Genomic DNA, 51,926 nt, shown 5'->3' on the forward strand with positions numbered 1-51,926 from the left:
AGGGACTAAGGGACTAAGGGACTAAGGGACTAAGGTAGTTGGGCTTTATAATCACGCTAGACTCGAGTGCATGAGAAAAATTAGCTCTTGTAAGAGGGCTGCTCTATTCCTATTACACCAAAGCACATCGCGATGCTAAACATAATGCGACCGATGATAACAGTGTGTAGTGCATCAAATGTATAAGGAGCGCTATGAACATAGCGGTCAAAAAAAAGCGCCCCTAGGGGCGCTTAAGCATGACAACAGCTAGTGTCATAAAAGGATTATTGAACGATCTCTGGTCCCATGATTGCGTACGGTAGCGCAGTCGATAGTGCAGGGATGTAAGTTACTAGGATCAAGAACACAAATAGTACCGCAACAAATGGCATGGCTGCTTTTACCACGCGTGCCAAGCTCATACCTGTGATCCCGGAGGTCACGAATAGGTTTAAACCTATCGGTGGCGTAATCATACCGATCTCCATGTTCACCACCATGATGATACCTAAGTGAATTGGATCCACACCCAGCTCCATCGCGATAGGGAAGACCACTGGCGCAACGATGACTAGCAGGCCTGATGGCTCCATAAACTGACCACCGATCAACAGTAGAACGTTTACCGCGATGAGGAAGGTAAACCAGTTAAAACCAACCCCTAACATCCATTCAGTGATCGCTTGTGGAATACGCTCTGCAGACAGTGTGTGGGCGAACAGTAGCGCGTTAGCGATGATGAACATCAGCATAATGGTGGTCTTAGTACCTTCCAACATAGTCTTACGAGTTTCATCACCAAACAGAGCAGGGAAGAAACCGCGTGCCATCATTGAGAAGTTGCGGCCCCAAATTGGCATACCTTGAGCGATGCAGCAGACAATGCTGTCGTCTAGTTTCGCGCCACGTTTAGAAACGTAGAACAAGGCTAAAATAGCAGACAGTACAAGACCAATCAGAGCACGTGTTCCCGCTGTCACCGTTTCGCTACCAGAGAAAGCGAAGAACGACATGATTTCCCACACTAGGAAGAATGACACACCGTATACCGTACCGTTAAAGCCGACGCGCGCCGCTGGCGCATCGCTATCATTGGTCCATGTTTGGCCTTTTAGTGGTCCCATATCACGGTACACGAACAGCGCGATGAACATAGAGTACACGGCTGCTACCACAGCAGCTTCGGTTGGCGTGAAAGCACCACCGTAGATACCGCCCATGATGATCACGATTAGGAATAGCCCCCAGCCTGCATCCTTACCGCCGCGGATCAGGTTACCAAAACCTTTCCACTCTTCCGCTGGAAGGTTTTTAATACGAGCGACAACATAGATCGCCAGCATTAACATACCGCCGGCCATTAAACCTGGAATAACACCTGCCAAGAACATACGGCCTACGGATACATCGGTTGCCGCGGCGTAAACTACCATTACGATAGAGGGCGGGATCAAGATACCCAAAGTACCTGCGTTAGCGATGATGCCTGAGGCGAACTCTTTTGAGTAACCCACTTGGCGCATACCCGCAATGGCAATCGTACCGATCGCTACAACCGTTGCAGGTGATGAACCAGATAGGGCTGCGAACATCATACATGCCAAAACAGAAGCCATGGCTAGACCACCACGGAAGTGACCTACGGATGCAATGGCAAAGTTAATCAAACGCTTTGCCACACCACCGGTCGACATAAATGACGACGCCAAGATAAAGAATGGAATCGCTAACAAGGTGTAGTGCTGGCCTGCACCAAATAACGAAATTGCCACCGATGACAAAGAGTCATGGGAGAAAAAGGTGATAAATAAGATGGACGATAAGCCCAAAGAAATACCAACTGGTAGCCCGATAAAGAGCAGAGTCAGTACCAATCCGAATAAAATTAATGCTTCCACGATACGCTCCTAACCAATTAGTCTTTTAATGCGCCTTTGTTCTCTTCAACAAGCTCTTGCGCTTCGTGACCACTGATCAACATTTCACGCTTGCCTGTTGCGATGGCCCAAAAGGCTTGTAGAGAACGATAAGACAATAACGCCAAACTGATTGGCAGAATCACCAGTACTAACCAACGGTGTACACGCGGTTTGAGGTCAAATATTTCAATCATGAAAGCTGGGTAGCGAAGTTCCTCTTGACCAAGGCCAATGCGCCACATTTTGTACCAGTACTCAATGGCTCCGCCTTTAACGTCAATACCGAGCAATGCTACCCATGTAGAGTCTAGTAGGATTAGACCGTATAAAAAGGCGCAGGCAGCACCTATTAGTGAAAGCACTTTTGCTGTGCCTTTAGGAACTGCATTGAGGAGAATATCCACCCCAAGGTGCCCACCTGTTTTAATACCGTAGCTCATACCGAGTAGGATCAGCCATGAGAACATCACGGTATTGAACTCAAGTGCAGCTACCCAACCTGTGTTAAAGGCATAGCGAGCAATCACCTGGCCGAATGAAACAACCATGATTGAAGAAATAACAAGAATCAGTAGGTTTTCTTCCAATCGTTCCATGAATTTTGGAAAACGCTTTTCTAAAACCCATAGGGCTAGAATAAATATTAGTAAGTATAAATGGGGCCAGTATGCCATGGGGGACTCCTAAACATCGAAATGCAGCGTAAAAAGGCCTTTCACACCAATTCTCACGGGTGTGTCAAAGCAATGTGAAAGGCTCGAAAGGGCTAGCTCCTAGCAAAAGGAGCTAGCATTGCTGCTCGGGTGTGTAGTGCTTACGCACCAGCGGCTGCGTCGATCAGGTCTTTACCGATATCATCCTCGAACTGACTCCAAACAGGTTTCATGGTTTCAACCCACTCAGCGCGTTGTTCTGGTGTTAGGGTAATGATCTTACCGCCTGCTTTTAGGATGTTTTCACGGTTAGCGGCTTCAGCTTGCTTTACAGACTCGTTGGCTTCTTGCGTAACTTCGTCAGCGATTGCCAAGAATTGCGCACGGTCTTCATCGCTTAGGCTTTCTAGGAACTCAGAAGAGGTCATAAACAAGTAGGCTAGCAACTGATGGTTAGTCTCAGTGATGCTGTCTTGTACTTCGTAGAATTTCTTAGTGTAAATGTTAGACCAAGTGTTTTCCTGTCCATCTACTACACCCGTCTGTAGTGCGCCGTAAACTTCTGAGAAAGCCATTGCTTGCGGAGAAGCGCCCATCGCTGCGATCATTTGTTTTGCAACATCAGAGGTTTGGACACGGAATTTTAGGCCTTTGGCATCACTAGGAACGACCAGAGGCTTGTTGGCAGAGAAATACTTCATACCAGACATCCAGTAACCTAGACCTACGAAACCAGCGTAGTCGTCCATTTCAGTAAGCAGGTCTTTACCTTCAGGTGTTTTGGTAAAGCGGATAGCAGCATCCATATCTTTAAAGATAAATGGTAGATCGAATACGCCGTATTTCGGAGTGTAAGAACCGAATTTGGATAGGGAAGGAGCCAGTAGTTGTACGTCACCTAGTAGAAGCGCTTCAAGCTCTTTGGAATCACCAAACAATGTCGAGTTAGGAAATACTTCGATACATAGTTTGCCATTCATTTCCTTATTTACGCGCTCGGCAAAGTTGTTCGCTGCAACCACTTTCGGGTGAGTTGTACCACCTGTTACGTGACTAAATTTTACAACGCGCTCGCCAGAATCACAGTTAGCTGAAGCGGTTGTTGCAGTGAATGCTAATGCAGCAGTCGTTAGTGCAAGGCTGATTTTTTTCATGTGTATGACTCCAAATTTGAGTATTTATTATTGTTAGCTTGGTCATGACCAAGCAGGCAACGCAATTTGGTTGTTGCTGTCCGTACTTATTACACAATCCGTGCCAATTCTTTGAAAAATATTTAAGTGTATGATTTTAAGATATTTTTTATTTTTTGTAGTTTTTGTAAGTAATGTTTGAATTGAAAGCGTAAGCGGTATTCCGCCAACTATCTAAAAGTAATGGGTGGAAATTCACCCATTATTTTATCTGTATTAGAGCGTCTGAGATCAGCTGTTTAAGATGTTGATAAAATGCTTTTTTTCCACTTAGGCCTAATGATTGAGCGGATTGCTCACTGACTAGATTTAAGCCACAACCCAGTAATAGCAAGTCTTTGGAGCAATTTAATCGGAACGATTGGTGAGCTAATCGCTCCATTGTTAGGCGTAAAAGTTGAGCTCGGATGGCGTCGTAGGGGCGGTGATGTTCACAAAAATAGGTCAAATCCGATACATCTTTTGCTGTTAATTTGGGAATGTGTGGGTTTTCCCCCATCGTAAAGGTATGGCTGATTGCAACCATCAAGTCTGCTGGCAAATCACGCAGATGCAGCGGCAAGGTGGTAATCCAATTTTCAGCAAAGCAAACTGACCATTGTTGTCCAAGGGACTTGCTGAGGTCGTTTAAGCCTTTGAGCATCATTAATGAGTAAGCACCGCTGGCTTGGTCCTGTGCCGTGCCTAGGCGTACTGAGATAAAGTTATTTTGTTGCCAAAAGTTCACCACGTCAGCGGTGGCAGCGAAGCTGGTGCAGAGAAAATCGGCTTTTTTCGAAGTGGCAACATGCTCAATACTTCCCAGTAGTTGGCTACCGAGACCTTGACGCTGGTACTTTGGGGCAATGGCGATACGACTGACACGCCAGTATTGATAACGTCCGGCATTGGCAATCCCTTCGTGCGCGAGCAATGACTGCGGCAGTAGGTGACCACGTGGGCGACGACGCCCTTGCATGACCTCTAAAGCAAGCTCATCAGGAAGCTTGCCTTCTATACTCACCAGTGCGACGCCGACTAGCGTCTGTTCTTGGTATTGGCAAAAGGTGATAACGCTCGGATCGTCGACCAGCCAACGCTTATTTTCGGGTGTGGTTTGATAGTGGGCGTTCACTAATAAAGCAAAGGCTTGATCCAAAAGCGTAGGATGCTGTAGCCATTGAGCGCCTGTCACATAGCTTGGGCATTGATCCAGGCGGCATTCAGTTTGGTAGTCTTGGTACAAAAGCTGGTCCAACCAACGCTCCAATGGGTCATTTTCCCCCCAGCGCAACGGTTCTAGCAAATGATGCTCTTGGCAGCTTCGTTGCTCAGACTTAAATTGCTGTCGAAAGCGGATACCAAAACCACGTCCAGAGCCTTCGTAGCCATAATCAGTACTGCTAAAAACGACGCAACGAGCTTTATTTAACATGGCATCTAGCATCGGCAGAGGAATGCTGGCGGCTTCATCGACTACTAATAAGTCATACGACTGTTCGTTTTGCAGTAATGCGTCGGGGGCAAAGAAGGGGACACAACTAAGGCTCAGCTCTTGATAGTGCTCCGCTAAGGTACTGAGGTTAAAAGTGCTGGATGCCGTACAGGCGCATTGTAAACCTTGCTCTTGCGCTTGGTAGATCAGCTCCGCCAGAGCAAAGGATTTTCCACGTCCTCTCGGGGCTAGCAATATATGTGAGCTTTTGAGATCACCTAACACCTGCTTAACAAACAGCTGCTGAGGGGCGGTTAATCCTGTTTGAGTGGCCTGATAAGGCCACACTGTACTTGGCCAAGTTTCGCTAAAAGGTGACTGCTCGGCGTGAAGCGCCTGCCAGAAAAACGCTTTATAAGTACTTTGAATCTGATGACTTTCCAATGGCCATGGGATAAAACGCGCCAATTCTAAGTCTTCTTGAGCCAGCCAAGCGTCGCCAAGGTGCAAGACAAGTAAGCCGCCACCTCGTAACGTGCCAGCGAGAATTGAAAGCGCAGACAAGTGTAGACCTGCGGATAAGTCCAACAGAATAGCATCATAGCTATTGCCCAGCTGCCGCTGTAAAGCATTGAAATTAATTTGCTGGATAGCGTTGCAAGAGGTAATGCACTCTGGACTGTGCGTGACCAGCAGGCACTTATCAAGCCCCGTGCAGAGTGCACTAAAGCGCTGCAATGCCTCTTCTAGAGTCGAGTAGCTGAGAACGCACTGGCGTTGAGAAGTGGGCTGAGCAGACATACTGATTCCTGATATTCATGCAAAGAAGCCTACACAATGTAGACCTCTCTGCATGATACCTAGGTTCTGGCTAGGGACAAGTTGAAAGCCCTTGATCTATATACAAATCAAGAGGCTAGCAGTGTACCTATAAACTAAAACGAATCAGATTTTGTCTAAGCTCTTCTGCTAAACGATTGATTCGCTGACTTTCTTTGAGGGAGTTCTGAGCCTCTGAGAAAGTCTGGTTGGCAATGCCGTGAAGTTCTTCCGCATTACCTCGAATTTGTGTTGCGGTTACGCTTTGCTCCTCGGTCGAGGCTGCTACATTGGCAATACCCTGTGCGACGGCGCCCATAGACTTTGTGATACCGCTTAACAAGCTACCTGCAAAAGTTGCTTGTTCGACACAGTTTGCGACTTGGTCGCGGCCTTGTTGCATAGTATTCACTGCGACACGGCTGCCTGACTGGAGCCGTTCTACTACTTGCTTAATTTCTTCGGTAGATTGTTGAGTACGCTGTGCCAGCACTCGTACTTCATCAGCCACGACGGCAAAGCCTCGTCCCTGTTCGCCAGCTCTAGCCGCTTCAATAGCAGCATTCAGGGCAAGAAGATTGGTTTGCTCAGCGATTTCATTAATAACATTTACCACGCTACCAATGTTTTCCGTACTTAATTCTACTTCTTGAATGGTTTTGGCCGCATTCTCAAATGAGGTGGAAAGGTTGGCAACCGTTTGTTCGACCCTTTGCGTCGCTTGATAACCCTGCTCTGTTGCGGCGTTTACTGAAACGGTTTCTTCCGAAACATCGGTAGAGCTATGGGCTACTTCCTCAATGGATGCAGACATCTGTTCCACTGCCGCTGCGACTTGAGCACATGAGTTAGAGCCGATAGTAGCGCTGGAGATAAGCAGCTCGTTGGAAGAGGTAATGTTCTGTGCGGAGGTATGTAATTGATGACTGCTTGATTGTACGGCTTTAATTAATTCAATCAGACCGTCACGCATACTTTGTACGGATAACTGCAACTTGTGGGTTTCATTGTGGCTGATTGGGCTAACGGTATCTTTAAAACGGTAACTTAGTTTTCCTTCACCGATTTCTTTAACACCTTGAGTGATGTCTCGTAAAGGTTGTAGTGACGAGCGAATGTAGAACCAAAGAATGATGGCTAAGGTAATGGCCGCAGCCGCACAAATTCCCATAATGAAGAATAGAATTGCCATGATTTCTTCATCGTATTCTGCTGAGTAGGTTTTGATCGCGACGACCCAATCAAAACCTTCAACTTTATGGAAAATGACTTTTGATTCTTCTGCTGCGCTGTCTTGTCCCGCTACTTGAATGGTGTAATTTGCGACTCCGGTTTGACTTTGGTACATAGACTCAAAAGCAGGGCGTGCACTCGGAAACAGTTCAAACACATTCTTACTTAAAACCGCTTCACTTGGATGAGCAATCAGCTTACCTTTATTAACACCGTTATCTACAACGTAGATGTAACCACGCTTACCAATGGTTATATTATTTAGATTGTCGCGAATGTCTTGCAAAATGAAGTTTAAAGGCACGGCAATCATAAAGACTAACTCTGACTGTGTGGATAGTGATTGCACATGCACCATATAGTCCTGTTCGCCCAGAGTCAGCTTGCCAGAAAAGACGTTTCTTGAAAGCTTAAGGTTGCCCTGTAGCTCATTAGACGTTGATGCAATGACTTGATAGCCATCAGTTGTAGGCTTCATTAGTACAATATCTGCCTGCACATTACTTTTAATTCTATTTAGCTCGGATGTTGCTTTAGAAAGAGACGTGCCCCCCCATAGCCATGAGTCCCCTTGCTTTTCAATGGCCAGTCCTAGTTCGCTATTGACGTAGTTAGAAGAGTGATCCAGAGACCTGTTGATATTTTGATACTGACTCTCAAGTTCATGAGCAACCAGTTTAATTTCCGTCAGTTGGTGGTCGGTGACCACTTCTGCGATCTGCTTCTGGAACAGAAAATCAATGGCTGCAATCAATACGAGAAAGATAACTATGATGGCCAATAGAGCCCCTGTGGCAAGCTGGGCAGGCAGGGACAATAAGCGAAAGCGAGTAAGCATACGAGGGTGAGTCCTTTGATAAAACGAGTCCGGTTTTATTTGTTATTGCGGAAGTTTATATACAGAAGAAGGGGGGTCTACCACAAGCAAGGTGTAATCTTGCTTACATATACTTACGAAATGTTACGTTTCAGATGGGCTTTCTTATTAAACCATTGATGGCTAAGGTTTATTAGGTTGTTCTGAAGATTTTTTTTAGATTAATGTTAAAAACTAAAATGACACCGATTTGATATAGATCAAATCGGTGTCATGGAGGCTTAAATTACAAACAAGTCCATAAACTTATGAACGGCTGTTTTTTCTAGTTCAGATTGGTTCTTACATAGTTCAAAAATATAGTGGCTACGAGCCGATGGGAAACGCGTTGCCAAGTTGGCTTTGAATTTCTTCTCTAATAATGGAATACCTTCTTCACGGCGACGGCGGTGACCAATTGGGTATTCTACAACCACTTCCTCAGTAGAAGAGCCATCTTTGAAGAACACTTGAATCGCATTGGCAATAGAGCGTTTGTCCGCTTCAAGGTATTCACGGGTGAAGCGTTCGTCTTCGACAATCTCCATTTTTTCGCGTAGCTCATCAATGATTGGATTGGTCGCATGGAAGTCATCTTCGTAATGCTCTGCGACCAAGTTGCCAAACGCTAACGGCACTGCAGCCATGTATTGTAGACAGTGATCACGGTCGGCGGCATTCGCCAATGGGCCAACTTTAGAGATGATACGAATGGCCGATTCGTGAGTGCGGATGACAATCTTCTCGATTTGATCCAAACGATCCTTCACCTTCGGATGCAATGTTACCGCCGCTTCTGCGGCGGTTTGGGCATGGAACTCCGCTGGGAACGAGATTTTAAACAGTACGTTTTCCATTACGTAAGTGCTGTAGTCTTGGGTAAACTTGAATTCACGATCCTCAGGTGATTTGAGTTGTTGATCTTTGTTTGTCTTAGAGAAAGACACATCGTAGAAGCCCCACTGTGGTGCCGTTAACACACCAGGAATACCCATTTCACCACGCAAAGACATATCGGCTAAACGTACTGCTCGAGACGTGGCATCGCCCGCCGCCCAAGATTTACGTGAGCCCGCATTTGGCGCATGACGGTAAGTACGAAGCGCTGAACCATCGACCCAAGCTTGGGAAATGGCCGCCATGATTTGCTCACGATTCCCCCCCATCATTTTTGCAACCACCGCAGAGGACGCGACTCGAACCAATAGCACGTGGCATAGACCTACTCGGTTGAAAGAGTTTTCTAGCGCGATCACACCTTGGATCTCGTGCGCCATGACCATACCTTCTAGCACTTCGCGCATGGTCAATGGTGACTCACCACGCGAAACACGTACTTGAGATAGGTGATCCGCTACCGCCAAAATACCGCCTAAGTTATCCGATGGATGGCCCCATTCTGCTGCCAACCAGGTATCGTTATAATCCAACCAACGAATGATACAACCAATGTCCCAAGCGGCTTTCACTGGATCCAGCGCAAACGACGTACCCGGTACGCGCGCACCATTTGGTACCACTGTGCCTTGCACCATAGGACCAAGGTGCTTAGTACATTCTGGGAAGCGCAGTGCTAACAGGCCGCAACCTAGTGTGTCCATCAAACAGTTACGGGCAGTATCTAGCGCCTCTTGGCTTTCAATCTTGAAGTTTAAAACATAATCCGCGATATCTTGGATCACCTGATCGTATTCAGGGCGGTTATTTAAATCGACATTTGCACTCATGGTGGTTCCTCTGATTCTTTTGGCTCTTTCCATCGGTGAGAGGCATCAATGTGACTTTCAAACACTCTTAAACACGCGCCATGGATGGCGCAAGAGGGCGCTTTATCAGAGACGATTATGCGCCCGGTGTAGCGTGTTGAAAGGCCTCTTACACTAGGTTTTGTTGTCTATGTCTCGGTGCTTAGCCTTTTCCTCGCTTGGATGGGGCGTCCTGCCCCAACGCGCTTGCGCGTCATCCTGACGCTAGGAAAAGGCATAAGCCCCTTGTCTGCTAATTCTGTTGAGCTTCGAGCTTGATGCTTTTACGCCGGTCGGATGGGGCGTCTTGCAAAAGCATGCAATCTCTCGTTCTAATTAGTCTCGATCTGCAATATCCACCCAAGTGGCTTTCTCAGGGCCAATGTAGTCGGCGCTTGGGCGAATGATGCGGTTATTGGCACGTTGCTCCATCACATGAGACGCCCAACCTGTGACCCGTGAACATACGAAGATTGGGGTAAACAATTTGGTTGGAATGCCCATAAAACGGTAGGCGCTGGCGTGGAAGAAATCGGCGTTACAGAACAGCTTCTTTTCACGCCACATAACTTCTTCGCAGCGCTCGGAAACGGCATACAGTTGGGTATCCCCCACTTCTTCAGACAGTTTCTTTGACCACTTTTTAATGATGTCATTACGAGGGTCGCGCTCACGGTAAATGGCGTGGCCAAAGCCCATGATTTTCTCTTTATTAGCCAGCATTCCCATGATTGCACTTTCTGCTTCATCTGGTGTTTGCCAAGGCTCAATCATATCCATCGCCGCTTCGTTGGCACCACCGTGCAGCGGGCCGCGAAGGCTACCGATGCCCCCAGTAATGCATGAATGCATGTCGGACAGAGTGGAGGCACAAACACGTGCGGTAAACGTTGAAGCGTTGAATTCGTGTTCAGCATAGAGAATCAGCGATGCATTCATCACTTTCTCATGCAGAGGGTTAGGCGTATCACTGTGCAGCATGGCTAAGAAATGGCCGGCTAGGCTGCTTACCGACGGGTTGAGTGTATCGATGCGTACTCCGTCATGGCTGAAGCGGTACCAATACAAAATGATCGCAGGCAAAGTCGCTAATAGGCGATCGGCTACATCTTGTTGCTGACTAAAGTCGGTCTCGGTTTCAAGGTTACCTAGAAATGAGCAGCCAGTGCGCATCACGTCCATTGGGTGAGCATCTTTTGGGATCAGCTCCAAGACGGATTTCAAAGGTTGCGGCAGCTCGCGTAGCTTCATCAGCTTGGTTTTATAATGATCAAGCTCTGCTTGGTTTGGCAGTTTGCCGTATAGAAGTAGGTAGGCCACTTCTTCAAAGCAGGCTTTGTCTGCTAACTCTTCGATATCGTAGCCACGGTAGGTCAGGCCGGAGCCCGTTTTACCGACGGTACATAGAGCGGTTTCCCCTGCGCTTTGGCCGCGAAGACCTGCGCCTGATAGTTCTTTAGCCATTACTTATCTCCATTTTTATTTTTCGAGACGTTGGTAAAGCTACTGCGCTTGCCAATACTTTTTTAAAAACAGACTCAAAATGCTCATTTATAGTTATAAACTCTGCTTTTTCGTCTGTTTTTGCCTCGTCTTAGCTTCGCTCATGACGCTTTGCCTTTGTCTCTTTAGCGAGAGATTTGATTACTACTGTGAATCTCAGATGATCTTTAAAGTGTTATTTGTCCTTGGAAAAAAGCGCGTCGAGCTTTTGTTCGTAATCGTGGTAATTCAAGAAATCGTACAAATCCATACGGGTTTGCATGGTATCGACCACATTGCGTTGGTGGCCGTCATTTAATAGGTGTTGGTAAACATTCAGTGCGGCTTGGTTCATAGCGCGGAAGGCGCTTAAAGGGTAGAGCACAAGGTCGACGCCTGCGCTGGCTAGTTCTTCACGGCTAAACAGCGGGGTGGCGCCAAACTCAGTAATGTTGGCAAGTACTGGTACTTTCACAGCGTCCACAAATTCACGATATTGCTCAAGCGTCAGCATGGCTTCTGGGAAGATCATGTCAGCTCCAGCCTCAACACAGGCGACGGCGCGTTCGATCGCTGAGTCCATACCTTCAACCGCTAACGCGTCGGTACGTGCCATAATGACGAAATTGTCATCTTGACGTGCATCGACGCAGGCTTTAATGCGGTCGACCATTTCCGCTTGGCTGACAATCGCTTTATTGGGGCGATGGCCGCAGCGTTTTTGTTGTACTTGGTCCTCGATGTGTACGGCAGCTGCCCCCGCTTTTTCCATCTGCTGGATTGTGCGTGCGATATTGAATGCGCCACCAAAACCAGTATCGATATCTACTAATAAAGGTAATTGACTGGCAGCGGTGATGCGACGAACATCCTCTAGAACATCATTGAGATCGGTCATGCCCAAATCGGGGAGTCCGTATGAAGCGTTGGCAACACCGCCGCCAGATAGGTAAATGGCATGATGTCCAGTTTGCTCAGCCATCATGGCGCAATAAGCGTTGACGGTGCCAACGACTTGTAGCGGTGAATGGTCTTTTATCGCTTGGCGAAAACGTGCGCCGGGTGATGCTAACGTCATATGGTCCTCACTTCTCATTTCTATTGGCTAAGGTTGGCCAGTGTTACCCTGAGAGATGCTGTTTTGTAGCATCGCTTTCTTCAAAAGATTCGCCGCGCGACTGATGTGGCGACGCATTAATAATTCTGCTAGATCGCCTTCTCGGTTGGCGACGGCATCTAAAATCGCTTTATGCTCACGCAGTGCCTGACGTGGGTCAGGGCGGGAGTCCGCTGTGTAACGGCGATACATTCTGATCGTGGCATATAAATCTTGGGTGAGCGCCCGAATCAGTTTTTTGTTTTGACTGGCTTGAATGATGCGTAAATGGAAGTCTTCGTTGCCATATTGGCTCACATAGTGCTCATCTTGGTTGGCATCTAAGTGGGCTTGGTGATCGTCTAGCAGTTTATAAAGCTCATTCACTTCTTCTTCGCTGATCAATTCAGCAGCTAAACGAGCCGCCATGCCTTCCATTGCTTCACGTAAGGTGTAGATGTCTAATAGGTCTTCAATGTTAAGCTCGATCACGCGGGCACCAACATTGGCAGTGCGGGTAATCAAACCTAAGGCTTCAAGTTTCACAAGGGCTTCGCGCAATGGCCCGCGGGAAACACCATAGCGCTTAGCCAGCTCAGGCTCTGAGATTTTGCTGCCGAGTGGTAAAACACCTTCAACGATCTCCGCTGTTAAGCGTTGTGTTAAGTCGTCGGTTAGGGTGGCAGATTTGATTTGAGTAACCTTGTCCAAGCTCATGTCCTACTTCGTTGTCTACAATGAAACCATTTATAGGGTGAAAATGAGTATAGATCAAGGAGGATTGTCGACAATTCGACTTAGGTCTTAGTTTAAAAAATATTTTCTAAGGATGTATTGTCGACAATCTTTAGTGTCCTACCAGGAGATGGGCTGATGATTCCAGTCCATGTAACTGGCTTTACCATCTATTTCTAAAGCGTCTAATAGGCTTAATAGCTGGGCCGCCACAAACTCGGGCGAGAACAGTTTGCCTTCAGGGACCGAACCTTGAAAAGGCTCAGATAATGGAGTGTCTGTAGTTCCTGGGTGGAAGGCTAGCAATTTGATATTTTTGGCTCGTCGAGCCAGTTCCACAGAAAAGGTCTGAACCATCATGTTTAGTGCCGCCTTAGATGCTCGGTAGCTGTACCAACCACCCAGCTGGTTGTCGCTGATGCTGCCAATGCGAGCGCTGAAGAGTACCACTTTACAAGGCTCTGTACTTTTAAGGTGAGGTGTGAGGTATTTAAGCCAAAGAGAAGGGATGACAGTATTTGCTTCAAATACTTTGCGCATATTTTCAGCGCTAATTGCTTCTATCTTACGTTCAGGCTGTAACTCGCCCTGATGCAAAATGCCTTGGCAGATAAATGTGAATGCCACGGGGTAGTTAAGTTTGAGGCCAGAGCACAGTTGCTCGATACAGGCTTCTGTGTATTCACAGTTAAAAGACGTTACCTTTTCATTGGAAAAGGTCTGCTGACGACTGATGGCTATGATTTGTTGGCAGTCTGGGGCTTCGATTAATTGCTCTATAATCGCTTGGGCAATTTTACTGCCAGCACCAACAACAATGGCTGTGTAAGGCATTTTATTCTCCTTCTACGTTATTATGAGTACGTAGAAAGGACGTTGCTTGGATTGCTGATTTGTTTACTTCAAATCATGGGGCGGGCAAACATCTTTTTCACAAGCATCACAACGTTTCTGACCCGTTAGCCAAAACGAAATTTTATGGCGGTGCTTGGCAAACAACAGATAACCTCGATCAGCAAACCAACGAATCACTGGCCAGCGTAATAAGGTTAGCCATTTGTGTTTCCCAACCGCTTGCCAAACTGCCACATTGGCGTCCAATCCTGTTAATAACTGTCCATTATGGTCAATCGCGTGGAGCAAACGGTCAGCCGCTTGCTTGTCGATTTGTGGGTAAAGGGTGTCGAATACCTCACTATGAATGTCGACCAGCTTCAAACGCTGCTCGGTATTGTAGCGTTGTAGCATCGCAATCTCTTTCATGCACAGTGGGCAATGACCATCATAGAACAGAGTAACCATGATTCATCCTTAGAATCTAGGGTAGAGCATTAATAAATGCAGCGCACATACCAGCGTCGTTAGTATGAAACGCAAGTTTGGATAAAAGCTTTGATCTGGGCGAATTTGTTTGAGCCAGCGGACTTCTAACCAAAAAATACTGATATAGCCACACAAGAGCAACAATAGGGACATATGGGGTTGTTGAATCAACAAGCCACACCAAGCCGAGATTGCCACCAAGTTACTACCGATCAACAGTGCCTTTCCCTTGGCTTGGAAAGGCTGTTCTAGGACCTGCCCCCAAATGGCACCACTTAAAAAGCTTAAAATGATAGCGCTGTAAGCTACGAAAACGGATTGGGCGAGAAAGCCATGCCCATAGAAATCGAAGTGGAAAGTTAGTGTGCTGGCGAGAAATGGCAGCAGTCCAAGAGCCCCTAACACTTTAATAAGCGAGCGCGATGAATTACGCATGAAATATGTCCAAAAGTAAAAATGGTTTACAAGAATTACGTATTATCTAACAGATTGGATCTTAAGGCATGTGAAGCGCATCACATTTAACGAATTTTACTCAAGTTATTCGGGCCATTGAGTCGATCATTGCCACGGAGTACAATGTCGAACTTATTTTATCGGCTACGCCGTTGCGCGCCAGCCGTTCCTAAATTAACAAATTAAGGTGTGTTGAAAATGCCAGCTAAAACGATGGATGAACTCGTTTCCCTGTGTAAACGTCGTGGATTTATTTTCCAAGGCAGTGAGATTTACGGTGGTATGCAAGGTGCGTACGACTACGGTCCATTAGGTATTGAGCTAAAAAACAACCTTAAAGCGGCATGGTGGCGCGCTATGGTCTACGAGCGTGATGACGTAGAAGGCCTAGACGCTGCAATCATCCAGAACAAATACGTGTACAAATACTCTGGTCACGAAGATACATTCACTGACCCAATGGTGGACTGTCACGAATGTAAATCACGTATGCGTGCTGACCACATGAAAGACATTAAAGTTTGTGATAACTGTGGCTCGACGAATGTGACTGAGCCTCGTGATTTCAACTTGATGTTCAAGACTAACGTTGGCCCAATGGTGAACGAAGAGTCTTACACCTACCTACGCCCAGAAACGGCACAGGGTATTTTTACCAACTTTAAAAACGTTGTGGATTCTACTTCGCGTGCTTTGCCATTTGGTATCGCGCAAATTGGTAAATCGTTCCGTAATGAAATCACACCACGTAACTTCATTTTCCGTGTACGTGAATTTGAACAAATGGAGCTGGAATTCTTCTGTAAGCCTGGCGAAGACGAAAAGTGGCACCAAACGTGGGTTGAATTGCGTACACAATGGTGGCTGGACCAAGGTCTTGGCAAAGAAAACATGGAATTTGAACATGTCACTGGCGATGATCTTGCGCACTACTCAAAGGCAACTGTGGATATCTTGTACAAGTTTCCACATGGTTTTGAAGAGTTAGAAGGGGTTGCAAACCGTACTGACTACGATCTTGGCTCACACACTAAAGCACAAGAAGAATTCGGTCTGTCGGCCAAAGTTAAGAAGAATGAACACTCTACGACTAAACTAGCGGTGCGTGATCTTGAAGAAAACAAGATGATAGTTCCATTCTGTATCGAGCCTTCTGCAGGTCTAGATCGTGGTGTACTTGCAGTTCTTACAGAAGCCTACACAGAAGAAGAGTTGGAAAACGGTACCAGCCGTACAGTTCTTAAACTTAAGCCACACCTAGCGCCAATCAAGGTTGCAGTATTGCCACTTAAGAAGAACAAGCCTGAAATCGTAGATGCCGCAAAAGCGATTAAGAACCGTCTACAAAAACTGGGTCTTGGTCGTATTCTTTATGAGAACACTGGTAACGTAGGTAAAGGCTACCGTCGCCATGACGAAGTAGGCACACCGATTTGTATCACCGTTGACTTTGATACTATTGAACAAGAAGGTGCGCCAGTAACCGTGCGTCACCGTGACACCATGGAACAAGAAGTGGTGAACACGGCGGATCTACCAAGCTTTATCTTGAATTACTTTGTAAACCAGAACTAAGATTTAGTTTACCAAACGCAAAAAAAACCGATGCTACGGCATCGGTTTTTTTTATGCTGTTGCTATGGCTCTGAAGCTTGCATTTCCTCTAAGCCACCACCGTTGTACACATTTACAAAGCCCATGTCGTATAGCTCACGTTTAGCATGTGATGCACGGCTACCACTGCGGCAGTAGACCACGATGGGAGTGTTACGGTCGATTGGATTGGCGGATTTGGATAATGTGCTAAGTGGCATATTGATCGCATTTTTAAGGTGCCCCGCCTTAAATTCTTGCGCGGTGCGTACATCGATCAACATGGCGCCTTTGCTAATTTCTTGCCAAGCCATATCTGAGCGCTTCGAGGCCATTGCTGCATTGATGCCAAAAACGCCAACAAGCAGTACAACAATAACCATAATGAAGATTTTAAAGGGGGTATTTGTATCGACTGATAAACGTTCCATTGTTGTTATCCTCTAAAGTTGTCGAGCAAAAAAATCCGTTATATCGCGTGTTACAGGTGCTTTATCTGGAATAAACCAAATCAGGTTTGAAACCATTTCCACATGTCCCATACTGGGATAAATTATGGTCTCTACTTGCCCTCCTTGTTGCTGAATTTTTTCGAACAAAAGACTGATATTACGTTGGCCTACTAAGTTATCTTGTGCTCCCCAAAGCAATAACATTGGCGGCTCATGACCCTCTATAAAAGTAGTGACTGTCATTTGCGGGTAGCGCTCAGGTGGACCGAAAATATCTTTTAAGTCTTCCTCTTCGGGAATGAAATCATAAGGACCTGATAGCCCTGCAAAGGCTTTGATCTGTTCCGTAGAGTGTCCGTGTTGCGCGAGATAGCGTTCGTCAGCACTCAACAAAGCGCCGATATGAGCCCCCGCGGAATGCCCCATAATCACTAACTGATTTGGATCTCCAAAATAGCTTGCAATGTTATCTAGTGTCCAAGCTACGGCCAGAGCGCCATCTTCTACAAACGCGGGAAAAATCACTTCTGGGTATTTCCGGTAGTCAGGAATGACAACAATGTATCCTTGATCCACAAAGGGCTTAGCCACGAATGGATACATCGCTTTGCTGCCGTCGCTCCAGCGTCCACCATAGAAAAATACTAACACTGGACGAGGCCGATCTCGTTTGTCTGAGGGTACGTAAATATCCAGTTTCTGCTGCGGATGTTTCCCATAGGCAATCCCTCGATGTCTTTCATGTGCATCGAGATGAGACGGCAAATTAGCAAGCTGGACACCTATTTGAGTGCAACCGGAACTTAGCAATGCAGCCACAGTGATGAGAGTCGATTTAATGTTTATAGGAAGTCCCTGACTTGTTTTTACAAAAAGGTTACGTATCGAATGAAAGATTGGATGACCACACAATGAAAAAAGATTTCCTTGAGTATTTTTTGCGTTAGGCATTGGTCAGCTTGATACACCTCTTCATAATCCTTCTACTAAATAGCGTATGACAAGGAGCCTAAGATGAATGCTGTATTAGAGCTATTAAAATCTCATCGATCGATTCGCAAGTTCACCGAACAGCCGTTGCCAAACGGCTTACTGGAAAAACTAATCGCTGCCGCACAGGGCGCTTCTTCAAGCAACCATGTGCAAGCCTATAGCATTATCCGTATCAGTGATCCGTGTAATCGCGCACAGTTGAAATCCCTATCAGGAGAGCAGGCCTATATTGAACAGGCGGCTGAATTCCTAGTGTTCTGTGCCGATATGAAACGTAATACTGAAGCCGCTGCACGGACCGGCATAGAGCCGACTATGGGCATGACTGAACAGCTATTGGTAGCGACCATTGATACCGCATTGGTGGCACAAAACCTTGCCGTCGCCGCCGAATCAGAAGGTTTAGGTATTGTCTACATTGGTGGCGTGCGTAATAACCCAGGGGCTATTAGCGAGCTATTAAAACTACCGAAACACGTCTACCCAGTATTTGGTATGTGTATTGGTTATGCGGACCAAGACCCTGAAGTGAAACCGCGTTTACCGCTAGCCACAGTGTTAAAACAGGACTACTACGATAATCAACATGACCCTGTGCTAGTGGACCAATACGACTCAGAAATGGAGCGTTATTATCAAGCGCGTACGGGAAGCAATAAAACCTCAAATTGGTCTCAAAGTATGGCTCCAATGTTCTCAGGCAAACTGCGCCCACATATGCGCGAATTCCTGATAAAACAAGGTTTTGAAATGAAGTAACGCTTAAAACTGAACAGTAAGAGCTGCTGCGCCTTTTTGTAAGCCTGTTAGCTGCTTGATTTCTCGACAGAAATTTGTGTTATTTTCTTGGCAAGCTGAAATTGTCTGGCTATAATGGGCGCCGTTTTAAGGCCCCATAGCTCAGTTGGTTAGAGCATCCGACTCATAATCGGCAGGTCCCCTGTTCAAGTCAGGGTGGGGCCACCATATAGAAAGGCGTAGCAGGTTAGTACCTACTACGCCTTTTTTGTTTTTGCTTTCGCGGACTAGCCCACGGACTAGTTTTTAAAGGATATTGGCCCGCCAATGACTCCCATAAAACTATGGTTTTCTCTTTAAGGTGTCCAAAATTCAACGCTTCCTTTTATAGCGTCCATAATCCTTTTGTTTAGGTGGCGCGAATTTCGGCAAGGGGACGTCTCAGTTTTGAGCTATCCAACACATTGACGGCTTTTTATGGTGTAAAGCCTAAGTCTGCTAGTCGGGCATTAGGAAAATTTATGTTAGCTTTTGACAGCGACGGTTTTACCACTAAACCAAGGTTTTATTAGGCATGGTTTTACTCGGCAAAGTGGTGAATGACACTTTCACCACTCATATTCACCACCGCTTTCATCAGCCTGCAACCCGCGCCAATAAAGACTTTCGGCCAATTTGGTGAATGATGAATTAAAAAACGCCAAAACTTTAGAACGCAACAGAATCACTACCTATACGCCTGCTCTCTCTATTTTTTATTTTATGTAAAAAGTCATTCATCAATTCACCAAAAACGGCTGTAACGTAGACATATCAAGGCTTACAGCTTGGTGAAAGTACCTTGATATTTAATTCACCACTCATTCACCATTCACCACCAGCCGAAAATAAAAAAAGGGGCTAATCTGCCCCTTTCAACTCCTGTGCTACGCCCCAAAGTCCGCTGTAGCCACTCCGCCGCAAGAACGCATAAAGAGTAGTTGGGTCAAATCGCCTACCATAGCCCGTCATAATGCCTTTTTCCGTTAATCGTTTGCAGACAAGCTTATAAGCTGGAGGCCAGCGCCAACGGCTCTCACTGTGAACCTCTGCAATGGTTTCAATGACTTTCTGGCGTAGTGCGTCTGTTTTTGGATAAGTCATTAATACAGCCCCCACGGTAGCGGTGGCATTTGGCTAACTCTCATATATACGAAAGTGATCATAAAATACGTGCTCAATATGATGCCTAGCATTAGGCCAATCGTCTTAAAAATTTCGTTGTCTTCAAACATGGTCTTCCCTCTGCCTTATACCTTATCTTTCTAAGAAAGAATAAGGTAAGGTAAGGCGTTTTTGGTTGGGCTTCTCTAAGAGAAACAAGGCTAAATAAGGTGATCTGTAAGGTATTCTCTAAGGCGCTTCGTTTAGCCTGATATACCCACCTTGCCGTTTGATTAGTCCACGGTTCTCTAACTTGCTCTCAAAAGCGTTGTAATTCTTGTCGGTGGTTAAGCGTTCAAAGTACACTTTTTGTTTGAAGTCATCGCGGCGCACTTCGTTTAATTGCTCGGTAAGCCCTTCGCTTTCCTGCTTTACTCTGGCGTCTACAATCATGCCCCTAAGGATCTCCATGGCTCTGGCTTGGTTCACTCCAAGACGCTTTGTTTGTGGGGCTTGTGGCTCTTGGTAGTCAGTTTCAACAAGTGCTGCGCTCCAAGTCGGCTGTCTATCCTCATCAAGCACACTCAGCTTTTGCGGCTCCAAAATAAATGATCGGGGCGGCGGCGTGTCTGAGTCTTTCATTTTGGTATTTTTGACAGTTGTCACTTTGCCGCTATCGCTTTCAGCAATAGAGCATTGATATTCAGTATCGACCGCACCTTTAAGCGCAGAGCTTCCCCGTGCGCCTTTGTCGCCATCTTTGCCGCTATGATGAACAATCATTACAGAGCAATTGAAATGGGCCTTAATCGCGTCTACGTGCGTTATAAAACGTCCCATATCTTCTTGGCTGTTCTCGTTGCCTTGGAAGTTACGCGCCAAAGTATCAATCAAAAATAATACGGGTGTTTCGCCTGACTCATCGACCATCATTTGTATAGCGCTCATGGTTTCTTGTACTGCTAATTGATCAGTTAAAATGGCGGCTCTATCCGATACATATAGTGGCGCGTTCTCCAAGTCTCTTTTGTTAAGTTGTTCCCATGCCGCCAATCGTCTAGCTATCCCGTTGAAGCCCTCACCAACGAGATAAAAAACTGCCCCCTGTTGTACTCGTTGCCCGTGCCACTCTTTCCCAGTTGCTATACAGGCCGCCCAATCAAGCGCCACAAATGATTTTCCGTTTGCTGGTGGGCCATAGATAACCGATAAGCTATCCGTTTCTAAATAGTCTTTAATTAGCCAGTCCGTAGGCTTTATGTCGGCCTTTTTGAAGCGCTTAAACATAATCGGTTTGCGCTGTATTGCCTGTGTGCTTGGCAGTTCTAGCGGGGCTTTTGTGTGCTCTAAATGCGGGTCGTTTGCCGCATCAAGCCCTTTTTCAATTGCTTGCTTAAGCAGAGGGGCGGCTTGCGCCACGTCTCCAAAATAAATAGGGTCGCCAGTACGGGGGATAATGGCTCCGCAATTGGCTTGTGGAAAATAAACAGCATCGCCGCCTTTTGCTGGTTCAAGTTCACCGCTCCCATTAAAAGTAGGGTAAACGGGCATTTTTCGGTTATTCGCAAACTCTTTGAAGGCACTCAATGACATTGGCTTACCCCCGCATGATCAATCATAAAGCTAAAGGTTGCCGCGCCTTCAAATTCGCCGTGGAAGTAATCAACGGTGAATGAGCTTTCCTTACCGTCATTGGAAATACGGTAATAGCCAGTGGTGGCGCTATTAGCGCCTAGAAATGTATGAAATTTGCCGTCCATTTTTATCTCGCCTAAAGAAGCCAATGTTTCAAGTGATGATCTTAGAAAGTGCGCTATTACTTCGTTGCTTATTTTCAATATTCGTCCCCCATCATTGAATCGTTTGCCGCTTCACCTAAGTTTTTGAAATAGGCGGCATTGGCTTCTAGCATTTCCGTATAGGCTTTCGGTACTCGGTTTCCTCCTAGTACGGCTTCCTTATGAGATGTGCGTTTGAGTTTTCTACGGGCTTCTAAACGTGCGGCGGCGTCCTGCTTTGCATCACCTGACAAATGTCGTGGATCAAGTTGTAAAACAGTGAATCGGCTATTTGGTTTTTTGATTGAATGAATTAGCCAGTAGCCGAAACGATCACCTCTTAGTTGCTGAAGTCCCCAGCGCCATGTCTCGCCTAATACCTTGGTTAACTCGTCACGTTCTAGTAATTGGCCGTCTGCCAGCATTTTAAGAACAACATAGGGCGCTTTGCCTTTGCTAGTTGGGATTGCCTCAAGTGGGGCTTCGGGAAATAGGTTAGTCAAGGTATCGGTCATGCTGATACCTCCCCATTTAGTAGTGCTTCCACTGCCTCAACAGACCAAAGCAAGCGGCCGTTTGGTAGTTTGGTTGGTTTAAGCCCGAAAACGTGACCATCTTTACATAGTTTGGTGCGGACAGTGTTTGGCTTGATGTGTAGCTTTTCAGCTAGTTGTTCTGTGGAAATAAAAGAATTTGTCATAACTATACCTCTGCGTTGGTTGGTATAGTTATGATCTGTACAAAGTCACGATAGCCGTGGTTGTTGTGCGATGTTGTTCTATTTAACTAGTTTTTAGCATCGGTTACCTTGTTTTTAAATCTGCCGAATGACATATGCTTTTCTATGCCATTATCATCATAATATCTACATGAAAGGTTACCTTTAGCGTTTGGCTCTTCTGTTGCCTCAAGCTCTCCAATAAATTTATCCCATAAATCCGTTGAGCTGTCATCTGGATGAAGCCTAACAAGTTCTGCAATTACATTTGTTGCAGTCTGATTTCTTGGTTTACTTGCCCGCTCCTTTTGTTTTGGTGAGTCGTATAGATAAACATCATATAGTTTAGTTAGCTGTCCAAACTCAACAGCCTGCTGTAGCCGCTCTTCAGGCGTTAAATTTTTGTGGTACATACCGTCAAGTGTCCAAAGGATTTGCCCAGCAATGGCTTCTAAACTGTCGTGCTGAAGTTTAAATAAGCTAGATAACGTGTGTCTGTTTATTTGATTCTTTAAGAGAACCACTCCATCTAGTGGCTTCTTTCCGCTAAGGTGAAATGCCATTGCGGTTGTTATCCATTGAGGGTGCTCTTCTAAAAGCTTTTTCTGATCATCAAGTGGCATCGTTGTATCTAGATCAAAATAACAGATGCTCATTCCTTCAATGATAAAAGCATCAGAAAGCATTTTTTGTGTTTTAGGCTGTTGTTTTATATGAGTTGATAGCGGAGTGCTCGATAAAAAAGCATTTAATCTTGCAAGGCAAAGAGACTTAGTTCTTTCGAGCTTTTGATCGAATGTACTAAAGTTTTCATTATGTGTTTTTACCCAATCTTTGATTTCATGGGCTTCGTAGTTAGTTATGGCTCGTTTGGAGTGTTTTTTACCAATAATTTTTGTTTTAGCCATCATGCTTCCTTAACAATCGTTAGTCGTTGGTCCATTTGTGTGGGCTGTACAATGCCTGCTTGCTCTAATATCCAAGCTTCAATGGCTGTGTGCCATTTTCTTAATAAATCTAATGGGCGTTGTTTGTAGTGCTTTTCAGCGGTGGCGCTTGGCTTGTGGCCCATGATCTGCGCAACGATACCCGCAGGAACCTCCACCCATTCGGATAAAGTAGAAAAGCTACGGCGTAGGCCGTGCAAAGTAAGCCCCTCAATACCTGCGGCTTTAAATGCTGGGTCTATGCTCTTACGTGGTTCGGTGAGTTTGCCTGTCTTACCTGTCGGGCTAGAAAATACCCACTCATTACGGCGGGGCAGTTGGTTAAGTAGGTTGGCAACGTATGGGGTCAGAGGAATAACACGGGTCCCATCTAGTCCGCCTTTGCTGTTGTTTTTGTCTCGGATGGTTAGGCCGTTCCATTGAAAGTCTACGTCAGACCATTTAAGCCCTGCGAGTTCTCCACGGCGCGCGCCAGTAAGTAAGAGTGTTTGAACAAATGCGGCTATCACTGGGTTTTGTATTTGGCGCACATACTTAAAAAAGCCTTCTAGCTGTTCTTTTTGTAGAACGTCATCACGGGCTTGGAGCCTAACCACGGTCTTTTTCACGGCTTTAGTGCGCAGGGCAGTAATATCAATTAGACCTGAGTAATCGTTCTGTTCTGATACCCAACTAAGGCAGGCAAATAAAAGGCGGTATGTTTGAGCGGCTACGCCTGCGCGGGTCTGATTCTCTTTATCTAGCCAGTTTTTAATCTTGGTTGCGGTCAGGTTGCCTAGTGAGACTTTGATTAGAGGGAATAAACAGCCTTGCTTGGTTACTCTGCCTTTACCCCTTGCCCAAGGTATGCCCGCAGGTTGAACAGCTTTTAGATGGTCGTTGTAGTGCTTTTCACCCCAGCCACTTTTATTTGCTTCGATGTATTCCGCCCAGACTTCGCCCAAGGTCACTTTGGCGCGTTTGATCTCTAGTTGCTCCTTGGCCGCATCGGCGCTTTTCTTCTGCTTAACCTGTATCGGGCTTTGGTGGTTGTGTGCTGCCTGCTTATACTTGGTTGCTTCCTTCCGTGCCTCTTCAATCGAGTAGGTATCTACTGGACCAATAACAGTCCTTTGTGACTTTCCATTTACCCAACCTTGGAAAATGTAGCTTTTCTTACCCGACGCATAAGCACGCAAGCCTAAGCCTTTTGTGTCAGTGTCCCATAGGTACGCTTCTTTCTTACCTTCTGGGCAAGTGAAGTCTCTAACCCTGCCAGCGGTGAAATTGACCTTATTAGCAATTGCCATCGTTAGTCCTTTGCGTTGTTGCGTGTCCCTGTCGCAAGGTGAATCGGGCAGGGGCAAAATCTCACGGACTAGTCCACGGACTAGAATTGCTTAAATATACATCAATTTATATCAATGTGCTAACTGACTGTTTTTATTAGTATTGCGTTTTAAATCAAAGGTTTATCTACATAAATCTATGGCTATGAATACCCTATAAACACGACTCATAATCGGCAGGTCCCCCGTTCAAGTCGGGGTGGGGCCACCATATAGAAAGGCGCAGTAGGTTATTGCTTACTGCGCTTTTTTATTGTGGTAAAGAATCGATTTCCTCCATAAACTAAAATTATGCTTCAAGCGCTGCTTGAGTCAAAACTTCTTCACTTTCTTTTTTTCACAGACCTTAACATTTGCTTACACCTGAAATTTAAACCATTCTATTGGTATAGAAATTCTCAGCAGAGGGAACCGCAGGTGTTTAAAAATCTCAAAGTGTCTCATGTCATCATGATTGTAGGGCTATTGCCCCTCTTCTTAGTCGTTGTACTAGCATTTTCATTAGGGTCAAGTCTGCTAAGCAGCATCGAAGACACCCAAAAAGCCAACGATATAGTGCATTTAACTGAGCGTCTGGATGCTGTGGCTCATAATTTTGCCGTGGAGCGGGGGTTATCAGCTGGTTTCCTCGGCTCGAAGGGGCAAAACGGTAAAGAGGCTCTGTTGAAACAGCGTCAGCTAGCGGATCAGGCGGAGCAAAGTTTGCGCAATATTTCCCCCGCTGAGTTTCATCAGTTGAGCGCGGCAGATATTCAGTCGATTATTCAACCCACGTTAAATTTATTTAGTAATAAGACAACGGTTCGTCAAAAAGTGGATGCTTTGGCCGCGGATAATGGGGCGTTCTCCTACTATTCCAAACTGAATGAATCCGCACTGCGTGGTATTCAAAGAGGCCTGAACTTTGTCGCCAACCCTGATATTAGTAAAACCTTATCTGCGCGTCTTAGTCTTTTGTGGATGAAAGAGCGTATTGGTCAATATCGTGGTGCGCTCAATGGTGTCTTCAGTGCAGGAACGGTATCGGCTCAACGCTTTGTCGAGATCAAGTTCTTCATGGCTGACGAGAGCGTTTGGGAGAACTACTATATTGATGTGGCCACACCTGCGCAAAGAGATCAGCTTAAAGCCCTTAAAAACGATGCAAACTGGACGTCAGTTGCACAAGTGTTGTCGAATTTTGAAAGCCTGAGTGACTTAACAAATGTGCAAGGTCCTGCTAATTGGTTTGCTTTAGCGACCAGTAAAATTGGTTTAGTAAAGTCTTTATCAGATCAACTGGGTGAGCAAGTCGATAGTATGGCTGATGCCTATGAAGCTCGGGATAACTCGATCTTTTGGGGAGTGGTCGGGGCTATTGTAGTCGTCACCTTATTTGTCTTGTTCTTGATTCGCCAAATCTCCGGTAATGTGTCGAAGCGCGTTTTTCAGGTTCATCAGGCGTTGAGTTCTGTGGGTGAAAACAAAGATTTTACCGTGAATCTTGAAGTGAAATCGAAAGATGAATTAGGCCACATGATGCATGAGTTGAACCTGCATCTAGGGAATCTCTCAAGTACTTTCAGTATGTTGCAAAGTAAGTCAGAAGAATCCAAAGGCAGTATGGATAGCTTGATATTGCAAGCGCGAGAGGCCGTTAGAGAAACGCAGGATCAATTAGCGCGAACAGATCAAATTGCGGCAGCGATTGAAGAAATGTCTTTGACCAGTAATACGATTTCCTCTGATATGCAGGAAGCCGCTAAATCTACGGAAACCATCCAAGTGCGTGCATCAGAAGGTCGCAAAGGTGTGCACTCGATTCAAAGTTCGATTGAAACTTTGAGCCGTGAAGTGACCGGTGGCTTTGACTCCGTTCAGCAAGTAACCAACCAAACTGAGCAGATTGCTAGTATTCTACAAACGATCGAGTCGATTGCGGAACAAACTAACTTATTAGCGTTGAACGCAGCGATTGAGGCCGCTCGTGCGGGTGAGCAAGGGCGTGGTTTTGCCGTAGTGGCGGACGAAGTGCGTAGCCTTGCCCAGCGTACTCAGGATTCGACGGAAGAGATTCGCTCGATGATTGAGTCCTTGATCCATTCAAGTAAAAATGCCTTGAATTCCATGGAAAGCTGTTCGTCGATGGCGACGAATACGGCCTCAGAGGTGACCAAAAATGCCGAGATGATAGAGTCACTATTGGAGTCGGTGGATGAGATCAACATGACCATTGAGCGCGTTGCGACTGCTGCGGAAGAACAATCACAAGTGACTGAAGACATAAACCAGAATGTGCAGATGGTGCGTGATCGATCTAGTCATATTTTTGAGGTGGTCAACATAACCGAATCAGAAGCAAGACAAACGCAGAATCGTTTTGATGAGGTATTAACTGAAGTACGTTCTTATCGTTTGCGCTAGTAATTTAGATAACAATTGAGATAGCCATAATACAGCCGCTCTTTGAGCGGCTGTATTGTTTTAGTTACTTCTTTTGGGGCTCGGCAAAAGGGTTACTGCGAAGGCCTGGACCCTTGCTCACATCAGGCTTCTGCACTTCCACTTGTTTTTTGCCCTTGCCCTTTCCTTGATTGGAAGCAGGTTGGCTGTCAGTGGCTTTCTTAGGTTTCTTTTGGCTTCTTGGGTGCGTATCTGGAACACGATGCTCGGCTTCAAAGCCTGGGATTTCTTTACGTGGCACACGCTGTTTTAACAGTGCTTCAATAGCACGTAAGTTCTCTACTTCATCGGCACACACTAAGGATACGGCGCGTCCTTCAAGGCCCGCACGTCCGGTTCGACCGATGCGATGAATGTAATCTTCAGCCACATGCGGTAAGTCGACGTTGATCACCACTGGTAGACCTTCAATATCCAAACCGCGAGCGGCCACATCAGTGGCTACGAGGTACGCTAATTCACCTGCTTTAAATGCCCTTAATGCGGATAGACGAGCATATTGGTTTTTATCCCCATGCATGGCTTCTACAGAGAAACCTTCTGCTTGCAGAATATCGGTGATTTCATCGGCACCGCGTTTGGTCTTAGTAAAGATCAGTGCTTGAGTCCAGTGCTGGCGGGTTAAAAGCTCTGCAAGAAGTTCGGGCTTACGTACCTTATCGACCGTATAGATCTGATGGCGTACGGTGGCAGCCACGCGATTACTTTGTTTAGCCGCGACTTCTTCCGGGTCCCTTAGCCAAAGCTTGGCTAAGGTTTTCACAGCATCAGAATAGGTGGCGGAAAACATCATGCTCTGGCGGTTTTTAGGCAGCAGTGTGAGTAGCTCGTTGAGGGCTTCTTCAAACCCTAGGTCGAGCATTCGGTCTGCTTCATCAAGAACTAGAAATTGCAAAGCGTCAAATTTGACGGCGTCTTGCTTAACGAGATCAATCAGGCGTCCTGGGGTCGCTACCAGAATATCGGCTCCACGCTGCAGGCCGTTAATTTGTGGAAAGACTTTAACGCCACCAAAGATTGTTTGACTACGTAGGCCGAGTCCACGGCTATAGCTGCGCACACTTTCACCGATTTGGTTGGCCAGCTCGCGCGTCGGCGCGAGAATCAGTGCGCGTACTTGATTGGCTTCGGCTCGTTCGCCTTCTTTTAGACGTTCCAAAATAGGCAGAGTAAAGGCGGCAGTTTTACCGGTACCGGTTTGCGCGGCTGCCAGTACATCTTTGGCGGATAAAATTAGGGGAATCGCTTGATTCTGGATGGGGGTCGGCTTTTGATAGCCTAATTCATTCAGGATGTCGGTAATGGCCACTGATAGGCCAAGATTTGCAAAGGTCATTATGTTACCAAATCGGAATTGGATGTGAGCGCTTACACGCGCTGCACATCCACGGAAACGTTGAGTGCCTGACTGTCACCACCGTCAAAAATAACCCCTTGCAACGGCGTGACATCGGCGTAGTCACGACCCCAAGCGGTGACGATATGTTGCTCGTTCGGCATTAAATCATTAGTAGGGTCGAATTCTACCCAGCCTAGGTCGGGAATGAAAATAGCAAACCACGCATGAGAAGCATCGGCCCCCACCAGTTTTTCTTGTCCAGGAGGCGGTAAGGTTTCCAAATAGCCACTCATATAGCGAGCAGGGAAGCCCAGCGAGCGAATGCAGGCGATGGCTAAATGGGCAAAGTCTTGACAGACACCACGCTTCTCTTTGAGAACTTGCTCTGGTGGGGTACTAACGCTGGTGGCCGTTGGGTCAAAGGTGAACTCTTCAAAGATCTTATGGGTAAAATCCATGCTGGCTTGCAGTACTGGGGTGTCGTCGGCAAAGCAGCTGCGAGCGTATTCTGCCAGCGCTTCTGTGCGGCGAATATGCATGGAGTCCAGGGTATATTCTTTTACCATGCGCAGCTCAGGTGTATCGGCTTGGCTCAGCATCTGACGCAGTTCAGCACAGGTTAGGCCGTGAAGCGTAAGCTGACTAGAGAGGTCGTTCTGTTCGATCTCAAAGTAGCATTCCACATCGATGGCGAGTTTTTTATGGGGCTCTTGCACCGAAAAATAAAACGTCGGGTTGCCGTAATAATCCTCTCCTTCAGTTTGATACACCGGCGTCGGTGTTACCAAAATGCGACGACTGAGACAGCGCTGGTATGGCGTGTCTCGTGGCAGAAGGTGTGCCATGTTGTAACACAACGTTACTGGGGCACCGTATAGGTATTCCGTTAAATGCCGAACCCTGTATCTCATACGTTATTTTTCCATTTAGCTTTGATCAGCTGTTGTGGCCCTGCCGTATGATCGAAGTACTTATCACTAATTAAAGTGGTTAGCTGCTCTAATTGTTCAATCACCTGAGTCATCAACTCGGTTAGGTCATGGCGTGTTTGTGTCGTCTGATCAATTTGTGATAAGCCTTCCAAATCAGCCAATTGAATATCATTGAGCGATTTAATGATTAAGCGCTTATCTGGAGAAAGCCCTAAAGAGGGTTGCCCCGTTTGAGGTAATTCTTCGAGGTACTTACGCAGTTGCTCAATCTGATAAATCAGAGAGCGTGGATTAGTACGATCAATCATCAATAGATCCAGACCGTAAGAGACCCGAGCGCGAGTACGGTAGCGGCGACGAAACGAGATCAACGCTTCCACACTCAACAATACGGACTCTAATACTTGCTGTTGTTGCAAGCTTGGCAGCGGTCGGCTCAAGGTGTGCTTCAATAGGTTAGCGGTCAGTAGCGCACGTTCGGTACGACGACCAATTTCTTGGAACATCCAGTCCATGCCGCGTAGCATACTTTCATGATTCAAGCCTGAAATGGCCAGCAGTGAGGTCACCAAACCGTCGAGGGATTCCTCTGGTAGTGAAGGCAAGCCATTCACGTAAGCGCGATCCACACTGTGAATGTGATCGCGCAGTTCGTTTAATATGATGCGTGTGTCAGCCGACAACATTTCTTTCACTTGCTCAGCGCAGGCCAACATTTGTTGCAGGTTGGATTTGATTGAGCCCATACGTTGACTGTTGACTACCAAAGCGGCCAGCTCATCGTTTGGATTTTCGATCAATTCGGGCTGTTCTTGAAAGCCTGGTAGCGATCCAGTGATTTCTGAAATAGCTCCCAGCAAGACTTCACGACTTTCCGTGGGGAAGTGATCAATACCGTTAAGCTGCTTAAAAATGGTACGCATCAAACGCAGGCTCATCTCGGCACGTTCAGCGTAACGACCAAACCAGAACAGGTTTTCGACAACACGGCTGGGCAAGCTGGCCGCTTGCGCTTGGCTGCTAGGGAGATTATCGAGCGGGATATCAATATCCATCTCAGCACTGTCGCTCAGAACCCATAGATCTTTACTGCGTGAGCCTGATAACTTCTTGCTGACGATAGTATGGTCAGTAGAATCCGCTACTCGGACTAAACCACCGGGCATGACACAGAAACTGTCTTCATTGGCGACACTAAAGGTGCGCAAAATGCTCGGGCGTGCGCATATTTTGCCATTGTCCCAAATTGGGGTGAGGGAGCTAGGGATATACGCCTGCGCAACATAAGCAACAGGATTTGCTTTGATTTTATTGACTGCGTCTTGTAGCTCTTTATCGTTTAGCTGGTGGCCGTAAATGCTCTTACTTTGGAGGTTGCGAATAGCAGGCTTAATAATCAGATTACGAATATTGGCCAGTACATAGTCAAGGTGCTCGCTGTCCCCACACCAGTAGCTGTCTACAGAGGGCAGTGATAACTCTTCTCCCATTAGGAAGTGGCTGATCTTAGGTAAAAAGGCTAATAAAGCTGGCGTCTCAAGTAGGCCGGAGCCTAATGGATTGGTGACCACTACATTACCTTGTCGCGCGACTTCTAATAAGCCAGGCACACCTAGCATTGAATCGGAACGCAGTTCTGCTTGGTCACAAAAAGCGTCTTCGACTCGGCGCAAAATGACGTCTACCCGAGATAGGCCGCTTAGAGACTTCATCCAAACTTTGCCATTACGGACAGTTAAGTCGCCCCCTTGAACGAGCGGGTAGCCTAAATGGTTGGCTAAAAATGCTTGTTCAAAGTAAGTAGAGCTGTAAGCGCCCGGTGTTAATACAACAATACGTGGCGATTCGGTTAAGTGATGAGCCAAGCGGCTAATGGTCTCACGCACGGTTTGGAAGAAACCTGATAGGCGCATGGTTTGGCTATCACGGAACAAACTTGGCAGTACACGTGAAACCACGGTGCGGTTTTCCATTGCATAGCCAGCACCGCTTGGTGCTTGAGTGCGATCACCGGTGGCTATAAAACGCCCTGATTTGTCGCGCACCAAATCCACCGCATGGAAGGTCAGCATCGTCTCACTGGCGCTATGCATGTTATGGCAGTGGCGTAAAAAACCTGGGTGAGAAAAAACGATTTCAGAAGGTAAGATCCCTTCTTTCAATAAACGTTGCTCGCCATACAAATCTTTGTAAATCAGATCAAACAGCTTAGCCCGTTGTTTCAGTGACGCTTCTAAGATACGCCATTCGCCTTCGGCCATCACCTGCGGAATGATATCCAATGACCAAACATTGGGTGACAGAGGATCGCTTTTTAAATTATAGGTAGCGCCATCATCGCGCAAAATGCGTTGCGCGCGAAGATGGCGGTCTTGCATCCCTTCAGACCCTAATTGCTGCACGGCCGACATCACCGCTTGCCAAGGCAAACGAGTCTGGCGGTTGTCTTCAAATGCTTCATCAAAGGCATTGATGGGGGCAGCATATGGGGCAACAAACGGCGCCTCGCTCGGCGCCGTGATGGATGGAGCAACAGTATCTGACATAGTAAGACGTTCTAATGGAAATTAGAGCCTAGTATACCTCTTCCTGAGATCAAGGGTATGAGGATATTCATGACAGATTTCTTCTTCTGGTGGCGCCATCGGTCGTGCGGCCTTTGCATGCTCGGTAACGCTGCGGAGCGCACTGTATTCTGGTGGCGGTACCAAAGTGCCTTGGGTAAAGCCATGATCCCAGAAACGGTTCACGCGACGGGCCTCGGCTTCGTTACTGTTAACCGGTAAGGTATCGTAGTTTCGGCCTCCAGGATGGCTAACATGGTAAGTACAGCCACCAATCGAAACGCCATTCCACGTGTCAATCAAGTCAAACACAAGTGGCGTATCCATGCCCAATGTTGGGTGCAGGGCAGAGGGTGGCGCCCAAGCTTTGTAGCGCACCGCACCGACGGCTTCACCTTTGCGTCCCGTGCTGCGAAGTGGTACGCGACGACCGTTGCAGGATAACACGTAACGACCTTCGGTCAGCCCAGTTAAGCGTACTTGTAAACGCTCCACTGAAGAGTCTACGTAGCGGGCGGTCCCCGATTGCGTGATCTCTTCGCCGAGCACATGCCAAGGCTCAATCGCCCAGCGTAGCTCTAGTTCGATATCATCAATCTGTTGGCGGCCATAGTGCGGGAAGCGAAACTCTTCAAATGGCGCTAACCATTCCAGCTTAAATGGCAAACCATGGGCTTGCAGATCATCCACCACTTCTTTGATGTCCTGCCAAACAAAGTGCGGCATCATAAACTTATCGTGTAGAGAGGTGCCCCAGCGAACCAATGGTTTGTGGTACGGCTGTTCCCAGAAACGTACCACCAAACAACGTAGCAATAGCATTTGTACTAATGACATACGTGCATGAGGTGGCATTTCAAAACCACGGAACTCCAATAAGCCTTGGCGACCACTGCTTGAGCCTGCGGCGTAGAGTTTGTCGATACAGAATTCAGAACGGTGCGTGTTACCGGTGATGTCCACCAGCAAGTTGCGCATTAAACGATCCACCAGCCAAGGCTCATCGACCAAGCCAGAGGGGATGTTTTGGAAGGCAATTTCCATTTCATACAAGGCTTCATCACGGCCTTCATCGGGACGTGGTGCCTGGCTGGTTGGACCAATGAACATGCCAGAGAATAAGTAGGAAAGCCCCGGATGGTGTTGCCAGAAGGTCACTAAACTACGCAGTAAATCAGGTCGGCGTAGCAATGGACTGTCAGACGGCGTTACACCACCAAGGGTGACATGGTTACCGCCGCCGGTGCCCGTGTGGCGACCGTCGAGCATAAACTTCTCTGTGCCTAAGCGTGCTTGGTGCGCTTCTTCGTACAGCGTTTCAGTGTTGAATAACAGCTCTTTCCAGTTTTTCGCAGGGTGAATGTTCACCTCAATGACGCCAGGGTCTGGGGTAATCAAAAACTTTTGCAAACGATAGTCTTTTGGTGGCTCGTAACCTTCAATGACGATTGGCATTTCCAGTTGTGTTGCGACTTTCTCAATGACATTAATCAGTGCAACGTAGTGCTCAAGGTAGTTAACCGGCGGTAAGAAAGCATGCAAACGGCCATCGCGTGCTTCGATACACAAGGCCGTACGAATCACATTCTTAACAACAGTACTGCTTGCTTGCTCGGCCTTGGTCGCGTTTTGCTGCGTTTGTGTTTGCGCACTGATACTAGCCGTTGTGGAATGACTGTAAACGGGTAATGGCTCACGCGGTGCAAAGGGGTCGCGCTCTGGCGTTTGCTCCTCTTCACTGATCGCTGGCAGAGAGTTTAGCGGTAGACGGTAACCCATTGGGCTGTCCCCGGGGATCAAGGTGATCACATCGGAGCGCATTGGCCATAGGCTACTTTGCCATTGATCGCCATTGAACTCGATCGGTAGAACATAGCCACTGACGCGTTCCAAGCCACGGTTGAGAAGCTTTGCCAAACGACGTCTTTCCAAGTCGTCTTTAAGGGATGCTTTACGTGGATCGACTTCTTCAGGCAATGAGCGTTCTAGCCACAAGTAGTACAGAGTGTCTTCGTAGGTCGGTTGCAAGTAATTTGATTCAATACCTAGGTAATCACATAACTCACGACCAAACTTTGCTGCATGGGTTTCATCAAAACCGTAGTTTTTATCTACGCGAGCTAGGTATTTTGGATCTTGCCAGAGTGCTTCACCATCGGTGCGCCAGAAGCAGCCCAATGCCCAGCGAGGCACTTCTTCCCCCGGATACCACTTACCTTGGCCGTAGTGCAGTAAACCATTGGCGCCAAACTTCTGTTTCATACGTAACAGCAAATCTTTTGCCAGACGGAGCTTATCAGCCCCTAATGCACCAGTATTCCACTGCTCTGAATCCATGTCATCGATGGAGACAAAGGTTGGTTCTCCGCCCATGGTTAAGCGAACATCGCCTTGTTCAAGGCGTTGGTCAACCGCATGACCGAGGGCCTTGATATTCTCCCATTCATCGTCACTGTACGGCTTAGTAACACGAGGGTCTTCGTGGATGCGCGTGACAATATTCGAATAGCTAAACTCACACTCACATTCGTCGATGAAGCCTGTAATCGGGGCAGCAGAGATCGGCTCAGCGGTACAGGCCAATGGAATGTGACCTTCACCGGCAAATAAACCGCTGGTTGGATCCAGTCCAACCCAGCCTGCACCGGGTAAGTAAACTTCACACCAGGCGTGCAAATCGGTGAAGTCTTCTTCTGGGCCAGATGGACCATCCAGTGCTTTCACGTCAGCGGTTAACTGTACCAAGTAACCGGAGGCAAAACGGGCTGCCAAACCAAGGTGACGTAAGATCTGCACAAGTAACCACGAAGTATCCCGACAGGAACCCTTCTTCAGCGTCAGTGTTTCTTCGCACGTTTGCACCCCTGGTTCTAGGCGAATGCCATAGTCGATTTCATTAGCAAGACGCGTGTTCAGGCTTACTAAAAAGTCGACAATTGGCGTCGCTTTGCGATCAACTGTTTTGAGCCAGTCTTGCAATTCAGAGCAGTCTTCCGATGTTTTTAAATAGGGCGCCAGCTCTTCCAATAATTGCTTGTCGTACTTAAATGGAAAGTGCTCAGCGTATTCTTCGATAAAGAAATCAAAGGGGTTAATCACCGTCATGTCGGCGATTACTTCCACGGCAAATTCCAGTTTTTTCGTCTTTTCTGGAAATACCAAGCGTGCTTGATAGTTGCCATAAGGATCTTGCTGCCAGTTGATGAAATGATCTTCTGGCAACACCTTGAGTGAATAACCATGAATATGGGTACGTGAATGCGGCGCCGGACGTAGACGTAAAATGTGCGGCGAAACATTAATAAAGCGATCAAACTCATAAGTAGTTTTATGTTGAATCGCTACGCGGATGGTCATGCCGCTTCTCCTTTTTGGAAGTTAAACCAGTTTTCCGTGATCTGGTGATGCAGCGCGATAATATCGAGCTGAATGTCGTTTAAGTAATCACTGAATTCTTCGTTTAATTCACTTGAATGTTCCACCGTACGAGTGTGCTCAAGCAGCCTTTCCGCACACGCAATGACAATTCCTGAGCGAGGTAGAAAAGACGCTGCGAGCTTGATTTGCTCAACACAGTAACGTTGTGAACGAGGAAAGTAAGGGTCGTTAAGCAAGAAGGTGACGGCTTTAGCGCCACGAATCGAGCTGCGCATCGTGCGACGGAAGCTCAAATAGGCGCTTTGTGATTTCAGCACTTTCGACCATACAACCTGACCAAGCTCTACGTCTTGCTCAGGTTGGGCTTGGCTCATTAAAGACGTCGCGGCATCAATGATTCGAGTGTTCATATCGACACGCTCAAGATAGCGGCCAAGAATCAAAAACTGCCAACCTGCATCACGGTCCATGGTGGCCGCGAGCAATCCGATGATTTTTTGGCAACCTTCAATAATGGTATTCAAGTAAGCATGGCGAGCCGAGCGGTTAATGCCTTGTTTGATGTTCTGTTTAGCATACAAATCCAACTCATTGACCAGTTCCCACATTTCATTGGGTAGCACATCACGGGTCGTACGAATATTCTCGCGCGCCATTTTGAGGGAAGAAAGCAACGAACTTGGGTTGTCATCGTCGGCTAGTAAGAACTTCACCACATTACGTTCATCACGAACTTTGTAACGATGGTTGAAAGCTTCCACGCCGCTATTGATCTCAATTAGGTTGTACCAAGAAATCTCCACCACATTGTGTGGCAGGTCGTACAACAAATCATCGTAGACGCTAACTAAACGAGCCGTATTTTCCACGCGCTCTAAGTAGCGAGCACTCCAGTATAAGCGTTCTGCAACTCTTGAAAGCATGATTAAGCTCCTTTAGTGTCCACAATCCAAGTATCTTTACTACCACCACCTTGTGACGAATTGACGACGAGAGAACCTTTTCTCATGGCAACTCGGGTTAAACCGCCCGTGGTCACATAGGTGTTTTTGCTTTGTAAAATAAACGGACGCAAATCTAAATGGCGTGGTTCCAACGAGCCTTTACCGATCAAGGTCGGCGCAGTCGAAAGCTTCAAAGTCGGCTGAGCAATGTAATTACGTGGATTAGCCTTGATCAATTCAGCAAACAGCTGCTGCTCTTTCTTCGTCGAATGGGGGCCAACCAACATACCGTAGCCACCGGATTCATTGGCTGGTTTGACGACCAATTCATCAAGGTGTGCCAATACGTACTCGCGATCCTTTTCGTCATCGCATAGGTAGGTTTTCACATTTTTTAGAATCGGCTCTTCGTTTAGGTAATAACGAATCAAATCCGGTACGTAGGCGTAAACCACTTTGTCATCCGCCACGCCTGCACCCGGAGCGTTGGCTAAGGCCACATTGCCAGCTTTCCAAGCTCGCATTAACCCCGCAACGCCTAATACCGAATCTGGATGGAAAGCCTCAGGGTCGAGGAATAAGTCATCGATACGACGATAAATGACATCGACACGCTCTGGGCCGTAGATGGTTTTCATGTAGACGCAATCGTCTTCATCAACAAATAAGTCTGCACCTTCGACCAACTCAACCCCCATTTGCTGTGCCAGAAAGGCATGCTCAAAGTAAGCCGAGTTATAAATGCCTGGAGTGAGTACGACGATTTCCGGACGCTCTACCTCTCGCGGAGATAAAGCTGCCAAGGTATCGAATAGGTCAGAGGTATAAGCCCCTACAGGTAGAATTTTGTCGTTCTCAAATAGCTCTGGTAGTACGCGCTTAGTGATAGCGCGATTTTCCAACATATAGGAGACGCCAGATGGCACTCGTAAATTGTCTTCTAGTACAAAAAATTCACCGTGTTCATCGCGCACCAAATCGGTGCCACAAATGTGGGCCCAAACGCCATATTTTGGTGACACGCCGACGCATTCTGGACGGAAGTTTTTGGAATCTCTAATGATGTGTTCTGGAATGATGCCGTCTTTGATACAGCGTTGATCGTGGTAGAGGTCGTTAATGAAGTGGTTAAGAGCGGTGAGTCGTTGTTTGAGGCCTTGGGCGGTAGTTTCCCAGTCCGTGGCGGCTATGGTTCGAGGTACGATATCAAATGGCCAAGCCCGATCAATATTGCCTTCCTCCGTATAGACCGTAAAACTAATGCCCATTTCTTGGACGGTGGCCTCGGCAGTGATTCGGCGTTTTTCGAGTTCTTCTGGCGGTAAGCCATCTAAGTATTCTAATAATTGTTTAGCCGGTGTTCTGGCTTGTCCCTGAAAATCGATGAGTTCATCGAAGAAGGGGTCTGAATTATATTTTTCTGTTAGTTTATCCATATTTATTATTTCCCCATTGACGGCTGAGGGATTTCATCAACACAGTCTGTTCTAGTGTCCCTTATAGGATATTGATGAACCAAAACGACGTGTAAGGCAAGTGAAACTTATCTCACTATATGGGTTAGCAATTTCTAAGCCAAAACCAATGGGGGGCGTTCTGGCTTATTTACATAGAAAACTTACTCTTAATCAGAATTTATATCAGGTTAATGTGAAACCTTTTTGATATGATCCAAAGCGGATGAGTTAACAAGTAAGGATTGGATTGTGGCGCTACAAAACCAAGCGAGCCGAGTCATTGTCGTTGGTGCAGGGATTGGTGGTTTGACGGTGGCACTTGGATTGGCCAAAAATGGATTTCAAGTGCGTATCTTTGAGCAGGCTTCTAGCCTAAGTGAAGTCGGTGCGGGTCTTCAACTAAGCCCCAACGCGGTCAAAGTATTACGGCAGTTTGGCATTGCTGGGGCTGTCTCTAATCATATTTTTTCTCCTAAATACGCCTGTATTCGCGATTACCAAAGCGGTCGTTATTACCTTAAATCCCCATTGGGGAAGTCAGTTGAGCAACGCTATGGAGCGCCTTATTGGCATATTCATCGTGCGGATCTGCATAAAGAATTAGTTCAAGCCTGTTATACCGCCGGAGTCGAGATTGAACTTGACCATCGGGTGTTGGGCTACCGCAATGAAAAGAAACACGTCACAGTCCTACTGGATAAAAAAACTGAACATGTGGACTTAGTGATTGGTGCCGATGGCATTCATTCGAAAGTGCGCGAGTTGATGTTGGGCGTACAAGCCCCCATCTTTACTGGTCAGGTCGCATGGCGTGGTACTGTGCCCGCTGCAGCCATTAAAGGTGCTGAAATACAGCCGAATGCCACCGTATGGGCGGGGCCAAATAAGCATTTGGTGACGTACTACTTACGTGGTGGCGAGTTGGTGAATTTTATAGCGGTCGAAGAGCGTTCTAAGTGGCAGCAAGAATCTTGGCGCCAAGAAGGGGATGTGAATGAATTGCGTCGTAAGTTTATTGGCTGGCACCCTGAAGTCAGTGCGGTACTAGAAGCTTGCGATACGACTTTCCTATGGGCTTTGAATGGCCGACCTAGCTTATCGAAATGGCACGATGAACGTGTGGTATTGCTCGGCGATGCCTGTCATCCAATGCTGCCATTTATGGCGCAGGGGGCGGCTATGGCGATTGAAGATGCTTATGTCTTAACGCAGGCCTTATTAAAGTACCCTTATGCGCAGGCATTTGAAAAATATGAAGATTTACGCAAGCCACGAGCTACCGCCATTCAGAAACAATCCCGTGACAACACGGGCTTGTATCATATGCATGGTGGCTGGCAAGGGCGTATGAAGCTGCAAGCCTTAGGACTCGCCTCTAAGTACGCCAGTGGCATCATCCATGCAAAGTTAGACAGTATTTATGGCTACGACGTAACGACCTTGCCGATCTAAGTTACCTTGATCAAGGATTTTCTGTGAGTGCATCGCCTTCGCATTTTAAAGCCGAGCTGATATTGGTTCTGGTGACCGTTATTGCAGCATTTGGTTGGATTTTTTCCAAAGAAGCTTTGGCAGGATTGCCACCGATTTTCTTCTTAGGCATTCGCTTTGTGATCGCTGGCATCGTTTTGTTTTTTGTTGGTGCACGTTTTTTTAAAGGCGTTCGCTGGCAAGATCTAAAAGGCGCCATGGCTGTGGGAGCAGTGATGGGCGTGGCGATGATGTTCTGGATTGTCGGCCTTGATCAGGTCAGTAATATCGGTGTTGGTGCATTCATTAACAGTCTAGGCGTCATTTTGGTGCCTGTGTTTGCTCGTTTGCTCTTTAATGAGCAGCCTGCACGCAGCATTTGGATTGCGCTGCCCGTGGCGGTGATCGGATTGGCTTGTTTAGCGCTCGGTAATGGTTTGAGCTTTGAATGGGCGCAGGTCTATTTCTTTATTGCGGCGGTAACCTTTGCATTGCAATTTAACTTGCTGACGCGTATGTCTACCAAGTTGCACGTATTGGTGCTCACAGCGATTCAACTTTTTACGGCTGGAAGCCTTATGCTGATGGTCTCTCCGACAATGGAAGAGATCCCTCATACGGTGCCGCTGTCGATCGTTGGTTGGTTTTTAGCCAGCACCTTGATTGCTACCAGTTTGCGCTTTTTATTACAGACCTACGCGCAAAGTTTAACGCCCGCTAGCAATGCTGCTGTGATCATGAATTTAGAACCAGTATGGACTGCGTTATTTGCAGCACTCTGGTTTAGTGAAAGCATGACCGGGTTGCAGTTAGGTGGCTGTGTGTTGATCTTTTTTGCCATGCTAGTCAGCAAGTGGAAGCAAGTATGTGTGTTCTTAAGGTTGCGTTGAGACCACTTGGTCCGGAAATAGCTCATTTAACATATGCTGGAACAAGCGATGTGACGCTTGGCTAAAGGGCTGATCCGTATCATTGCTGCGGTGAAATAGGCCGTTAGTAAGCGCCACTAAAAATTGCACTCGCGCCAGAATATCCTCTTCATCCTGTAATCCATAACGCTGGCGCACCAGCTTGATAGCATGCTCAGTGAGGCGACGATCCGCATCAGATTGAATCTCGGCCAACACTGGTGAACGATTGGCTTCGGCCTTTATCTCCATATTTAGCACTCGCTCAATTTGAAATTCTTGGCTGTGTTTTTGTTCAAAAATACGTGCAAGCCAGTCTTTTTTCTCGAGGAAGTCTTCCATGATGGCGAGATATTCTTCTGTTTTTTGTTCTACTACCGCGCGTATGATGTCTTCTTTGTTGGAAAAATAGCGGTACACCTGACCGACACTAAGGCCAGCAGTTTTTGCCATTTCGGCCATGCTGGCTCTATGAAAGCCTTTTTCAACAACGTGCACGATAAATGCATCAATAATTTGTTGGCGGCGTTGTTCTTGGGTGGGTGACCTTTTCATATTTATTTACACGATTTAAAGATGGGAAGTGTAACGTCCCTAGATTATAGTGTGAATGAACGCTCATTCTCAAATGATAATTATTGGAGATTTCAAGGTATTATGTTGTCTCGGAACTTTCTATTAACAGGGGTGGTGCTGGCCTCGGCGATTTTGGCAGGATGTCAAGAAAGTGAAAGCAGCAAGGCAGGAGCAAGCGCTGCGGCTCAGCAAATGCCGAAACCTCAAGTTGGCGTGATCAGCATTGAAAAGCGCCCGGTTGAGCTCACTTCTGAGCTGCCAGGCCGAACTAAGTCGAGCCTAGAAGCGGAAATTCGACCTCAAGTGGGTGGGATTGTTGAAAAACGCTTGTTTGAAGAAGGGCAAACCGTTTCTGCGGGTGATCTTCTTTATCAACTTGACGATTCAACCTATGAATCGAATGTTGAACAAGCGCAAGCAGATCTTGATAGTGCTCGTGCAACCTTAACCTCGACCAAACAAACTTATGAGCGTTACAAAACTCTGAAGGAACGTAACAACGTTTCGCAACAGAACTTGGATGACGCTAATGTGGCTTACCTTTCTGCCGTAGCTGCTGAGAAGCGTGCTGTAGCAGCCTTGAATAGCGCCAAAATTGATTTAGCGTACACCAAAATTACCGCACCGATTGATGGCAAAATTGGGATCTCCGATGTCACCGTGGGTGCTTTGGTGACGGCTAATCAATCTGCGCCGATGACGACGATTCGTGCAACGAATCCAATTTTTGTCGATCTTGCTCAAACCAGTGTTGAGCAATTACGTCAGCGCACTTTGTTGAACCTAGACCATGTGACCCTAGGTGATCAAAGTGTGTCTTTGGTTCTCGAAGACGGCACAGCCTACCCATACAAAGGTCGTATCACCACACGTGAAGTTAGTGTGAATGAAATGACGGGCAGTGTGACGCTGCGAGCAGAGTTTAAAAACCCTGATGGCTTGTTGCTACCTGGTATGTTTGTGCGTGGCCAGATTAATGATTTGAGCGATAGCCAGGGTATTTTGGTGCCGCAACAAGGTGTGATGCGTAATGTTCAGGGCAATGCTTATGTGTTGGTGGTAAACCCTGAAAACAAAGTTGAGCAGCGCTTGATTACGACAGAACGTGCGATTGGTAATCAATGGTACGTAACCGATGGCATCAAAGAAGGCGATAAAGTGATCGTCCAAGGTAGCATGAAAGTACGTCCAGGAGCCGAAGTAACGACGGTTGAGCTGAAACGTGATCCGCAAACTGGTCGTATGATAGAGGCGAATGCCGCGACGACTGGTCAGTAGTAAAGGGAGCTTCTAAATGATTGCGCATTTTTTCATTCGGCGACCGGTGTTCGCTTGGGTAATTTCGATTGTCATTATGTTGGCCGGATTACTCGCGATTACTCAGTTGCCTGTGTCTCAATATCCAAACGTGGCACCGCCATCGATTCGTATTTCCACCACTTACAATGGTGCCTCGGCGGAAACGGTCGAAAACAGTGTTACGCAGATTATTGAACAACAACTGACTGGTCTTGATGGCTTACTGTACTTTTCATCCAGTAGTAGCTCGACGGGCCGTGCCAGTATTGATGTAACCTTTGAACAGGGCACAGATCCTGACACGGCTCAGGTTCAAGTGCAGAACAAGGTTCAGCAGATTACTTCAAACTTGCCTACCAGTGTGCAACAGCAAGGTGTGACGGTGACTAAGTCACAATCAGACTTCCTGTTGATCATGGCGTTGTACGATGAAAACGATCAGGCCATGGCCAGTGACTTATCGGACTACCTTGTATCAAATATGCAAGACCCTATTTCACGCCTAGAAGGTGTGGGCAGTGTGCAGATCTTCGGTACCGCGTATGCCATGCGTATCTGGTTGGATCCGTTGAAGTTAGCCACTTATAATCTGATTCCATCGGATGTGGCGAATGCGATTAAAGCGCAGAATATACAGGTAGCGGCGGGCAGTTTGGGGAGTTACCCAATTGCTAATGGCCAAGAACTGAATGCAACGGTAACGGCCCAATCAAAGCTGGAAACCCCAGAGCAGTTTGAAAACATCATCCTCAAGTACGATGACAACGGTGCGACGGTGCGTATTAAAAACGTCGCTAAAGTGGAAATTGGTAGTGAAAACTACAACTTCTCACCACGTTTGAATGGCCACCCATCAACCGGTTTAGCGGTCATGTTGGCGCCGAGTGCGAACGCTTTGGAAACTTCTGAGCGCGTGAAAGCCGCTATTGAAGAGCTAAAGCGCGATTTACCACAAGGCTACAAAACCGCGTTGCCATTGGATTCAACGGAGTTCATTAAGATCTCCATTGAAGAAGTGGTGAAAACCCTGTTTGAGGCCATCGTGTTGGTGGTCATCGTCATGTTTGTGTTCCTGCAAAGCTGGCGCGCAACCTTGATCCCTGCGATCGCGGTTCCGGTGGTGTTGCTGGGCACCTTTGGTGTGTTGCAGGCGTTTGGCTACTCGATCAACACCTTGACCATGTTTGCCCTGGTGCTGTCAATTGGTCTATTGGTGGACGACGCGATCGTGGTGGTGGAGAACGTTGAGCGGGTGATGGAAGAGGAAAATTTGCCGCCCCGTGAAGCGACCATTAAATCGATGAAAGAGATCACCAGTGCCTTGATTGGTATCACAGTGGTGCTGTCTGCGGTATTTGTTCCGATGGCGTTCTTCAGTGGTTCCACAGGGGTAATCTATCGTCAGTTCTCGATCACGATTGTATCGTCTATGGTGCTATCGGTGATTGTGGCGTTGACGCTTTCGCCAGCGCTGTGTGCGACCTTGCTTAAAAAGCCTAACCATCATGGTGAAAAGCCAGGTTTGGCAGGTTGGTTCAACCGTAACTTTGACCGCATGACTGACCGTTATAGCAATCGTGTAAAGCGCTTGATTCGCCAACCAGTCCGTTGGTTTGCTGGTTATTTGGTGATTGTGGCAGGCATGGGGTATTTGATGGTGAACACCCCAACGGGGTTCCTGCCAACGGAAGACCAAGGTAACGTGATGGTTATTGTGTCATTGCCAGAAGGGGCGTCAATGGCGCGTACCGAGGAAGTGATGGCACAAATCCAAGATCACTTCTTGGAGAAAGAAAAAGATTATGTCGATTCGATCTTTACTATCTCAGGCTTCAGCTTTATGGGGACAGGACAAAATGCGGGTATGGCATTTGTGCTCTTGAAACATTGGGATGAACGTACTGAGCCGGGCAGTTCGGCGTCGGACATTGTGGGGCGTTCTTACCCTGGTTTGGCTGGCATTCGTGATGCGCAAATTTTCTCGTTGCTGCCCCCGTCGATTCGTGGTTTAGGCCAAAGTAACGGTTTTACTTTTGAGTTGCAGGCGGCTGGTAACACTGATCGTCAAACCCTACTGGAAATGCGTGACCGTCTACTAGGCGATGCTCGTGCGAGTCAGATCTTGTCTGGTGTTCGTATGGGTGGTCAAGGTGAAACGCCACAGTTGCATATTGACATCGACCAAGAGAAAGCCTTTGCACTGGGCCTATCAATGGCTGATATCAGCAGCACTTTATCGTCAGCTTGGGCGGGTAACTACGTCAATGACTTCATTGATCGTGGTCGAGTGAAGAAGGTCTACATCCAAGGTGAAGCGGAATACCGTGGTGCGCCTTCTGATCTGCAACATTGGTATGTGCGTGGTAACGGCGATGAAATGACACCGTTTTCTGCGTTTGCTGACAGTGAATGGGCGTTCGGTCCAAAAGTCTTGACTCGTTTCAATGGCTTGCCATCTTACGAGATTCAAGGCTCAGCAGCTCCAGGGTTAAGCTCGGGGGATGCCATGGTGGAAATGTCTCGTTTGGCGGATCAGTTACCTCAAGGCACGTCCTACGCGTGGAGTGGTTTATCTTACCAAGAGCAGCAGTCCGGTGGTCAAACCTACTTCTTATACGCGGTTTCAATCCTAGTGGTCTTTCTTTGTCTTGCCGCTTTGTACGAAAGTTGGACTGTACCGTTCTCGGTTATTCTGGTGATTCCATTAGGTGTCATCGGTGCGGCTGGGGCGATTTACCTTCGTGATCTGCAAAACGATGTGTACTTCCAAGTGGCTCTATTGACCATTATTGGTCTATCGTCGAAAAACGCGATCCTAATCGTCGAATTCGCGGAGGCTGCTTATCGTCGTGGTGAGGATATTTGGCATGCTGCAGCGGAAGGTGCGCGCTTGCGTTTACGTCCAATCATTATGACATCGTTGGCATTTATCGTGGGAACTATGCCGCTAGCCTTGTCATCAGGAGCGGGGGCTAACAGTCGTATTTCAATCGGTTCGGGTATCGTGGGTGGTACTTTGACAGCAACGGTATTGGCAATCTTCTTTGTGCCGTTGTTCTTCGTGATAGTACGTAAGCTGTTTCCGAAACGTCCAGAGCACGATGTATAAAGCAGACTGAGTAAGTCTGATGCCTTAAAAAAAGGAGTCTAAGTTTAGGCTCCTTTTTTGTCTCTCATTACTCAGACATCATTCGATGTTTCTTTGAAGGTAAAAAGCGTACCAACTCATGGTTATTGCAGAGTTGGCTGATCTCGCTAGGGCGGCCTTGCTCATCAAGGCGCACTAAACCAATGCCGGACTGGTTGATCAAACGCTCACCTCGAGAAGCGTTTTCTGGCTTGCGTGGAGAAATCTTTAATGAACGACGCTTTGTAAAGACGTTCAAGGGTGACCAAGGCGCATAGAGCCAGCGGTTGAGTCGATCAAACCACTCTAGTAGCTTATGCGGAAACTCGTTGCGCAAACCGCTGCTGGTAATCTGCCAGATGTTAGGGCTGCTCTTGTGTCCACGTAACTTGATGTCATAGGCAAATGAGTAATGTACATCACCAGATAAGATCACAAAGTTGGTTGGTGTCTTGGGATGGGTAAACAAGTTCATTAAGGCATACGCTGAACCTGGGTGTGCCATCCAGTTTTCCGCATCTACCATTAGAGGCTTACCTAGCCATGTAAAGACTTGTTGAATGGCCTCAATCAGCTTGACCCCAAATATCGGGGCTGGTGATACTAGGATTACCGAGTCCAAATCACGAATATCATGTTGCAAATCGGTGATTGCCTCCCAGTCCATTAAGCCAGACGGATGGCTAAAGTTTTGTTCCGAGCGCCAACGGCGAGTGCGCGTGTCCAGTACCACCAGTTTCGGCTGCGTGTCCCATTGATAATGCCACTTTTCATAAGCAAATAGAGTTTCAATGTAGTCGTCCTTGAGTTGACTGTCTGAGCTTTGAATAGCATGTTCAGCTTGCTTCAAAAATTCGGCGTCGTATTGCTCCGGATGATTGCCCCAGCCTTGGCAGAGCAAATAGCCAAATAAGGCATTACCAATAATGCGTTTCGATAGAGCGTGTTCATAGGCGGTGGTCTCCCAGTCCGCGGTCAGGTTCCAATCATCGGTGACATCATGGTCATCAAACATCATCGCTGTCGGTAAGTGAGCTAAAACGCGCTGTACCTGCGGCAAGGTGCTGACAAAGTCTTTAATCGCTTTACGCTCAGCGAAGTAACGGGTTTTGTGCTCTTCGTTGTTGATGCCATCTGGCAGTTCTAAAGAGATGTGTTTCCACAAGGTGGGCGACCACACCAGCAGGTACATGCAGATCACTTCGGCAAAACTAATCAGATGGTTATGGGCCGTGTCTGTGGTGAAAACCGGCTTCTTCTTACCTTTAAAAAACTGCTTTTTAAGGTCGTCACTTAGCTCTGTCAAAGGTAGTAGGGCTTCGCGATTATAATAATAAGGATTTGTCGCCAAGCATTTGTCCGTACAAGGTAACTGCTCTTCTTTGATACCGAGTAAATTGATGGCTTGGCGAATAGCGTACAGCATAGGGCCTGCAACGTCGTCAGCGTAGATCTGGTCACCGGACAGCATTAGCAAAGAGGGCCAATCTTTCAGCTCATTGTGACTTAAGTGACGGTCTGCTTCGACTAAGCCATCGCCAATCACAGGACGATCGTCCATAAGGTGGTAGCCATAATGGGCTTTACGACAGGAACCATGAAGCAAGGAGTGAACCTGCGGTTGCCAGATAAAGTGAACTTGCTCGCCAGAGGTGTCTTCGTGATAACTGGGAACGCTTACGTTTATACTCTGGTTTTCTGTTGTGAGTGTGATTTGGTAGGTCAGTGCTTGGTTTGCTGATAAGGATTCATCAAAGTTGACGCTAATCAGTTGCAAGTAGAGTCGTTCGCCCACTTTTATGGTCGTGCAGTGCGTGTCAGACGTTAAGGTTTGTGAATCGTTTGCAACCTGAACCGACGCTGCATAATCATGGCTGGTGGCGAGCCAAAGGTGTAGGGCATGGGCATCCACCTTACGCAGAATCGGGCCTGCAATGACTGGGGGGAGGGATGCTGAGACAGCCTCTGAATTCATAAAATAGCTCCGTCTAACAATCAAACTTCTTATCGTACCTGAGTTTATATGGGGATACTGTCTTGGCTTGCAAAACTTTATCCATGTTTTTTGCAAGAAGCATCGCTGCATAGCCATTGAAACACAAGGGCGTATTCGTTAGCGTTAATATATTGAGTTGAATCGTGTTTCGTGGCTTTTGTCACGGGGCCTCTTAATTTAAAACCATAATAATTGCTAAGAGATTCCCATGTCTAAAAAGTCGATGTATTGGCAGCTTGCCTGTTTGTTACCTTTCGCAACCTCCACCAGCTTGTGTGCAGAGAACCTTTCTGGCACAGCCTACAGCGCTTCTTTAGAAGAACAATTCTTTCCTTCAAAAACCTACTTCTTGATGGCAGTAGATAATGAAATTACCCGCAATATCCGTGATCAAGATGTCGGAGATTTGATTGGTGTGCCAAACATAGATACGAACCATGCGGAAGCTATTTACTATGGCATGCGCAAAGCCATGCTCAAGTATGCAGCGCGCGCATGGGATGCAGGAGTGGCTGCATCTTATGGCAAAAATGTGGGGAGGATGATCGGCTGGCAGAAGCCAGATGAGAGCCGTGACCCTAATGATGTACGTATTGTGAACAAACTGCTGTTGTTTCGTTATGCGCAGCAATTCGGTGAGTCAAATGAGTTGCTACAGCACTATTATCAAGAGTTAAGTCAAAAAGCCGTGCAAATGGAAGAGAACACTGTCGCTGGCTGTAAACAGCAAGAAAACTATTCTGATTACATCTTCTATAAAGAGCTGGGGCAGTTATCGACTGATCTAAATCAGCTGTACCCAATTGCAGCGAATTATGAGTTGCTGATCTCTTGTAATAAACAGCAAGTGGAGTCCATGTTATCGGCCAAATCCCATACGATTACTAAGCACGACATTGCCTCGATTATACAGGTCGCGTCAAACTTCTAAGCGTCATTATGCTTGAACATTCTAACTTAGCTTTTTCTTAAAACGTACCGATGCCAACAAGATGCCGAGTAAGGTAAATGCAACCAACCACAGAGCATCTTGTTGTAGCACCAGAAAGTCTGCTTCTCTTAGAACAATCGCGCGTACCATTCGAATAAAGTGAGTGGCGGGTAAGCCTTCCGCAATCCATTGCGCGGGTTCTGGCATGGCTTGATAAGGAAACATAAACCCTGATAGTAAGATCGACGGCAGTAGAATAAACACTGTTAGCTGCATGGCTTGCAGCTGGGTTTTAGCGATGGTCGAGATCACCAGACCAAGGGTGAGGCTGGCAAAAATAAACAGTAGTGCGGCACCAAAGAGTGACAGCAGTCCACCGCGAATCGGCACTGAAAACAGCAGGTGTCCCACCAATAAAATAATACTGACTTGGATTAATCCCGCAAAAACATACGGGGTGATCTTACCCAGCATTAACTCAAACGGGCGAATTGGGGTATTGATTAAGAACTCCATATTGCCTTGCTCACGTTCCCTTACGATCGCGGCTGAGGTGAATAAAATCATGGTCATGGTCAATATAATCGCCAATAGACCGGGCACGATATTCACTACCGAGCGTTGTTCTGGGTTAAACCATTGCACCACTTCAAAGGTCACTGGCGTCTGCGGCAGTGCTGATTGCGTGACGTCATTCAGAGGCATGGTGCGTAGACTGCGTACTGTCGCAGCTATTAAGGTATCGGAGCCGTCCACTAGCCATTGCCCGATAGGCTCATTCAATAGGCGAGCGCTGTCTTGAGTGAGGCGGTTACTTCGTAATGCAATGCGTCGTTCCAGATCATGGGGCAAGATTAAGACAGCTTTGATGTCTCCGCGAATAATGGCGTCAGTTGCTTCTTGGGGAGAGTAATAGTGGTGCTGGAAGTTCACTGCTTGAGTGGCTTCGATGGCGAGTATGAGTGCGCGACTCGTCTGGTTCTGAGTGTAATCTACAACGCCAGCGGGGATATGGCGGGCATCAGTATTAATGGCATAACCAAATAAAATCAGCTGAACCAAGGGGATCATCACAATCATGGCGAAGGTGACGCGGTCGCGGGACAGTTGTTTGATTTCCTTTAGAGCAACCGCATAAATTCGTGCACTACTAGCCCACATGTCTGCCCCCAGTATTGGCCACAAATACATCCTCAAGACTAGGGCGCACCTGACTGAAATGATGCGTTGCACTAAGACTGTTTAATAGGGTCAGTGGTTGCGCTTGGTGCTTGCTGACAAGAATGCGTAAACGTGAGCCGATTTGAGCGGCGGATAAAATATCTTGGTGGGCAATCAGCTGTTGTTTGAGCTGACGCAAATGCAGGCCTTCTGTCTCGAAGACAATGGCTGGCATCTTCTCCATTAATTGCTGAGGAGAGCCATCGGCGCGCTTATTACCATTTTCTAAAATAGCGAGAGCGTGGCAGCGCTCGGCTTCGTCCATGTAGTGAGTTGACACCAGAATGGTCGTGCCTTGATCACTTAAATCAAATAAATGTTCCCAAAAATCACGTCGGTTCTCAGGATCGACCGCTGAGGTGGGTTCGTCTAGAAACAGCAGCTCTGGTTGGTGCAGGGTTGCGCAAGCGAGGGCTAAACGTTGCTTCTGGCCACCACTTAAAGACCCTGCAAGCTGCTTGGACAGTGCGCTTAACTCGTATAGTGCGATGAGCTCTTGTATACGAGCTTTACGGAGTTTGCGCTTTAAACCGTAAATTGTGGCAACAAATTCGAGGTTTTCTAATACGCTCAAATTATCGTACAGAGAAAACTTTTGGGTCATGTAGCCAATGCGTTGTTTTAGGGATTCTTCATGATGCCTAATGGGGTGGCCAAACAACTTAACGTCACCTGAACTGGGCTCAAGCAGTCCTGTCAACATACGGATGGCTGTCGATTTGCCACAGCCATTGGGGCCAAGAAAACCATAAATTGAGCCCTGCTCAATGCTGAGATCCAGTTCATGAATTGCGGTATTGTCACCAAATCGCTTGGTTAAGCCTCGGCTTTCGATAACTGGTGCTTGGCTCATGGCAGATGCACCTCAAGGGCGGTGCCAATGGGCACGTTTTCTGCGCTGCTCACCTCAATTTCTGCTAAGTACATTAATCGAGAGCGCTCTTTTTCATTCAAAGCATAATAAGGGGTGAATGCAGGCTTGCTGCGCACGGTTCTTACCACGCCCGTGAAAGGCTGCGCAAAGCCCTCAATCACCACTTCCACTTCCGTGCCGACTGGCATCCTCGCCCGCATTGTCTCAGGTAAATAAACCCGGGCGTAAGGTTGCTCCTGGCTCAATAAGCGAAACATCTGTGTCCCAGCCAGTACGGAATCTCCCCTATGCCAAGGAGAACTGTCAATAACGCCTGCGGCAGGCGCTAGAATCCGATAATGGCTGAGGGTGGCTTGCGCCAGATCAAGTTGTGCCTGTGCAGCCTCTACTTGGGCTTGGCGCTGAGCCAAAACTTCTGTTCGAGCCCCATTTCTTAGTTCCAACCAGCGTTGCTCTAATTGCTCGGCTTGGGCTTTGGTTTGATCGCGCAGTGCCGCGGCATTATCCAGTGCAGCTCGACCAATAGCATTAGCGCGATACAGCTCTTGCGTGCGCTGTAGTTGCAGTACGGCTTCTTTGTCATTAGCGCTGGCACCTTGCCAAGCGGCATAAGCGGACTCTATTTGCTCGGAGCGATTACCATTTTGCACTTCCGCAAAGGCAGCTTGAGCCTGCAATAACTGTGCTTTGGTATAGGCTAACTGTGCTTGCGCAGCGTCGTCTTCAAACTCTGCTAGAACCTGACCTGTTATCACGCTTTCACCTTCTTCAACTGGCAATGAACGGATCTGCTGACTAACCAAAGCATTCAAGATCAAACTGTCCTGTTCAAGCGTGCCTAAGGCGATATGAGAGGATTCCGATTGGCAGCCGTTTAACCAAAAGCTAATGGCAACCAGCGCAAATGACAGTAAAGGGTGACGCATATAAGTCTCCGTCCAAAAACATGGTTTTGAAATCACCATCTACTATGACTATAGCGTTAAGAGAAACAGGGGTCATGCATTGGTTTAGGTTGCGAATTTATAAACTGATGTGAATACTGCTTTAATTGCGCTTAGAACCTTCACTAGATTGTCTAAATCCCCAAGATAAGCGAAAATAGCCGCCAATTCCTATTAGCAAAGCGATCTGGCTGTTAGAAGTCCCTAAGTGGGACTTTTTGTTTGGTGGTCAGGTGGTGGACTTACAAAAGAGTTTTTAAATGGCTGACCAGCAATTTCTTGATCAAGTAAACAAACGACGCACTTTTGCGATTATTTCTCACCCTGATGCCGCCCAGCCTTTCAACGCTTAAAATCACCTTTCATTGCACACCACAATCACATCTCTACGTACTGAATTTAAAGGCTTTTTGTCTTTTTCTCGTTTCTTTGCTTTTCAATGATGTTCAAGCGTAACCTCGGAAAGTGTGTACAAACTTGAGTACAAATTCCGTTTTAGAGGCCTTTGGCGAAAATTCCATGACACAAATCTGGCTGTAGGCCTTGTGGCTACTGGGTTTGATGAAGAAAGTACTTCCGGCTTTTGGTACTATGGTTTCGACATTACAAAAGCGGAATAAATGCGATTATCTCTAGTTTTATGTTTGTAAGCTTATGAATTTAAAGGGGTCGTCGTTGTGGTTTTTGATGTGTCATTGTTGCGAGTGTACAAACAGTGTGTACAAATTTTTCTCGTTAGGTATGTTGATTGCTTTTCATGACACAAACCGCCTTGTAGCCCTTGTTATTCATAGGTTTGAGCTGAAAAGTACCTAATAGCAACATTTGTGTTTTGATAAGGCTGATCTTCTGAACAAATCATGCATCTTTCTGACCATCAACAAGTGATGAATCAGGCGATGATAGCTTTACATTGATTTTCAGGAGA

General features: G+C 47.0%; 40 protein-coding genes and 1 tRNA gene. 9 read left to right on the forward strand and 32 right to left on the reverse strand.

Annotated elements, in window-relative coordinates; genetic code table 11:
• Window positions 1–266: 266 nt before the first annotated feature.
• From ASC49_RS14390 to ASC49_RS14445, 12 genes are all read right to left on the reverse strand, one after another.
• The gene (locus ASC49_RS14390) at window positions 267–1,880 is read right to left on the reverse strand and encodes a TRAP transporter large permease (RefSeq protein ID WP_055463944.1); all 1,614 of its coding nucleotides are present in this window, start codon (window positions 1,878–1,880) and stop codon (window positions 267–269) included.
• A gap of 17 nt (window positions 1,881–1,897) precedes the next feature.
• Complete coding sequence (locus ASC49_RS14395) at window positions 1,898–2,575, reverse strand: TRAP transporter small permease (RefSeq protein WP_055463945.1); 678 nt, start codon at window positions 2,573–2,575, stop codon at window positions 1,898–1,900.
• 140 nt (window positions 2,576–2,715) lie between these two features.
• Complete coding sequence (locus ASC49_RS14400) at window positions 2,716–3,708, reverse strand: TRAP transporter substrate-binding protein (protein WP_055463946.1); 993 nt, start codon at window positions 3,706–3,708, stop codon at window positions 2,716–2,718.
• A 241-nt stretch (window positions 3,709–3,949) separates the two neighbouring features.
• Window positions 3,950–5,962 carry a GNAT family N-acetyltransferase gene (locus ASC49_RS14405; RefSeq protein ID WP_055463947.1) on the reverse strand — a complete coding sequence of 671 codons (2,013 nt, stop codon included), beginning with the start codon at window positions 5,960–5,962 and terminating at the stop codon, window positions 3,950–3,952.
• A gap of 127 nt (window positions 5,963–6,089) precedes the next feature.
• Complete coding sequence (locus ASC49_RS14410; RefSeq protein ID WP_055463948.1) at window positions 6,090–8,051, reverse strand: methyl-accepting chemotaxis protein; 1,962 nt, start codon at window positions 8,049–8,051, stop codon at window positions 6,090–6,092.
• Between the two features lie 260 nt (window positions 8,052–8,311).
• Window positions 8,312–9,796 (reverse strand): 2-methylcitrate dehydratase, encoded by a 1,485-nt coding sequence (gene prpD, locus ASC49_RS14415; RefSeq protein ID WP_055463949.1) that lies wholly within the window; start codon window positions 9,794–9,796, stop codon window positions 8,312–8,314.
• 354 nt (window positions 9,797–10,150) lie between these two features.
• Window positions 10,151–11,278, reverse strand: coding sequence for a bifunctional 2-methylcitrate synthase/citrate synthase (gene prpC, locus ASC49_RS14420; RefSeq protein ID WP_055463950.1), 1,128 nt, complete (start codon window positions 11,276–11,278; stop codon window positions 10,151–10,153).
• A gap of 214 nt (window positions 11,279–11,492) precedes the next feature.
• Window positions 11,493–12,374: a methylisocitrate lyase gene (gene prpB, locus ASC49_RS14425; RefSeq protein WP_055463951.1), complete on the reverse strand. Its 882-nt coding sequence runs from the start codon at window positions 12,372–12,374 to the stop codon at window positions 11,493–11,495.
• Window positions 12,375–12,401: 27 nt separating this feature from the next.
• Window positions 12,402–13,103, reverse strand: coding sequence for a GntR family transcriptional regulator (locus ASC49_RS14430; protein WP_245624730.1), 702 nt, complete (start codon window positions 13,101–13,103; stop codon window positions 12,402–12,404).
• Between the two features lie 144 nt (window positions 13,104–13,247).
• On the reverse strand, window positions 13,248–13,961 hold the full coding sequence (locus ASC49_RS14435; RefSeq protein WP_055463953.1) for an SDR family NAD(P)-dependent oxidoreductase: 714 nt from the start codon (window positions 13,959–13,961) through the stop codon (window positions 13,248–13,250).
• 63 nt (window positions 13,962–14,024) lie between these two features.
• Window positions 14,025–14,429 carry a thiol-disulfide oxidoreductase DCC family protein gene (locus tag ASC49_RS14440; protein ID WP_055463954.1) on the reverse strand — a complete coding sequence of 135 codons (405 nt, stop codon included), beginning with the start codon at window positions 14,427–14,429 and terminating at the stop codon, window positions 14,025–14,027.
• A gap of 9 nt (window positions 14,430–14,438) precedes the next feature.
• Entirely contained in the window at window positions 14,439–14,885 is a 447-nt protein-coding gene (locus tag ASC49_RS14445) for a DUF3429 domain-containing protein (protein ID WP_055463955.1), read from the reverse strand.
• Window positions 14,886–15,104: 219 nt separating this feature from the next.
• Between ASC49_RS14445 and ASC49_RS14450 the strand changes: the two genes are divergently transcribed.
• The gene (locus ASC49_RS14450; protein ID WP_055463956.1) at window positions 15,105–16,481 is read left to right on the forward strand and encodes a glycine--tRNA ligase; all 1,377 of its coding nucleotides are present in this window, start codon (window positions 15,105–15,107) and stop codon (window positions 16,479–16,481) included.
• Window positions 16,482–16,543: 62 nt separating this feature from the next.
• Here ASC49_RS14450 and ASC49_RS14455 read toward each other — a convergent pair whose 3' ends face one another.
• Together ASC49_RS14455 and ASC49_RS14460 are read right to left on the reverse strand one after the other, a co-directional pair.
• Entirely contained in the window at window positions 16,544–16,930 is a 387-nt protein-coding gene (locus ASC49_RS14455) for a rhodanese-like domain-containing protein (RefSeq protein WP_055463957.1), read from the reverse strand.
• Window positions 16,931–16,942: 12 nt separating this feature from the next.
• Window positions 16,943–17,902: an alpha/beta hydrolase gene (locus tag ASC49_RS14460; RefSeq protein WP_245624731.1), complete on the reverse strand. Its 960-nt coding sequence runs from the start codon at window positions 17,900–17,902 to the stop codon at window positions 16,943–16,945.
• A 63-nt stretch (window positions 17,903–17,965) separates the two neighbouring features.
• Between ASC49_RS14460 and nfsA the strand changes: the two genes are divergently transcribed.
• Together nfsA and ASC49_RS14470 are read left to right on the forward strand one after the other, a co-directional pair.
• On the forward strand, window positions 17,966–18,703 hold the full coding sequence (gene nfsA, locus ASC49_RS14465; RefSeq protein ID WP_055463958.1) for an oxygen-insensitive NADPH nitroreductase: 738 nt from the start codon (window positions 17,966–17,968) through the stop codon (window positions 18,701–18,703).
• A 130-nt stretch (window positions 18,704–18,833) separates the two neighbouring features.
• Window positions 18,834–18,910: transfer RNA gene (locus ASC49_RS14470), tRNA-Ile, on the forward strand.
• A gap of 672 nt (window positions 18,911–19,582) precedes the next feature.
• Here the strand turns inward: ASC49_RS14470 and ASC49_RS14475 are convergent.
• The 7 genes from ASC49_RS14475 to ASC49_RS14500 all read right to left on the reverse strand — a co-directional run bounded on the left by ASC49_RS14475 (window position 19,583) and on the right by ASC49_RS14500 (window position 24,557).
• A complete protein-coding gene (locus ASC49_RS14475; RefSeq protein ID WP_055463959.1) occupies window positions 19,583–19,825 on the reverse strand; it encodes a hypothetical protein in 243 nt (80 codons plus the stop codon).
• Between the two features lie 249 nt (window positions 19,826–20,074).
• Window positions 20,075–21,418 carry an AAA family ATPase gene (locus tag ASC49_RS14480; protein WP_055463960.1) on the reverse strand — a complete coding sequence of 448 codons (1,344 nt, stop codon included), beginning with the start codon at window positions 21,416–21,418 and terminating at the stop codon, window positions 20,075–20,077.
• On the reverse strand, window positions 21,409–21,585 hold the full coding sequence (locus tag ASC49_RS19910) for a hypothetical protein (protein WP_162265217.1): 177 nt from the start codon (window positions 21,583–21,585) through the stop codon (window positions 21,409–21,411). Before ASC49_RS19910 ends, ASC49_RS14480 begins: the two co-directional genes overlap by 10 nt.
• 74 nt (window positions 21,586–21,659) lie before the next feature.
• Window positions 21,660–22,118, reverse strand: coding sequence for a hypothetical protein (locus ASC49_RS14485; protein WP_055463961.1), 459 nt, complete (start codon window positions 22,116–22,118; stop codon window positions 21,660–21,662).
• A complete protein-coding gene (locus ASC49_RS14490) occupies window positions 22,115–22,303 on the reverse strand; it encodes a helix-turn-helix domain-containing protein (protein WP_055463962.1) in 189 nt (62 codons plus the stop codon). The genes ASC49_RS14485 and ASC49_RS14490 overlap by 4 nt, the downstream gene beginning before the upstream one ends.
• Window positions 22,304–22,389: 86 nt before the next feature.
• On the reverse strand, window positions 22,390–23,229 hold the full coding sequence (locus ASC49_RS14495) for a hypothetical protein (RefSeq protein ID WP_055463963.1): 840 nt from the start codon (window positions 23,227–23,229) through the stop codon (window positions 22,390–22,392).
• Entirely contained in the window at window positions 23,229–24,557 is a 1,329-nt protein-coding gene (locus ASC49_RS14500) for a tyrosine-type recombinase/integrase (protein WP_072242127.1), read from the reverse strand. Before ASC49_RS14500 ends, ASC49_RS14495 begins: the two co-directional genes overlap by 1 nt.
• A 456-nt stretch (window positions 24,558–25,013) precedes the next feature.
• Here ASC49_RS14500 and ASC49_RS14505 point away from each other — a divergent pair, with 456 nt between their 5' ends.
• Complete coding sequence (locus ASC49_RS14505) at window positions 25,014–26,999, forward strand: methyl-accepting chemotaxis protein (RefSeq protein WP_055463964.1); 1,986 nt, start codon at window positions 25,014–25,016, stop codon at window positions 26,997–26,999.
• A gap of 64 nt (window positions 27,000–27,063) precedes the next feature.
• Here the strand turns inward: ASC49_RS14505 and ASC49_RS14510 are convergent, their stop codons facing one another.
• From ASC49_RS14510 to ASC49_RS14535, 6 genes are read right to left on the reverse strand one after another with little or no spacing between them, the layout of a single operon-like run.
• Complete coding sequence (locus tag ASC49_RS14510; RefSeq protein WP_055463965.1) at window positions 27,064–28,374, reverse strand: DEAD/DEAH box helicase; 1,311 nt, start codon at window positions 28,372–28,374, stop codon at window positions 27,064–27,066.
• A gap of 32 nt (window positions 28,375–28,406) precedes the next feature.
• Complete coding sequence (locus tag ASC49_RS14515; protein WP_055463966.1) at window positions 28,407–29,288, reverse strand: transglutaminase family protein; 882 nt, start codon at window positions 29,286–29,288, stop codon at window positions 28,407–28,409.
• Window positions 29,285–31,855 (reverse strand): circularly permuted type 2 ATP-grasp protein, encoded by a 2,571-nt coding sequence (locus ASC49_RS14520; protein WP_055463967.1) that lies wholly within the window; start codon window positions 31,853–31,855, stop codon window positions 29,285–29,287. The genes ASC49_RS14515 and ASC49_RS14520 overlap by 4 nt, the downstream gene beginning before the upstream one ends.
• Before the next feature lie 21 nt (window positions 31,856–31,876).
• Window positions 31,877–35,230 carry a transglutaminase family protein gene (locus ASC49_RS14525; protein ID WP_055463968.1) on the reverse strand — a complete coding sequence of 1,118 codons (3,354 nt, stop codon included), beginning with the start codon at window positions 35,228–35,230 and terminating at the stop codon, window positions 31,877–31,879.
• Window positions 35,227–36,174, reverse strand: coding sequence for an alpha-E domain-containing protein (locus ASC49_RS14530; RefSeq protein ID WP_055463969.1), 948 nt, complete (start codon window positions 36,172–36,174; stop codon window positions 35,227–35,229). Before ASC49_RS14530 ends, ASC49_RS14525 begins: the two co-directional genes overlap by 4 nt.
• Window positions 36,175–36,176: 2 nt before the next feature.
• Window positions 36,177–37,631, reverse strand: coding sequence for a circularly permuted type 2 ATP-grasp protein (locus ASC49_RS14535; protein ID WP_055463970.1), 1,455 nt, complete (start codon window positions 37,629–37,631; stop codon window positions 36,177–36,179).
• A 270-nt stretch (window positions 37,632–37,901) separates the two neighbouring features.
• On the opposite strand from ASC49_RS14535, the gene ASC49_RS14540 reads away from it, so the two are divergent.
• The gene (locus ASC49_RS14540; protein WP_055463971.1) at window positions 37,902–39,104 is read left to right on the forward strand and encodes an FAD-dependent monooxygenase; all 1,203 of its coding nucleotides are present in this window, start codon (window positions 37,902–37,904) and stop codon (window positions 39,102–39,104) included.
• A 23-nt stretch (window positions 39,105–39,127) separates the two neighbouring features.
• Entirely contained in the window at window positions 39,128–40,012 is an 885-nt protein-coding gene (locus tag ASC49_RS14545; RefSeq protein ID WP_055463972.1) for a DMT family transporter, read from the forward strand.
• Here ASC49_RS14545 and ASC49_RS14550 read toward each other — a convergent pair.
• Window positions 39,998–40,585 (reverse strand): TetR/AcrR family transcriptional regulator, encoded by a 588-nt coding sequence (locus tag ASC49_RS14550; protein ID WP_055463973.1) that lies wholly within the window; start codon window positions 40,583–40,585, stop codon window positions 39,998–40,000. The genes ASC49_RS14545 and ASC49_RS14550 overlap by 15 nt on opposite strands.
• 102 nt (window positions 40,586–40,687) lie before the next feature.
• Here ASC49_RS14550 and ASC49_RS14555 point away from each other — a divergent pair, with 102 nt between their 5' ends.
• Together ASC49_RS14555 and ASC49_RS14560 are read left to right on the forward strand one after the other, a co-directional pair.
• Window positions 40,688–41,884: an efflux RND transporter periplasmic adaptor subunit gene (locus tag ASC49_RS14555; protein ID WP_055463974.1), complete on the forward strand. Its 1,197-nt coding sequence runs from the start codon at window positions 40,688–40,690 to the stop codon at window positions 41,882–41,884.
• A 16-nt stretch (window positions 41,885–41,900) separates the two neighbouring features.
• A complete protein-coding gene (locus ASC49_RS14560; protein WP_055463975.1) occupies window positions 41,901–45,014 on the forward strand; it encodes an efflux RND transporter permease subunit in 3,114 nt (1,037 codons plus the stop codon).
• A 67-nt stretch (window positions 45,015–45,081) separates the two neighbouring features.
• Here ASC49_RS14560 and ASC49_RS14565 read toward each other — a convergent pair whose 3' ends face one another.
• Window positions 45,082–47,007 (reverse strand): metallophosphoesterase family protein, encoded by a 1,926-nt coding sequence (locus ASC49_RS14565; RefSeq protein ID WP_055463976.1) that lies wholly within the window; start codon window positions 47,005–47,007, stop codon window positions 45,082–45,084.
• A 229-nt stretch (window positions 47,008–47,236) separates the two neighbouring features.
• Between ASC49_RS14565 and ASC49_RS14570 the strand changes: the two genes are divergently transcribed.
• Complete coding sequence (locus ASC49_RS14570; protein WP_055463977.1) at window positions 47,237–47,959, forward strand: hypothetical protein; 723 nt, start codon at window positions 47,237–47,239, stop codon at window positions 47,957–47,959.
• 21 nt (window positions 47,960–47,980) lie between these two features.
• Here the strand turns inward: ASC49_RS14570 and ASC49_RS14575 are convergent, their stop codons facing one another.
• From ASC49_RS14575 to ASC49_RS14585, 3 genes are read right to left on the reverse strand one after another with little or no spacing between them, the layout of a single operon-like run.
• Complete coding sequence (locus ASC49_RS14575; protein WP_055463978.1) at window positions 47,981–49,120, reverse strand: ABC transporter permease; 1,140 nt, start codon at window positions 49,118–49,120, stop codon at window positions 47,981–47,983.
• Complete coding sequence (locus ASC49_RS14580) at window positions 49,110–50,033, reverse strand: ABC transporter ATP-binding protein (protein ID WP_055463979.1); 924 nt, start codon at window positions 50,031–50,033, stop codon at window positions 49,110–49,112. Before ASC49_RS14580 ends, ASC49_RS14575 begins: the two co-directional genes overlap by 11 nt.
• Entirely contained in the window at window positions 50,030–50,980 is a 951-nt protein-coding gene (locus ASC49_RS14585) for an HlyD family secretion protein (protein WP_055463980.1), read from the reverse strand. The genes ASC49_RS14580 and ASC49_RS14585 overlap by 4 nt, the downstream gene beginning before the upstream one ends.
• Window positions 50,981–51,926 lie beyond the last annotated feature (946 nt).

It is taken from the genome of Marinomonas fungiae (genome assembly GCF_001418205.1).
In the GTDB taxonomy this organism is placed as follows: domain Bacteria; phylum Pseudomonadota; class Gammaproteobacteria; order Pseudomonadales; family Marinomonadaceae; genus Marinomonas; species Marinomonas fungiae.

What these genes read in the sequence shown, in the direction of transcription:
- ASC49_RS14410 (WP_055463948.1), bottom strand. Translation starts at nt 8,051, where the DNA reads ATGCTTACTCGCTTTCGCTTATTGTCCCTGCCTGCCCAGCTTGCCACA.
- ASC49_RS14395 (WP_055463945.1), bottom strand. Translation starts at nt 2,575, where the DNA reads ATGGCATACTGGCCCCATTTATACTTACTAATATTTATTCTAGCCCTA.
- ASC49_RS14500 (WP_072242127.1), bottom strand. Translation starts at nt 24,557, where the DNA reads ATGGCAATTGCTAATAAGGTCAATTTCACCGCTGGCAGGGTTAGAGAC.
- ASC49_RS14400 (WP_055463946.1), bottom strand. Translation starts at nt 3,708, where the DNA reads ATGAAAAAAATCAGCCTTGCACTAACGACTGCTGCATTAGCATTCACT.
- ASC49_RS14450 (WP_055463956.1), top strand. Translation starts at nt 15,105, where the DNA reads ATGCCAGCTAAAACGATGGATGAACTCGTTTCCCTGTGTAAACGTCGT.
- ASC49_RS19910 (WP_162265217.1), bottom strand. Translation starts at nt 21,585, where the DNA reads ATGGACGGCAAATTTCATACATTTCTAGGCGCTAATAGCGCCACCACT.
- ASC49_RS14585 (WP_055463980.1), bottom strand. Translation starts at nt 50,980, where the DNA reads ATGCGTCACCCTTTACTGTCATTTGCGCTGGTTGCCATTAGCTTTTGG.
- ASC49_RS14510 (WP_055463965.1), bottom strand. Translation starts at nt 28,374, where the DNA reads ATGACCTTTGCAAATCTTGGCCTATCAGTGGCCATTACCGACATCCTG.
- ASC49_RS14455 (WP_055463957.1), bottom strand. Translation starts at nt 16,930, where the DNA reads ATGGAACGTTTATCAGTCGATACAAATACCCCCTTTAAAATCTTCATT.
- ASC49_RS14525 (WP_055463968.1), bottom strand. Translation starts at nt 35,230, where the DNA reads ATGACCATCCGCGTAGCGATTCAACATAAAACTACTTATGAGTTTGAT.
- prpD (WP_055463949.1), bottom strand. Translation starts at nt 9,796, where the DNA reads ATGAGTGCAAATGTCGATTTAAATAACCGCCCTGAATACGATCAGGTG.
- ASC49_RS14565 (WP_055463976.1), bottom strand. Translation starts at nt 47,007, where the DNA reads ATGAATTCAGAGGCTGTCTCAGCATCCCTCCCCCCAGTCATTGCAGGC.
- ASC49_RS14485 (WP_055463961.1), bottom strand. Translation starts at nt 22,118, where the DNA reads ATGACCGATACCTTGACTAACCTATTTCCCGAAGCCCCACTTGAGGCA.
- ASC49_RS14520 (WP_055463967.1), bottom strand. Translation starts at nt 31,855, where the DNA reads ATGTCAGATACTGTTGCTCCATCCATCACGGCGCCGAGCGAGGCGCCG.
- ASC49_RS14480 (WP_055463960.1), bottom strand. Translation starts at nt 21,418, where the DNA reads ATGTCATTGAGTGCCTTCAAAGAGTTTGCGAATAACCGAAAAATGCCC.
- ASC49_RS14405 (WP_055463947.1), bottom strand. Translation starts at nt 5,962, where the DNA reads ATGTCTGCTCAGCCCACTTCTCAACGCCAGTGCGTTCTCAGCTACTCG.
- ASC49_RS14570 (WP_055463977.1), top strand. Translation starts at nt 47,237, where the DNA reads ATGTCTAAAAAGTCGATGTATTGGCAGCTTGCCTGTTTGTTACCTTTC.
- ASC49_RS14515 (WP_055463966.1), bottom strand. Translation starts at nt 29,288, where the DNA reads ATGAGATACAGGGTTCGGCATTTAACGGAATACCTATACGGTGCCCCA.
- prpB (WP_055463951.1), bottom strand. Translation starts at nt 12,374, where the DNA reads ATGACGTTAGCATCACCCGGCGCACGTTTTCGCCAAGCGATAAAAGAC.
- ASC49_RS14560 (WP_055463975.1), top strand. Translation starts at nt 41,901, where the DNA reads ATGATTGCGCATTTTTTCATTCGGCGACCGGTGTTCGCTTGGGTAATT.
- ASC49_RS14435 (WP_055463953.1), bottom strand. Translation starts at nt 13,961, where the DNA reads ATGCCTTACACAGCCATTGTTGTTGGTGCTGGCAGTAAAATTGCCCAA.
- ASC49_RS14580 (WP_055463979.1), bottom strand. Translation starts at nt 50,033, where the DNA reads ATGAGCCAAGCACCAGTTATCGAAAGCCGAGGCTTAACCAAGCGATTT.
- ASC49_RS14550 (WP_055463973.1), bottom strand. Translation starts at nt 40,585, where the DNA reads ATGAAAAGGTCACCCACCCAAGAACAACGCCGCCAACAAATTATTGAT.
- ASC49_RS14440 (WP_055463954.1), bottom strand. Translation starts at nt 14,429, where the DNA reads ATGGTTACTCTGTTCTATGATGGTCATTGCCCACTGTGCATGAAAGAG.
- ASC49_RS14445 (WP_055463955.1), bottom strand. Translation starts at nt 14,885, where the DNA reads ATGCGTAATTCATCGCGCTCGCTTATTAAAGTGTTAGGGGCTCTTGGA.
- ASC49_RS14555 (WP_055463974.1), top strand. Translation starts at nt 40,688, where the DNA reads ATGTTGTCTCGGAACTTTCTATTAACAGGGGTGGTGCTGGCCTCGGCG.
- ASC49_RS14495 (WP_055463963.1), bottom strand. Translation starts at nt 23,229, where the DNA reads ATGGCTAAAACAAAAATTATTGGTAAAAAACACTCCAAACGAGCCATA.
- ASC49_RS14530 (WP_055463969.1), bottom strand. Translation starts at nt 36,174, where the DNA reads ATGCTTTCAAGAGTTGCAGAACGCTTATACTGGAGTGCTCGCTACTTA.
- ASC49_RS14460 (WP_245624731.1), bottom strand. Translation starts at nt 17,902, where the DNA reads ATGCCTAACGCAAAAAATACTCAAGGAAATCTTTTTTCATTGTGTGGT.
- ASC49_RS14490 (WP_055463962.1), bottom strand. Translation starts at nt 22,303, where the DNA reads ATGACAAATTCTTTTATTTCCACAGAACAACTAGCTGAAAAGCTACAC.
- prpC (WP_055463950.1), bottom strand. Translation starts at nt 11,278, where the DNA reads ATGGCTAAAGAACTATCAGGCGCAGGTCTTCGCGGCCAAAGCGCAGGG.
- ASC49_RS14535 (WP_055463970.1), bottom strand. Translation starts at nt 37,631, where the DNA reads ATGGATAAACTAACAGAAAAATATAATTCAGACCCCTTCTTCGATGAA.
- ASC49_RS14575 (WP_055463978.1), bottom strand. Translation starts at nt 49,120, where the DNA reads ATGTGGGCTAGTAGTGCACGAATTTATGCGGTTGCTCTAAAGGAAATC.
- nfsA (WP_055463958.1), top strand. Translation starts at nt 17,966, where the DNA reads ATGAATGCTGTATTAGAGCTATTAAAATCTCATCGATCGATTCGCAAG.
- ASC49_RS14475 (WP_055463959.1), bottom strand. Translation starts at nt 19,825, where the DNA reads ATGACTTATCCAAAAACAGACGCACTACGCCAGAAAGTCATTGAAACC.